Annotated in this window: 37 protein-coding genes; 29 read left to right on the forward strand and 8 right to left on the reverse strand. The window is 44.9% G+C overall.

The features are described 5' to 3' along the window. A partial coding sequence (locus AC1DVJ_RS21915; RefSeq protein ID WP_477593286.1) for a M60 family metallopeptidase occupies window positions 1–1795 on the forward strand: 1795 nt, incomplete at its 5' end. Window positions 1796–1868: 73 nt separating this feature from the next. Here the strand turns inward: AC1DVJ_RS21915 and AC1DVJ_RS21920 are convergent. Next, on the reverse strand, window positions 1869–4256 hold the full coding sequence (locus AC1DVJ_RS21920) for a glycoside hydrolase family 2 TIM barrel-domain containing protein (RefSeq protein WP_477593287.1): 2388 nt from the start codon (window positions 4254–4256) through the stop codon (window positions 1869–1871). Between the two features lie 112 nt (window positions 4257–4368). On the opposite strand from AC1DVJ_RS21920, the gene AC1DVJ_RS21925 reads away from it, so the two are divergent. From AC1DVJ_RS21925 to AC1DVJ_RS21975, 11 genes are all read left to right on the forward strand, one after another. Next, window positions 4369–5253 (forward strand): helix-turn-helix domain-containing protein, encoded by an 885-nt coding sequence (locus tag AC1DVJ_RS21925; RefSeq protein ID WP_477593288.1) that lies wholly within the window; start codon window positions 4369–4371, stop codon window positions 5251–5253. A gap of 197 nt (window positions 5254–5450) precedes the next feature. After that, on the forward strand, window positions 5451–7619 hold the full coding sequence (locus tag AC1DVJ_RS21930; protein WP_477593289.1) for a hypothetical protein: 2169 nt from the start codon (window positions 5451–5453) through the stop codon (window positions 7617–7619). 208 nt (window positions 7620–7827) lie between these two features. Continuing rightward, on the forward strand, window positions 7828–8253 hold the full coding sequence (locus tag AC1DVJ_RS21935) for a MerR family transcriptional regulator (RefSeq protein ID WP_477593290.1): 426 nt from the start codon (window positions 7828–7830) through the stop codon (window positions 8251–8253). Window positions 8254–8270: 17 nt separating this feature from the next. Beyond that, window positions 8271–9518 carry an MFS transporter gene (locus AC1DVJ_RS21940; protein WP_477593291.1) on the forward strand — a complete coding sequence of 416 codons (1248 nt, stop codon included), beginning with the start codon at window positions 8271–8273 and terminating at the stop codon, window positions 9516–9518. A gap of 286 nt (window positions 9519–9804) precedes the next feature. Next, window positions 9805–11268 (forward strand): RICIN domain-containing protein, encoded by a 1464-nt coding sequence (locus AC1DVJ_RS21945; protein ID WP_477593292.1) that lies wholly within the window; start codon window positions 9805–9807, stop codon window positions 11266–11268. A 184-nt stretch (window positions 11269–11452) separates the two neighbouring features. Beyond that, the gene (locus tag AC1DVJ_RS21950; RefSeq protein ID WP_477593293.1) at window positions 11453–13093 is read left to right on the forward strand and encodes a response regulator transcription factor; all 1641 of its coding nucleotides are present in this window, start codon (window positions 11453–11455) and stop codon (window positions 13091–13093) included. Window positions 13094–13112: 19 nt separating this feature from the next. Next, window positions 13113–14831, forward strand: a complete 1719-nt coding sequence (locus tag AC1DVJ_RS21955; RefSeq protein WP_477593294.1) for a sensor histidine kinase — start codon at window positions 13113–13115, stop codon at window positions 14829–14831. 778 nt (window positions 14832–15609) lie between these two features. After that, window positions 15610–16584 (forward strand): ABC transporter permease, encoded by a 975-nt coding sequence (locus AC1DVJ_RS21960; RefSeq protein ID WP_477593295.1) that lies wholly within the window; start codon window positions 15610–15612, stop codon window positions 16582–16584. Window positions 16585–16608: 24 nt separating this feature from the next. Next, window positions 16609–17520, forward strand: coding sequence for a carbohydrate ABC transporter permease (locus AC1DVJ_RS21965; protein ID WP_477593296.1), 912 nt, complete (start codon window positions 16609–16611; stop codon window positions 17518–17520). Window positions 17521–17598: 78 nt separating this feature from the next. Next, a complete protein-coding gene (locus AC1DVJ_RS21970; RefSeq protein WP_477593297.1) occupies window positions 17599–19158 on the forward strand; it encodes an ABC transporter substrate-binding protein in 1560 nt (519 codons plus the stop codon). Window positions 19159–19180: 22 nt separating this feature from the next. Beyond that, window positions 19181–20533, forward strand: a complete 1353-nt coding sequence (locus tag AC1DVJ_RS21975; RefSeq protein ID WP_477593298.1) for a hypothetical protein — start codon at window positions 19181–19183, stop codon at window positions 20531–20533. An 88-nt stretch (window positions 20534–20621) separates the two neighbouring features. On the opposite strand, the gene AC1DVJ_RS21980 is transcribed toward AC1DVJ_RS21975, so the two are convergent. Further along, window positions 20622–21044 (reverse strand): MarR family winged helix-turn-helix transcriptional regulator, encoded by a 423-nt coding sequence (locus AC1DVJ_RS21980; protein ID WP_477593299.1) that lies wholly within the window; start codon window positions 21042–21044, stop codon window positions 20622–20624. A gap of 202 nt (window positions 21045–21246) precedes the next feature. Between AC1DVJ_RS21980 and AC1DVJ_RS21985 the strand changes: the two genes are divergently transcribed. Both AC1DVJ_RS21985 and AC1DVJ_RS21990 read left to right on the forward strand, forming a co-directional pair. Continuing rightward, window positions 21247–21702, forward strand: a complete 456-nt coding sequence (locus tag AC1DVJ_RS21985) for a CBS domain-containing protein (RefSeq protein ID WP_477593300.1) — start codon at window positions 21247–21249, stop codon at window positions 21700–21702. Window positions 21703–21961: 259 nt separating this feature from the next. After that, a complete protein-coding gene (locus tag AC1DVJ_RS21990) occupies window positions 21962–23566 on the forward strand; it encodes an LTA synthase family protein (protein ID WP_477593301.1) in 1605 nt (534 codons plus the stop codon). A gap of 268 nt (window positions 23567–23834) precedes the next feature. On the opposite strand, the gene AC1DVJ_RS21995 is transcribed toward AC1DVJ_RS21990, so the two are convergent. The 3 genes from AC1DVJ_RS21995 to AC1DVJ_RS22005 all read right to left on the reverse strand — a co-directional run bounded on the left by AC1DVJ_RS21995 (window position 23835) and on the right by AC1DVJ_RS22005 (window position 26951). Continuing rightward, window positions 23835–24491, reverse strand: a complete 657-nt coding sequence (locus AC1DVJ_RS21995) for a DNA-binding response regulator (RefSeq protein ID WP_477593302.1) — start codon at window positions 24489–24491, stop codon at window positions 23835–23837. A gap of 462 nt (window positions 24492–24953) precedes the next feature. Continuing rightward, window positions 24954–25940, reverse strand: a complete 987-nt coding sequence (locus AC1DVJ_RS22000) for a GNAT family N-acetyltransferase (RefSeq protein ID WP_477593303.1) — start codon at window positions 25938–25940, stop codon at window positions 24954–24956. A gap of 108 nt (window positions 25941–26048) precedes the next feature. Further along, complete coding sequence (locus AC1DVJ_RS22005; RefSeq protein ID WP_477593305.1) at window positions 26049–26951, reverse strand: helix-turn-helix domain-containing protein; 903 nt, start codon at window positions 26949–26951, stop codon at window positions 26049–26051. A 117-nt stretch (window positions 26952–27068) separates the two neighbouring features. On the opposite strand from AC1DVJ_RS22005, the gene AC1DVJ_RS22010 reads away from it, so the two are divergent. The 7 genes from AC1DVJ_RS22010 to AC1DVJ_RS22040 all read left to right on the forward strand — a co-directional run bounded on the left by AC1DVJ_RS22010 (window position 27069) and on the right by AC1DVJ_RS22040 (window position 39241). Further along, window positions 27069–29582 (forward strand): glycoside hydrolase family 2 TIM barrel-domain containing protein, encoded by a 2514-nt coding sequence (locus tag AC1DVJ_RS22010; protein ID WP_477593307.1) that lies wholly within the window; start codon window positions 27069–27071, stop codon window positions 29580–29582. Window positions 29583–29619: 37 nt separating this feature from the next. Further along, window positions 29620–30762, forward strand: a complete 1143-nt coding sequence (locus AC1DVJ_RS22015; RefSeq protein ID WP_477593342.1) for a glycoside hydrolase family 88 protein — start codon at window positions 29620–29622, stop codon at window positions 30760–30762. Window positions 30763–30906: 144 nt separating this feature from the next. Further along, window positions 30907–33216 carry a helix-turn-helix domain-containing protein gene (locus AC1DVJ_RS22020; RefSeq protein ID WP_477593309.1) on the forward strand — a complete coding sequence of 770 codons (2310 nt, stop codon included), beginning with the start codon at window positions 30907–30909 and terminating at the stop codon, window positions 33214–33216. A 219-nt stretch (window positions 33217–33435) separates the two neighbouring features. Beyond that, complete coding sequence (locus tag AC1DVJ_RS22025; RefSeq protein ID WP_477593311.1) at window positions 33436–35052, forward strand: extracellular solute-binding protein; 1617 nt, start codon at window positions 33436–33438, stop codon at window positions 35050–35052. 76 nt (window positions 35053–35128) lie between these two features. Continuing rightward, a complete protein-coding gene (locus tag AC1DVJ_RS22030) occupies window positions 35129–36097 on the forward strand; it encodes an ABC transporter permease (RefSeq protein WP_477593313.1) in 969 nt (322 codons plus the stop codon). 18 nt (window positions 36098–36115) lie between these two features. Then, entirely contained in the window at window positions 36116–36994 is an 879-nt protein-coding gene (locus AC1DVJ_RS22035; RefSeq protein WP_477593315.1) for a carbohydrate ABC transporter permease, read from the forward strand. Window positions 36995–37009: 15 nt separating this feature from the next. After that, on the forward strand, window positions 37010–39241 hold the full coding sequence (locus tag AC1DVJ_RS22040; RefSeq protein ID WP_477593317.1) for a glycosyl hydrolase family 95 catalytic domain-containing protein: 2232 nt from the start codon (window positions 37010–37012) through the stop codon (window positions 39239–39241). Window positions 39242–39545: 304 nt separating this feature from the next. Here the strand turns inward: AC1DVJ_RS22040 and AC1DVJ_RS22045 are convergent, their stop codons facing one another. Then, complete coding sequence (locus AC1DVJ_RS22045) at window positions 39546–39875, reverse strand: hypothetical protein (RefSeq protein WP_477593320.1); 330 nt, start codon at window positions 39873–39875, stop codon at window positions 39546–39548. A 194-nt stretch (window positions 39876–40069) separates the two neighbouring features. Between AC1DVJ_RS22045 and AC1DVJ_RS22050 the strand changes: the two genes are divergently transcribed. Continuing rightward, window positions 40070–40384: a DUF3566 domain-containing protein gene (locus AC1DVJ_RS22050; RefSeq protein ID WP_477593322.1), complete on the forward strand. Its 315-nt coding sequence runs from the start codon at window positions 40070–40072 to the stop codon at window positions 40382–40384. 80 nt (window positions 40385–40464) lie between these two features. On the opposite strand, the gene AC1DVJ_RS22055 is transcribed toward AC1DVJ_RS22050, so the two are convergent. Next, a complete protein-coding gene (locus AC1DVJ_RS22055) occupies window positions 40465–41025 on the reverse strand; it encodes a helix-turn-helix domain-containing protein (protein WP_477593324.1) in 561 nt (186 codons plus the stop codon). Window positions 41026–41204: 179 nt separating this feature from the next. Between AC1DVJ_RS22055 and tdh the strand changes: the two genes are divergently transcribed. The 3 genes from tdh (at window position 41205) to AC1DVJ_RS22070 (ending at window position 44478) form a co-directional block, all read left to right on the forward strand. Beyond that, window positions 41205–42293 carry an L-threonine 3-dehydrogenase gene (tdh, locus tag AC1DVJ_RS22060; protein ID WP_477593326.1) on the forward strand — a complete coding sequence of 363 codons (1089 nt, stop codon included), beginning with the start codon at window positions 41205–41207 and terminating at the stop codon, window positions 42291–42293. Beyond that, entirely contained in the window at window positions 42286–43464 is a 1179-nt protein-coding gene (locus tag AC1DVJ_RS22065) for a glycine C-acetyltransferase (protein WP_477593328.1), read from the forward strand. The genes tdh and AC1DVJ_RS22065 overlap by 8 nt, the downstream gene beginning before the upstream one ends. A 204-nt stretch (window positions 43465–43668) precedes the next feature. After that, window positions 43669–44478 carry an MBL fold metallo-hydrolase gene (locus AC1DVJ_RS22070; RefSeq protein ID WP_477593330.1) on the forward strand — a complete coding sequence of 270 codons (810 nt, stop codon included), beginning with the start codon at window positions 43669–43671 and terminating at the stop codon, window positions 44476–44478. Between the two features lie 26 nt (window positions 44479–44504). Here the strand turns inward: AC1DVJ_RS22070 and AC1DVJ_RS22075 are convergent, their stop codons facing one another. Beyond that, on the reverse strand, window positions 44505–45329 hold the full coding sequence (locus AC1DVJ_RS22075) for a helix-turn-helix transcriptional regulator (protein WP_477593332.1): 825 nt from the start codon (window positions 45327–45329) through the stop codon (window positions 44505–44507). A gap of 162 nt (window positions 45330–45491) precedes the next feature. On the opposite strand from AC1DVJ_RS22075, the gene AC1DVJ_RS22080 reads away from it, so the two are divergent. The 4 genes from AC1DVJ_RS22080 to AC1DVJ_RS22095 form a co-directional block, all read left to right on the forward strand. Next, a complete protein-coding gene (locus AC1DVJ_RS22080; protein ID WP_477593334.1) occupies window positions 45492–46346 on the forward strand; it encodes a phytanoyl-CoA dioxygenase family protein in 855 nt (284 codons plus the stop codon). A gap of 181 nt (window positions 46347–46527) precedes the next feature. Beyond that, a complete protein-coding gene (locus tag AC1DVJ_RS22085) occupies window positions 46528–47298 on the forward strand; it encodes a WecB/TagA/CpsF family glycosyltransferase (protein ID WP_477593336.1) in 771 nt (256 codons plus the stop codon). A gap of 491 nt (window positions 47299–47789) precedes the next feature. Next, window positions 47790–48143 carry a stalk domain-containing protein gene (locus tag AC1DVJ_RS22090; RefSeq protein ID WP_477593338.1) on the forward strand — a complete coding sequence of 118 codons (354 nt, stop codon included), beginning with the start codon at window positions 47790–47792 and terminating at the stop codon, window positions 48141–48143. Beyond that, a partial coding sequence (locus AC1DVJ_RS22095) for a hypothetical protein (protein WP_477593340.1) occupies window positions 48144–48329 on the forward strand: 186 nt, incomplete at its 3' end.

Below are 48329 nucleotides of genomic sequence, written 5' to 3' on the forward strand. Positions count from 1 at the left end.
AATCAAAGCTCAAACGTCCTATAATTTTACGCCGTTAGATCAACCTACAGGGCTTTACTTAAGTCCTAACGAATCAGCAACAGTGAGGAATGAAGGGGCTCAAGTCGTCAAAGTGTACATCGGAACAACGAACTATGACGGCTCTACGATGGTAAAATCGTTAAATCCAAGCGAAACTGCTGTTGTCTCTCGTCCAGAAGGCGGGCTATTGTATTTTGGTAACGAAAATGTCGGAGGTGAGTCCACTGTCACTGTAGTATCAGGGGGTACCCCAATTCCGTTTTTCGAGCTCGGACGTCACAATAAGCAAGACTGGAATAATCTCTTGTCTTCTTATCCAACCACATACAATGCAGCCGAACTTAAAGGTAGACGCGGTTTTGTGACTACCTCCTACGAGCGTATGAATCACTTCACAGAAGATACAGATCCAACCTTGCTAATCCAAAAGATCGATCAGATGGTCGATATAGAAGATGCGGTTTCTGGTCTTCGCGTAGACGGGTCAGAGTATGCTAAATGGAACCCGCATATGTATCACTTTGCCGAAGATAGGACAGGCGGGGGATGGATGTGGGCTGGGGGTAACGGTACAGGGTACGTCACAGCTTCTTTGTCTGCACTCCTAGACTACAACTCTTTCGTAACAGACGGTTGGGGGCCTTGGCACGAAGTTGGTCACGAGCATCAACAATCGTGGGGATGGAGCGGTCTAGGTGAAGTAACCGTCAATATTTATTCTCTTTCGGTGCAGAGAGCTTTCGGAAATGTTTCTCGCTTGGAGAATGATGGCGTATATCCTAAAGTAATCTCGTATCTCAATCAAGCAAATGAAGGAAAAGACTTCAATGCAATCGAAGATGTTTGGATAAAGTTGGCGTTGTTTTGGCAATTAGATTTAGCGTTTGGAGATCAGTTTTATCCTAAGCTGCACCAAATGTGGCGTACACGTTCAGATGATTTTGGACTTGTAGGAAAAGAACAAATGTTCATGTATATGGCTTCTGTAGTATCGAACCGTAACTTGATACCGTTCTTCGAGCAATGGGGACTTCGTCCAACTGCTGACATGAGAACCAAGATTGAATCTTTGGCTTTCCCTGATTTAGACAAAGAAATTTGGAAGAATAGAGATTCCGCGCCAATTGTTGAATACACGTTACCTGAATATGTAGTTCCAGTTGTATCTCCAAACGGGACACAAACCATTTATATGGGTCAGGCAGTTACTGATATTAATAACTTCGATCAGTGGGTTTCAGCATCAATGCCTGTCACGATCTTAACGGCTAACCTTACTAATATGTTCCCAAATCCGACGGGTAGTGTGGCTATTCAAGTTATGGATACGGGAAGAAACACCAACCTAGTCAAAATACCTGCTGTTATTACGGGTTCAGACTCGATCGTTTATCAAGGTATAAGTAACTGGAACATAGCAGGTGTTACGTTCAACCATAATACAAAATCATTGAAGGTAGAGACTTCAAATCGCAACGGGGGAATCCATTCCTATTTTAGCACGAACTACATCAGCCTAACCGTTATCGACGGAGTAACAGGCATCGAGAAGTATACGGCTTCAGCCGTAGGTACTGGAAACCCTTCCGCATTTGTAGATACCCTTAATGGTAAGCAATTCGAGTATGGGGATAAGATTGTAATCTATCACCAAGAGCCGAACAGTAGACTCCTAGTTTACGACAAGCAAGGGGAGAAATTCCCTGCAGGAGAGAGAACACAAACTTTCTACATTACGCCGAATGGTTTAAGTCGTACACCTTACATACCATAGTTCTAGTAAGAAATTTCACACCTTAATCTAAAAGGAAAATAAGGCCAACCAGAATAATTCTGGCTGGCCTTTATTATTTGACTTGAATGGCAACGCTAGCGGACTCCAAGTCCTGCGCTTCTGCCTTCACGATAATCTGGCCTGCCGTGATGCCAGCTCTAACATAGGCAAGCAGCTTTCCATGATAGGCCTTTCTAGATGATGAGCTATATGGTTCTAGATCCTGCGCATCACCATTTTCCAAGCCGATGATTTCACCAGGCCCTTCGATGGACAGCTGGATCAGATGATCTGCCAGATAAACAGGCTTCCCGTTACAGTCGGTGACTTGAAGCTCAATGTGGGCGATATCCTGTCCATCAGCGCTCAATTCCGTTGAATCCACCTGCACGGCGAGTTTTTCCGGTTGTGAGGCCGTTTCCAACACAGCGGAGCAGTGGATGCCTTCAGGACCTCTGGCAACGACATGCAATGTCCCTTCCTCAAAGTCAGCCTCCCAAGTCAAGTAGCCAAGCGGAGAATCCTTGAGCTTCTTCGTCCCAAGCGATCTTGCATTTAGGAACAGCTCCGCTTCTTCACAGTTCGTATAACAGATGAGCTCTACTTGCTCGCCCTGTTTCCAGTTCCAATGGGGAGCACCGCCATGCCATCGTTTGTTACCTGTATATGCGGAATCGCCCTTACTTGCAGTGGCGAGAAAAGCCATCGGCTCCTGGCTCCATAGGCTCTGACGGAAGTAATAGCTGGCTTTCTTAAAGCCGGCAAGGTCCAGGAATCCAGCTTGCGATGCCCGAATGGGCCACCCTTTTGCCTCGCCCATATAATCGATTCCTGTCCAAATAAATTGCGCACAGATCGCATCGTTATCTCTGACTGCGAGCCATGCCTCCAGGCTGGCGCCATTTTCACTGCCCAAAGTAACGCGATTCGGATATTGCTGCCGCGCTTCTTCGTAGAGATGCTCCTTATAATTGTAGCCCACCACATCAAGGGCATCCGCATAGCCAATCAAATTCGCCAATTCCGGAAAGGCCAAAGCTGCAGTGACAGGCCTTGTTGTATCGCATTCCTTCACATAGGTCACGAGGCGTTTGGCAATCGTAGTCAGCCGATCACTTTGCGGTTTCTTCGGATCATATTCTCGTTCAGCCGCTGGTTTATTCGCATCGTTATTGCCTGTCATCGTTTGAAAATAAGGATGGCAATAAGGGTCATTCGGATAATCCACTTCGTTTCCTATACTCCATAAAATGATGGAAGAATGGTTGCGATCCCGCAAAACCATTTCCTTAATGTCCAGTTCACCCCATTGCGGGAAATCCTCATAGTAGCCGAAATGCTTAGCCGGGTAAACATTGTGGCCCGTGGACCATTTGTGCTTGACGCCTTCCCATTCATCAAAGGCCTCATCGATGACGAGGAATCCCATAGAGTCACATAAATCGAGTAAGTTCGGAGCGGGTGGATTATGGCTCATGCGAATGGCATTGCAGCCCATTTCCTGCAGTGTCTGAAGTCTGCGCACCCATACTTTGGCTGGAACCGCGGCACCGAGTGCCCCTGCATCATGATGAACACAAACGCCCTTTAATTTCATATTCACACCATTCAAGAAGAATCCCTTATGTGCATCAAATTCAAACCATCGAATTCCCACGGGCGTGATCACATGATCGATGACTATCCCGTCTTTCCAAATTTCCGTACATAAAACGTACAAGTTAGGGGAGCTAGGGGACCATAGGCTAGGGTTACTCACCTTGATCGTTTGATCCAGTTCCGTACCGGAGCCACTCCGTAYGATTCTGGTGTCTGCAACCGAATCGATAAGTTCTCCGTCGGCATTCCGAAAAGTATTTGTAATTTCAATCGTCTCATTTGTTGCCATCTCATTGGATAATCGAATGTTAACGGAAACGGTTGCTTGTTGCTCGGAGACCTCCGGCGTGGTGACAAATACACCGTATTGATCAATATGTATCGCATCGGTGAGGGTGATATAAACATCCCTGTAAATACCAGACCCGGTGAACCACCTGGAGTCCGCAATATCTTTATGGTCAACCTTGACGGAAATCACATTGTCCTGTTTCCCGAAGGAGATGAAGTCCGTGATGTCATAGGTGAAACTGCTATAGCCGTAAGGACGTTTCCCGAGATAATAACTGTTGCACCATACTTGGGAGTTGTTATAGATGCCTTCGAAGGTGATATAGACGCGTTTGCCTTCTAATTCCTGAGGTAAAGCCAAGTTTTTGCGATACCACCCCATGCCGCCGGGCAAGTATCCAGTGCCGCTGGAATGCTCTTGCGAAAAGGGTTCTTCAACGGACCAATCATGAGGAAGGGTCACATCACGCCAGCTGGAATCTTCAAATCCGCCATACCAGGCTTTGGGTTCATCTCCTCTGAAAAACTTCCAATTCAAATTGATATTTTCAATGATTCTGCTCGTATTCATCGTCGTTCTCCCTTCACATCTGAGCATTCATAAAATTGCAAGATTATTCGTTGTCGCGCTTTCATTATAAGATTAGAATGAGAGTTAGTGAATAAATCAAATTGCTAGATACATGCACAAAATTGCTAATGGAGTGATCACGCTGATAAATATATCGGGCAATGCGCTTGAAGACTGGTTTGAACATGGGGTTGAGAGGATTGACAGTTTRCTGACTGTCAATTGTTGCGGATATCAGAAGCTGATGACGAGAGATTTAACGCGGGAACGAGAGCTTGGCAGAGTGGATTATCAATTGATTTATCTTGTGGGCGGGAAAGGGACCTTCATCTTCAATCAGCAATCGACGGAGGTGTATCAAGGGCAAATCGTCATTTATTCCCCCAATGAACCTCAGAATTACACCTATCACGTGAAGGATGCCACGGAGGCGTATTGGATTCATTTTACCGGGCATGGTGCGCATGATTATTTGCAACAATGTGGACTTCTTGACTCATCTATTCATACGGTAGGCCAGGTGGATGAAGTGGCAGCTCTGTTTAAAAAAATCATCCAAGAACTGAATATGAATAAGCCCTTTAGTCAGCATTTGACAACAGCCTACTTGTTCACTTTACTTGCTCTACTAGGCAGAAGGCTGCAACACACGGAAAACCAAGGGAAAGCGGACCACCATGCCGACATCCATAAGATCATGGAAATCATGCATGAAAGCTATAGTCAGAATCTGATCGTCTCGGACCTTGCCAAGAGGTGCAACTTGAGTCTGTTTCGATTTATCCATAAGTTTAAGGATGTAACTGGTACTACGCCAGGCAAATATGTGACCGGTATCCGTGTAAATGAAGCTAAAAAGTTGCTTTCAGAAACTTCGTTGAACGTGAAAGAAGTCGCCTCGATTGTTGGCTATGAGAATCCCTTATATTTTAGCAGGGTGTTCTGCCAAGCCGTAGGAATCCCGCCAAGTCAGTATAAAAAACAGCTAGAGCTATAAATAAAGGAGTATTCTTGGTTTAAAGCGAGCGTAAGAGCCTAGAACCTAAGCGATAAGACGTCCACGATCAAAGTGGGCGTCTTTTTCAATGAAACTACAGATTCCTTCAATTTTGATCTATTCCGCTCCCTCCTCATGGTTGGTAAAGTTGGATTAACCACTTGCCAGATTTGGTTTTGAAAGGATAGGTATTGGATATGTCGTTGACGACTGATCGATGGATCGAGGTAGATTTAAGCTGGTTTAAACCCAATTCGATTGTAGAGCAAGTTCAAGCCTTTATGGATAGAGTGAATCCACTATTTACAGATATAAGCGGTGAAAAGGGGGTTATTCTGAATTGCGGTTGGGTGATCGACCTTGTGACCGAATGGACAGGAAATCCGGATCAGCCACTTCCTTTCCRCAGCCAGTTGATGAAAGCATGGGAAGGTCAATCTTATCTCGTTTTGCAAACACTGGTTGCAGCCCTTCGTCAATCTGCGGAGGATCGAGGAATAACGGATTTCCGTATCGGGGTACTTTTTGTTGCTTGGGGACAATTCGTCATTCATGGAGATTTGTACGATATTGAAAGCAGTTGGTTTGAACGACATGGGGAAATGTATGCCGATCATGAAGCGCCTCAGCCAAATCTTCTGCCAGACATGCCCCTTAGAGGAGAGAGGTATCCCTATGCATCACGCCCAGAAGGCTTAGTGGAAGGGGAGTCATTTGCCACATTTTTCGGTGAACAGTGGGGGAGTTTGTCTCGTTTTCTCGGATTTACGGCGATTCACCTGCGAGATCAATTTATGGGGGCGATGGTGTATAACCGCAAGGGACCTTATGGAGTAGCAGGTCCTTCTGATCCCCAGAAGTTAATCCGATATTCGCAGGACTTCATCGAGATATTTAGAGAAGTGAAACGCGGGAATCCGAATGCGCTTTTAATGKGGTATTCCTCTGCCATCAGCGCTGTAGCTGAGTTGCGGGTTGGGTGTGTGGATTTGGAATCCTTAGTGAAGGATGGCGCGATTGATATCTGGATTGATCAAACCTGGGGCGGTGCCTGGCAGGATTGGTGGGGGCTTGAATGGCTAGGCTGGACGTTCCAGCTATCTAATTTACTCACGCATCGCGCGGTCATCGAAGGCGGGAATCTTAATCGCACTAAACCTTGCAAGCACTATCATCTGATCGAGACTTGGGATGCTTGGGAGCCATGGGATACGCTGCATCAAGTTCCAGAGAAGCTGCGATGGGCGATTTGGGCATTTTCACATGCTGCTGTCTATACGCCCGAGGGCGTTCGGGTACCTGATGGCTCCTATATCTCATGGGCCAATAACAGGGAAGCTGAGCTGTTGAGCGAGCCGGACATCGCTTTTTTGGTTACACAGTTGAATGCAGCGCAAAGGAGTGCTTCGAAGTTAGAGCATGTGTATGGTCCGACGCTCATCTATAATCGGAACATGATGGCGTGGTTGAACTCTACGCTACCGGATAGTAACTGCAGTGAATGGATTGACGATCAGGCTGCCATGCTGATGAAATGGGGCGTGCCTTGTCTCAGCGCTTCACGTATGGAATGGTTGGGGGAGATCACGGAACCTGAAGCTTGCTTGCTGCAGGTGCCAGGGCAATTATCCCAAGAAGAGAAGGCCCTCCTTTGCACAATGAAGGGGGACGGTGTTCCACTTCTCATGATTGGCAGAGCGGATCAGATCGATCCGGATATTCTCCAATTGGCTGGAGTGTCACTGCGGGATAACCTTATGAAGCAAGGCTTTTATAAGGGATATAACCGACAGGGACAAGAGAAGGATGATTTGGCATCCGCGGTCACCATCCATCTTCCTGTGACGCAGCCGATCCAAGTGACAGATGGGGTTGTAATGTTTGAAACAGATCGCACACCGACTGTGGTGAAAAGCCAAGAAAATCACGCGATCTATTGGCAGCCGCAAGATTTGAGAGAGCCTGATAAAACGCATTTATCACAACACCAACTGGGAAATCTCTTGCCGTATGCAGTCGTCAGCCAGCTTCTGATCGAAGGGTCTGTTGAGCGGCAATTGTCGCACATACAACCGCCACCGTTTACGCAGCCGATCACGGTTCATTTGTGGAAAAGTGATGGCGTTGTCCATATTCTTATTGGGAATTTGGAGACTGGCATCATCGGGGATTCCCGAACGTCAAGAACTGTCGAGTTGCGTGTGAATCGATCACACGTTGGTTTGCCAAAGGGACAGCATCATTTGATCAGTATAGATGATGAGATTGTTAGGCCAAATGCAGATGTTGCAGGATTCCTGCATTTTACATTGGAAATAGGGGCCGAAGCATCTAAAGTTTACACGCTTGCACAATCAACAGATTAGTATATTGAAAATGAAGCCTTAAATCACTTGTGGATAAGTGGTTTAAGGTTTCATTTTTTAAGTGGCATAGAAAGCGAGCAGATACGCATAATAAGACTGATAAATCAGGCGATGCGTAGTTATTCGAAAGTTGACGTTGACGTTAACGTCAAATATGGATTATGATAATCTCATCGAAAGGCAAATTCATGTTGAAGGGAGTGTTTGGATGGATAAATTCAAAATTGACGACGTGGCTAAGGAGAGCGGATTGACCAAACGAACGATTCGTTACTATGAGGAAATCGGATTATTGTTTCCGCCAGAACGAAGTGAAGGCGGCATGCGCTTATACACACGCAAACATATCGAAAGATTGAGTCAAATCGTGAATGCTCGCGATGTTCTTGGATTTTCACTCATGGAGATCCAGGATTTCGTAACCATTCGTGAGAAAATGGGTGAGCATCGGGAAGTCTATTTGAAAACGGATGAAACCGAGCACAAGCTACAGCAGTTGAGAGAAATGAAGGTCATGGTCGACCAGCAATTGAGCATGGTTGATCAGAAGCTTGCTAAGATGATTGAATTTCGCAAGGAAATCGAACACATTCAGAAGCGCATCAATGATGGTATTACTAAAATGTCAACTTAGAAGGAGTCTTTTGGAAAATGCAGCCAACAACTACGAGTAAGGCCAACACGGCCCCACAATCACACCAGCATGTATCGAAAGTCAGTATGTTTAGTCAACCGAAAGCGGTATGGGCCATTGTTTTCGCCAGTATTATCGCTTTCATGGGTCTGGGTCTCGTCGATCCGATCCTACCTGCCATCGCGAAGAAGCTTCACGCTTCCCATAGTGATGTCACTTTACTATTCACGAGTTATAATGCAGTTATGGCCGTAGCGATGCTGATCACGGGTGTCATTTCATCCCGGATTGGCATCAAAAAAACACTGCTTACAGGTATCGTTATCATCGCCATTTTCTCTGCATTAGGTGGTATGTCTAACAGTATTTGGAGTCTTGTTTGGCTACGTGGGGGATGGGGACTTGGAAACGCACTATTCGTCGCTACAGCCTTGTCCGCGATCGTATCTTTGTCCAAAACAGGCGTCGCCCGTTCCATCATTTTGTTCGAAGTAGCCGTGGGTCTTGGGATCTCCGTAGGCCCGCTGCTAGGAGGGGAGCTTGGTGCCATTTCCTGGAGAGGTCCATTCTTTGGTGTGGCCGGTCTCATGGTGATTGCGTTCTTTATGATTCTATTTATTATGCCTAAACCACAAACGCAAATTCGTTCAACCAAAGCTTCATTGGCAGATCCATTTCGTGCCTTGAAGTTCAAAGCCCTTCGCACATTCGGAATCGCAGCATTTCTTTATAACTTCGGATTCTTTACCTTACTTGTATACGCTGCACTAGTCTTAGGTAAGTTAGGATTGGATGAGCATCAGCTCGGTTACGTTTTCTTGGGCTGGGGACTTATGCTTGCCTTTACATCTGTCTTTACGGCGCCTAAGCTGCAGAAACGCTTTGGAACCCTTCCGTCGATGTGCGTTCAATTGCTTTTGTTCGCTATTACTTTGTTTGTAATGGCCAACTGGACGACAGACAAAACCGTCATAATCGTAGCTGTTATCATTGCAGGCGCTTTCCTTGGCAATAATAATACATTGATCACTACAGCGGTCATGAACGCGGCCCCTGTTGAACGTCCAACGGCCTCAGCGGCTTACAGCTTCTTGCGTTTCATCGGAGGGGCAATCGCCCCATACCTAGCGGGTAAGCTTGCTGAATGGTTCAACCCGCAAATGCCATTTATCGTCGGCGGCGCTTGTGTTGTCCTTGCTGTCATCTATTTATGGATGAACCGAATGCATTTGAAACATGTGGATGAGGTCGAGAGTGCGCATTAAAGTATAGTTCGATTAGGGAGCTCGCTAACCAGCGTGGCTCCTTTTTTCATATCTAATCATTTTCCGATATGGACAAGCAAAATGTTCAGGAATGTAATCAAAGTGGTGAATCCATTTGTTCACATTGTTCATAGAACTTGTAATAATTCACTATGAAGCAGTTCATGAATCCTTTAGCATTAGTCTTAGTAAGGATGGTAAGGGGGTGAATATAAGGCTGTTAGGTGAATGTCCCCGTATTATTGAAGTACCGATTTTCTCAGATTAGGACGAGAGGATGAGAGCCGTGTACGTTCATTCAAATGAAAAATACTTAGGGAAGTTACTGGTTGTCGGATTGATCATTTCTTTATTCTTATCATTGTTTCTTACGACACAAAAGGCTGAGGCAGCAAGTGTTACCATTCCAAGTAATGGCGTTCAAATAAAGGATAGTGCGGGAAATCTTTTGCAAGCACATGGCGGTGGCATCATTAAAGTAGGCTCGTATTACTACTGGTTTGGTGAGAACAGAAGCGGTGATAACTTGGTTGCTTGTTACCGCTCAACGGATCTCAAGACGTGGGAATTCCGCAACAATGTATTAAAGCATTCTTCGGCTCCTGAATTAGCGACAGCTAATATTGAGCGGCCAAAAGTCATCTATAATGCGTCTACAGGTCAATTCGTCATGTGGATGCACAAAGAAAACGGCGTTGACTACAGCGAAGCGAGAGCTGCCGTTGCCTACTCTTCCACAGTAGATGGCAATTACACATGGCAGGGAAGCTTTCAACCTCAAGGTCAATACATGTCTCGGGATGACACCTTGTTTGTGGATGACGATGGCTCCGCGTATTTCATTTCTTCTGCCAGAGAAAACTTAGATACGCATATCTACAAGCTTTCGTCTGATTATAGATCTATTGCATCCTTAGTTCAGAAGGTTTGGGTTGGTGCACAACGTGAAGCGGCGGCTATGTTTAAAAGGAATGGTGTCTACTTCCTCGTGACCTCCGGAGCAACCGGCTGGGCGCCGAATCAAATGAAATATGGGACAGCAACTAGCATCGCAGGGACATGGAGCGCACTTAGCAATGTTGGAGACGGCACTTCGTTTGATTCACAGCCAGCTTACATTCTCCCTGTTCAAGGCACTTCTACAACATCGTATCTCTATATAGGGGATAGATGGGCAGGTGCGTGGGGCGGCATCGTGAATGATTCGCGGTATGTTTTCCTGCCGATTGCCTTCCCGTCAAACACATCCATGAGTTTAACGTATTATGATAAATTAACGATTGATACCGCAACAGGAACAATTTCAGGATCTAACTACAGTATTAACTCAACGACGAATTATAAGATTCTCAACCGGAATAGTAATAAGTCACTTGCTGTCAGCGGAACGGACAAAAATCTTAGTGCAGCGCCAATCCAGCAGTTCACGGATACGACAGCGCTCTTCCAGAGATGGCAATTCGTGAAAAAAGCGAATGGCTACTACAGTATCGTGAATAAACAAAGCGGTAAATATATGGACATCAACGGCCAATCCACAGCGGATGGAGCAACGAACATTCAATATGCGAGCAATGGCGGTAAGAACCAAGAATGGCTGTTAGTTGATCTTGGGAATGGCTATTATGCCATCGAGAATCGCAATAGCCGTAAATTTATGGATATCAGTGGCAGCTCCACGTCGGATGGCGGTCAGAATGTCCAATGGACTTGGAATGGCGGCAATAATCAACAGTGGACGATTAATTAATCGAATTGTGAAGCGAGGCATGGAGAAATCCCATGTCTCGCTTTTTCCATACGTCCATGCGCCTACATGTATCACATACATCACAACCTCCCCCGAAATGATCATAGACAGTGCAAAAATCAGTAGCTAACATGTTATTATAGAGAATAATTGGCAGCAGGTTGTCTGACAGGAGGAAGTGTCGATGTATAAGATTCTGGTCGTGGATGATGAGCCGACAGTTAGCGCGGGGATAAAGAGCTACTTAATGAAATCAGAGCTGGGGATTGGTCATGTGGAAACAGCGCTGAACGGTTTTGAGGCGTTGGATTGCTTACGCATGGACACATATGATCTCGTGTTAACAGATATTCAGATGGGGATGATGAATGGCATCGAATTAATGGAAGCGATCCTTCTGGAGCAGCCGCATCTTCCCGTAATTGTCATCTCTGCCCATGAGAAGTTTGATTTTGCTAAGAGAGCGCTTAGGTTAGGGGCTAAGGATTATTTAATCAAGCCTGTCGAGCTGGATGAACTGATGCGGGTTGTCGGTAAGTCCCTTCAAGAGAAGAAGGAAATGGGAAGATTGACGCTGCAACGTCCAGATACAAATGCTAGTATAGATGGCCATTTGCTGAAGAAGAGGCACGAAGCACTCATTGAATTGGTAACGGAAACAGATTTACAGGAAAAAGATTATGAAGATCTTCTGCGTGAAATTGGCAGCTCACTTAAGGAGCAAGGTCATTGGTATGGCATCGCTGCCGTACATTTGAATTTGAGCAAGGGCGGTTTTAGTAATCAAGACATTACACTAATGGACCGAAAGCTTTTGAAATATGCATCGGTGAATATATTGGAAGAAAGCTTGTCCGATTGGTGCGGGGTAGCCTTTTACGGGTTTGGCAATCAGCTTGTCTGTGTGATTCAATTGGAAGCCTTTGATACCGTGGATAAGAGGCTGCCGATGAATGCTCAACTGAATCTGATCGGTCAAACGATCATTATTAATTTGAAGCAGTATTTGAATGTTGATGTAACGGTCGGAATGAGTACGCTGAGCCTGGACTTGTCGATGCTTCCGAAGCTGATGGAAGAGGCGAATGCGGCCATTGAGTGGCGGAAGCTGCACCCCGATAATAACGTGCTTTATTATGAAGATATGTCAGCCTTGGGCAATATGAGGATGATGGAGTGGGCAGCCAAAGTGGAAGAACTGGTGCTGCATATGAAGACAGTGGATGAGGCCCGATTATCACAGGATCTACAGTCCGCTGTCAAAATACTGTCCAACTTGTACCATTCAGAAGGGTTATTCCATAGCTGCTTTGGACTATTGGTCTACCGATTGTATGGTTTGCTCTTTGAGAATGGTCATGAATGGAGCAGTTCATTCCGCCAATATGATCCAGATGTGTATTTCAGAGGCATGGAAATTAACCGGAAAGTAGCTTTTTTACAGGAATATGTACACGGACTCTCTGATGTCATCYGGGCGTGCATTAGTGAGAGGGACCAAACGGTGGTTTCCCGTATCTCGGCTTATATTTTCAATCATTATGGTAATCACGAACTGAAGATTCAAGATATCGCTGGAGAAGTACATTTTAGTGCAGCCTATGTGAGCTATTTATTTAAAAGGGAAACGAACAAAAACGTATGGGATTTCGTCTCTGAGGTGCGGATCGAAGAAGCGAAGCGATTGCTCGCAGTAACGGATTTGAAGCGGTATGAAATATCGTATCAAGTGGGGTATCAGTCACCGGAGCATTTTAGCCGAATGTTCAAACGGTTCATAGGCATCTCTCCGGCTGATTATCGCAAAGAGATCAGGGGGAATTAAACTGAGGCTCCAATATAAGGTGATTGTTGCATTTTGCTTGTTTATCATTGGGCCGTTTCTGATTGTCGGATGGATCTCTTTCTCGCGAACTTCCGCTACCATCAAGGATGAGGTTGGGAAGACGATGCTTCAGCTGGTGAAGCAGAACCATGCCACGATGGAGAACACGTTGTCTGCGGTCAGAGATAAGACGGTAACATTTCTGGACAATCATTTCTTCAGCAACCCGAAGCAATTCGCTTTTTGGACCCATATTGAGACGATAAGCGCACTGGGTGAAGCAGATACCATTCTGGAGCGCTGGTCCTCAGATGGTACTGAGTATGCGATTTATATGTCTAATAAAGGATATGAACAGATTCCTGTTAATGCCCTTTATAAAAAACAGGGTCTTATCTATTTAAATAGCGGCAGCGCTTACCCGGAATGGGCCTTGCAGACGCAAGAGGAAAAAGGGGCTGGAAGTCTTCGACTAGCCGAGTTGAGTTCAGGACAGTCAACTGTAACATTTACGAGAAGTATTTTGAATCCAGAAAAATATGATGAATCACTTGGCTTTCTTGCCGTTTCTAAGCTGGAGGTTTTACTGACCAAGAATCTCGTTTCAGTACAACTGCCCGATCATGCTGGTGTTTTTTTATTCGATAGTCGGGACGAATTGCTGATGAAGGCTGGTACAGCGGAGATGGAATTGTCGGAATTGCCAGAGGGGCTGCGCAACCAAACCTCGGGTTATTATTATGCGGAAAAGAATAATCAAAAGGATCTTTACGCGATTTCCTATGAGTTTAATTTCAATACGAGACTGATCTACAAGATTCCGCTCAATTCCATTATGGGGAAACAAACGAGCTTTCAGCAGCTGATTATGGTGATGCTTGCCATCTATTTAATTCTAGTTCTGCTTTTCGTGTTGTACTTGCTGCGGAATATCATTAAACCGTTGGCTCGCTTAGTTACATTCACGCGTGTGTATGAGTTGGGAAGACCATTTGACTTTGGAGGATCGGCATCACGCTCTCCCTCTGACGAGTTCGGTGTCTTATATACGGCGTTTATCCGAATGACTGGCAGGTTGAATGAATCGATTGAAGAAAATTATGGGATGAAAATTAAACAGAAAGAACAGGAGCTGAATACGCTCCATTCTCAGATTACACCGCATCTGCTTTACAATACACTAGATTCGATCTATTGGTATGCCCTCGAAAGCGGTAATCATGATGTTGGGGGCATGGTCAAGGACTTGTCGAAGCTGCTGCGCATTGGACTCAGTAAAGGGAAGAGTATGATTCCGGTCAGCGAAGAGCTCGAGCATGTGCATGCGTATATCAGGCTTCAAATGAAACGGTATCCAGGAAACTTCGAAGTATTCTGGGACATTGATGAAGACTTGGATACATTCAAAATGCCAAAGGTCATCATCCAACCGCTGGTTGAGAATGCGATCTTCCATGGGATTCAGAGTATGGATGGGGAAGGCCATCTGTGGGTTCGTTTGAAACGCGTTGGCGAAGAGATGCATATTCTTGTTGAAGACAATGGATTCATTCCCGTGAATATCGAAAAGCTCCGCATGATTGTCAGTGGAGAAATGGATGATAAAGGGTATGGCATCCGCAATGTCCACCAACGCATCCAGTTGCATTATGGGGATGCCTATGGATTAAGCTATCGCCTGCGGGAGGGCGGGGGGCTCATTGCGACCATAATAATACCGATACAGCCAAGTGAATAGGGTTACACGATCTGGATCCGGCCTATGGCCGGATTTTTTGTGCGTTCTGGGTTGGGTGGCGGCGATTGGTGAGGAGGAGAGACGATTGGAGCGAGGAGTTACTCAAAAAAAATTGTGTAACTCGAGAGCGCTCGATCGAAAAGAGAGAAGCTGAAGCTGGAATATCCAGCGTCAGCGAGGCTCAGCTACTCGAACTGACATACTGAAGCTGGAATATCCAGCGTCAGCGAGGCTCAGCTACTCGAACTGACATACTGAAGCTGGAATATCCAGCGTCAGAGAGGCTCAGCTACTCGAACTGACATACTGAAGCTGGAATATCCAGCTTCAGAGAGGTTCTGCCGCTCGAACTGACATACTGAAGCTGGAATATCCAGCTTCAGAGAGGTTCTGCCGCTCGAACTGACATACTACTGACGCTGGAATATCCAGCGTCAGAGAGGCTCAGCTACTTGAACTGACATACTACTCGAAAATCCGATTAACTCGAGAGCGAGTGAGCGAGAAGAGAGGAGAGGAGATACTCGAAAAATTCGAGTATCTCGAGCGCCTAAAGCGAATCGCCCCGAGCAATAGGCTCGGAAAACGAGCTTAAAGTGAATCGCCCTGCGCAATAGGCTCGGAAAACGAGCTTAAAGCAGCCTCTTTTACATGCGGCAATATTGATTTCTGCTTGGATGTACTTGTGGAGGATTCATCACGTTCTTATACGGATACATCATCGAAATAGGGGATCCCGTATTCTATACTTAATTTAACAGAGAAAGGAGTGGACGCAGTGAGAGAGACAGCCGCACCTCCACGACAGGCAGGGCAGACGCGATATCAAGCAAAGGGTGTTAAGTTTTTGCGGAACTTCTGGCAATTCCGAACATTGACATTGATGATCCTGCCAGCAGCCCTCGTGCTATTGCTTAATAATTATTTACCAATGTTTGGGCTATTCATTGCCTTCAAGAAAATCAATTATGTCGATGGCATTTGGGGGAGTCCTTGGATTGGCTTCGATAACTTCACATTTCTATTCAATAATGGATCTTTGTGGCGAATTGTACGAAATACAGTAGGCTACAGCATGACGTTTATGATTGTGAATTTGATCTTAGCCGTGGCTATTGCATTGGCACTCAATGAGCTCCGGAGCCGAATAGCGGTCAAGAGCTATCAAAGTTTCCTGATTATGCCCCATTTTTTATCCATGATCGTTATTAGTTATCTCGTATACGCCTTCTTGCACCCGACACAGGGCTTCATGAATACCACGGTTCTGAAATGGTTTGGTAAAGAACCGGTGTCTTGGTACATGGTGAAGGAATATTGGCCATTCATACTCACCGTGGTCAGTGCTTGGAAAGGTGTCGGTATAGGTGCCGTGATCTACATCGCAGCTATCGCCGGTATTGATCCCGAGTATTATGAAGCAGCAGTTATTGACGGGGCCTCGAAGTGGAAGCAGATAATGCATATCACCCTACCTTCTATTATGCCAATTATCATTATCATTACAATTCTGAATATGGGACATGTGTTTAATTCAGACTTTGGACTCTTTTACCAAGTACCGTTGGATTCTGGTGTCTTATATCCAGCCACCGATACAGTAGATACGTATGTGTACCGTGTTTTGACGCAACTGAATGATATCGGCATGTCCTCGGCAGCAGCTATGGTACAGTCGGTTCTAGGCTTCATTATGGTATTTCTGACGAATGGAGCGGTCCGCCGAATAAATTCGGATCAAGCTTTATTCTAATTGATTGGATAGGAAGTGAACCTGATGGTCTCCAAATCGTATCGAAGGGAAAATCGCATTTCCCCACCGGCTGAGACGATACTTAATGTCATTTTCATCTTATTATCGCTAGCCTGCGTACTACCTGTCATTCTCGTCATCACTGTATCCGTCACACATAGTGATTCTTTGATCAATGAAGGATACAGCTTTTTCCCTTCGAAATGGTCGTTGATCGCTTATAAGACTGTATTCAAAGATTTTACGACGATGGCAAATGCTTACAAAGTTTCTATTGGGATTACCGTTGTAGGCACCCTATTAAGTGTCTTACTTATGGCTTTATACGCGTATCCCTTATCTCGCAAGGATTATCCTTATCGTAACATGTTCACTTTCTTTCTATTCTTCACGATGTTATTTAACGGCGGAATCGTGAGTCGTTATATGATTTACACCCAGACGCTTCATCTGAAAGACTCTTATATGGCCTTGATCCTACCGCTCTTAATCGTTCCGTTCAATGTGATTATTATGCGTACATTCTTTCAGACTACAATCCATCCAGCTTTGATCGACTCTGCCAGAATAGATGGAGCGGGTGAACTGCGTATCTTCTTACGAATTGTTCTTCCTTTATCATTGCCGGTGCTAGCTACGATGGCGTTATTCTCAACCATTCTGTATTGGAACGATTGGTTTAATGCGTTGCTCTTCATCAATAAGGAGCATATGTATCCCATACAGTTCCTCATGTTGCGCGTGCTGAAAGATGTTCAGTATCTCCGCGAGAATCTGACGATAGCCGCTCAGAATCCAGAGTTGCTTAAGAATTTGCCCAATGAGTCCCTGCAAATGGCCTTAGCATTTATTGCTATGGGACCCATACTGATTGTCTACCCATTCTTTCAAAAATATTTCGTCAAAGGCTTAACTGTCGGTGCCGTCAAAGGCTGATCACAGTAACACCGGCTGCGAATTGCTGCTCGCTTTCGTGAGCCGTTTCCTATACCATTTATTACAGGAGGGTCCACAATGAAACGTAGAAAATCAGTCATGCTTGCCCCTATGGCGCTGGCGCTAGGATTAACCGCAGTATTACCCGCATGTTCAAGCGGCAACACAGCAAGTACCGCAAGCCCGGCGACGACTGCCGCCAGTTCAGCAGCTCCAGCTAGTCCGAAAGCAGCAACATTGGAGCCGTATGATGTATCCCTCGTCTATCAAGCGAAGCCGCAGAAGGATGATGCCCTCGTTCAAGAGAAGCTGAATGAATATTTGAAAGCTAAAATCAATACGACAGTCAGCTTGCAGCCAATAGCTTCAAGTGATTACAAAAAGAAGACTGAGTTGATGATGAATACCGGTGAGAAAATGGATCTCGTCTTCACCGCTTCCTGGTTGGATTTCTCAGCAAATGTGACGAAGGGAGCATTCTTGGAGCTAGATACGCTTTTGGATAAATTTGCCCCAGAAACGAAGAAAATGCTTCACCCTCTTTACCTAGAAGCACCACGCTACAAAGGGAAGCTTTATGCTATACCTACGGATAAAGAAATCACACAAGGTAAAGCCTTCACGTTCCGCAAGGATATCGTAGATAAGTACCAAATTCCGATCGACAAGATCAACAAAGTGGAAGACTTAGAGCCGTATTTTGAAAAGATTAAAAAAGGCGAGCCGGATATGCTCAACTACTTTGTGGCTGGCGGTCCTGCGAGCTTCATGATGTATGAATCTAAATCCAATTATCGTCCAATCGGACCGGTACCAGCGAAGCTTCCAATGTTCTTCCTGGATTACAAGTCAACGGATATGAAAGTCAAAACCGTGTTGGATCAAGATATCGTTGATTTGAATAAAGGCGATGCCGAAACATTCCGCAGATATTATGAAAAAGGTTACATCAACGCAGATGCGGCTACGACAACAACGAATATTACAGATATTCGCAAGCAGGGCAAACTCTGGCAACAAACGACGGTATGGAAACCAGGCTCCGATATTGAATTGAAGCTTACCGATAATTTTGACTGGGTGTCACACGTAATTGAAGAACCTATCGTAACGACAGATTTGGCGACGGGTTCGATGTTGTCTATTTCTAGAACGTCGAAGAATCCAGAGAGAGCGATGATGGTGCTTAACATTCTTCATACAGACCCTTTCGTGATCAACCTCCTTGTGAATGGTATCGAAGGTAAGCATTACAAAAAAGTGGGTCCTAACCGTATCGAACCCATTAAAGATTCTGGCTATGACAGCCAAGTGTTCTGGGTACTAGGTAACCAATTCCTTAACTACATGAAACCAGGCCAACCGGATGATCTCTATGAGAGCTGGAAGAAATTCAACAATGATGCGAAGCGCTTCCCGTTAATCGGCTTTGTTTTCGATGATACGAATGTGAAGAACGAAGTTGCTCAGCTGACGACGATTGTCAACGAATATAAAGTTATTAGTACAGGTGCGGTTCCGAACCCCTCGAAATTGATTGATGAGCGTAATGTGAAGCTGAAAGCAGCTGGTCTTGAGAAAGTGAAGACAGAACTGCAAACGCAAATTGATGCTTGGTGGAAAGAGAACAAAAAATAGGAAGAGCTAGAGGTGATTTCCGTTGAAACCCCAGAACCTCATTTACACCTTAGTCAGCTATGCTTCCCACTATGATACGTCATGGGGACATGGAACAGCCGTCGAGGGTGTGGAGCGGACAGCAAGATTAGCCCATGCGCATGGTATCCCTGTGACATGGATCGTCAACCGAGGCTCCATTCCCGTATTGGGTGAGCAAATTCGGCAGTGGCATGAGGCATATGGTGACGATATTATTCTTCAATGCCCTTTCTTTATGGAAGATTCCGGTATGTCGAAGGAAGCATTTAAGACAAGGCTGCAGAGCGATTGGCAACTCGTTCAGGAGACTTTTCCTTGGGCGACAACCAAGATCGCAGCAAGGGGCAAGATTTATAACGAAGTGATTGAGGTGCTTGAGGAGCTTGACTTCCAGGGCATGTGGGGCTATTGCTGGGAKCAAGTGTGGTGGGACGGTATCACGCATAAAGGGATCCCTTGGGGATCCTGGTATGTGGATAGTCACCGATACAAGGTTCCACATGCTGGCAAAGGCAAAGTCGTAGCTTGCGAATGGACGGCAAGGGACTTGCATCTGTCTTACCATACAGGCAGTCCTGTTATCTACTCAACCGACCCTAATGATGTGCTGCGCGCTGGGCTGTGTACAGGTGACGAAATTACGTATTGGCAAATGCTGTTTGATGAATATTTGGATAATACCGACCATAATGAGCAGGTGTTTTTCCTTCAACAGCAAGAGGCACATGAAATGGAGTTCAGTGATCGCTTTCAAGTTTTTCCAGCTTCACACGTTGAGGCATGCGAAGGGATGCTGGACCGATTCTTTGCCTACGTTGCACATTGCGGTGTAACGCTCACTACCTTGCCGAAGGCGCTGGCGAGCTACCATGAACAGAATCAAATCACAGCACCGTCCTATATGTTAACCARGGATAAGCCGATTCGCCCGGAAGTCAACGACTACACCATGACGCTAGGCGGTGTGGCCGCTGGACCATGGCCGGATACGTTCCTCTATTATGACAGTCAGTGTCAGCTGGTATTCRTCAAAGGGGAATGCAAACCGCGTCTTGCCCGCAATTACGTARGCCAGTGGAATATGCAAGACGAATTCGAAGAAAAGATTCCCCCGTTATTCGTAACGACCTACGAGAAAACGAGCAATCACATTGAGGTTGTCTACGAAATCGGGAACTGGAAGCCGATGCCGTTCGGGCTTGTGTTCTGGGACGATGAACTGAGCGGTTATGCGGTCGAGAGCTGCTCTGACGATGTGGAAGCCAAGATGATTAAAGACCAATTGGTGTTCCTTCGCTTCAATCTGACGGGAGAGAAACGGACGATTCGATTAGTGCTTAGGAAAAAGAAGTAGGCTAGATTGGTAACTAGATAATGAAATGTAGAAAAACTTCCAGTCTATCGACTGGAAGTTTTCTTTTGCATACCTGTTCAGCGTGTTTCTATAAAAACTCACTGTTAAACTTATTCAGAAGTTCACCGAACCTTATCTGATCTTCCAGAGTCCAATCTTGAAGATGTCTTGATAGATACTCCAAGCGAGCTTGTTTGTTCAAAGCCAATTCCGCCGTTCCGCTTTCCGTGATCTGCATGGCATAGGCGCGGCCATCTTGGGGATCCGGTATCCGATAGAGATAGCCTTTTTGTTCTAAAGCGGTTGTCTGCCGGCTGATTGTCGACATATCGAGATGAAATTCCTCAGCCAATGCTTTCACGCCAGCGGATCCGCGTGACGAAATTTGGTGAAGGAGAAGATATGCCGCGCGATCCAAATTGCCAACTTTTTTATTGGTAATGGCTGCGATATAACGGCGTATACATATCGCTAATTCGACCTCAATGGTTTCAATAGGATTTTTTGTCATTCATGTACCTCATCTTTAGGCGTTATCATTTATTTATGCTTGTATCGTAACACACAGCGGATTATTTGAATATCTTCCAGAGTAGGGAATAGCTTTTGCATAAGGATTGACTTCACCTCGCATAGTTGTATAATGCAAGTATATAGTGTCATCAACCTTTTTGTTTGAGCAGCAGGCAATAGTAGACGGGAGAGGACACAGTATGAAGGCAATGGACATAATGGTTCGTCAGGTGTATAAAGTAAAAGAAAATGATACTGTCCGGGCAGTCATTGAAAAGTTTCTTATACATCGTATTAGCGGACTTCCCGTCGTTAACGATCGGAATGAAGTCGTCGCCTACATTAGTGACGGGGATATTATGCGATATATCGGCAAGCATGATGATTATATATTCGGGTCTTATCTTTATACGGCTATTATCAAGGGTGACAATGATGAGTTCCAAGATAGAGTTCGCAACTTGCTTCCGTTGAATGTAATGAAAATAGCTCAAAAGAAGGTAATTGCTGTAGACGTGGAAGAGAATATTGAGCAAATCGCGGCTATATTGGGTAAAAAACGAATTAAAAAGCTACCTGTTCTGAAACGAGGCGTACTAGTAGGAATTATTAGCAGGGGAGATGTGATTCGGCATTCCTTCCAGTCTATTTTGTAAAAATGTGTTAAATGAAAGGAGCTCTCTGTATGTTGGAACGGCTCAGGCATCGATTATTTCTATTTCCTTTATTTATTGTCATTAAAATTTATGTCGCATGGATGATTCTATTTGAAACAGGTCCGTCTGCTAGAATACTTTTAACTGAAATACCAGCGATCTTGATCACTTATTGCGTTATTGAGTATATTGTAAAAAAACATAAACTCGCCTGGTATCTGGCTGTTGATCTGATTATTACAATTTTGTTTTTTCACTTGTGATTTATTATAAGCATTTCGGTGTTATCGCTACGTATCATGTATTAACGCAAGCCAAACAGGTCGGTGCAGTCAAAAAGAGTATTTTCTCTGTGATTGAGCCCCAATATTTTCTTTTCTATTTGGATATTGTTATTGTTGGTTTCTTTGCGTTTTTTAAACCTAAGTCGCGAGAATGGAAGCCGCTTAGTATGAAGATAGTTGCTAGTGTTGCTTGCTTCTCCTTATTACTTTGTGCACTTAGTGTGATTCCTAATCGCAGTTCTTTTAATGAAAATGTAAAAGCAAGTAAAATGGGCATATTAAATTATGAAATTTATAACCTGCTTTCTCAAAAGAAAGAAGAAATGATCAGCCCTGATCAAATCACTCAGTCAGCGATTGACGCATTGAAGAACAAGGTTACGCTCGTAGAACCAGCTTTGCAGGGTGCGGCGAAGGGCAAAAATTTGATTATCATTCAAATGGAATCATTTCAGAACTTTCTAATCGGCTTGAACATTGATGGGACAGAAATTACACCGAACTTGAATCAGTTGGCCAAATCCAACTATTATTTCCCGAAATTTTATCAACAAATTGGTCAAGGGAATACATCAGATGCCGAGTTTATCGTGAACACGTCCTACTATGTACCGCCTGATGGCGCGGCTACACAAGTCTATGGGAAGAAGGATTTACCGAGCCTTCCCAAGCTTCTCAAGAACCAAGGTTATACGACGATGAATTTCCATACGAATGAAGTTGGCTTTTGGAATCGGGACGATTTATATAAAGCCATTGGCTATGATAAATATTATGATAAACAATTTTTCAAAGACGAGGATGCCTTCTTTTACGGCTCATCCGATGAAGTGTTGTACAGGAAAACAGCGGAAGAATTAGCGACGTATCAAAACAGTTCAACACCTTTTTACGCACACGTTATATCGATGAGCTCTCATAACCCTTTTTCGATACCTGAAGAAAAATATAAGATGACCCTGCCTGAGCGATATGAAGGCACCTTTGTAGGGGACTACATTCGCGCTGAAAATTATGCAGACTATGCACTTGGATTGTTTATCGACGATTTGAAAAAGAGAGGGATATGGCAGAACAGCGTAGTTGTTCTCTATGGCGATCACCGCGGCCTTCCTTTATTCTCTTTGAAAGCTGATGACAAAGCATTAATGACGGAGATCTTGGGTCACGAATACGGCGAAAAAGAACTCATTAATATTCCTCTTATTATCGCTTCCGAAGGTGTGACTACCTCACAAGTTCAGATGCAGCTCGGCGGTCAAGTCGATATTTTACCCACGGTAGCAAACTTATTAGGTGTATCGCTGACCGACTATCTTCACTTTGGTCAAGATTTACTTAACCAAACAGCCTATAATCTATTGCCGCAACGATATTATCTGCCTACAGGCTCGTTTGTAAATAGTGAGGAACTCTTCATGTCGGGTAAAGGATTCGAGGATGGCAACTATTTTACGCTTGCTGGTAATGCCAATGAACATCAATCAGCGACAGAAGATGAATTTAATCATGCGTTGAAGCTGCTGCAGTTATCGGATAGCTATGTGTCACAATTGCCAGATCGTTTGGAGCCTGAATGACGCGTATAGGGTATACAGGTGGGAAATGAGAAACGGATAGCGTATAGGGTGGAGAGAACGTAGTGCGGCTCGAGGCTCGAGATAAGGTGATGGCATCACCTTATCTCGGGCTTTTTGCAATTCTTGCTAGAAATAGAGTGATGACGTAACGCTATTAATATATGACCTGAGGAAATATCAGCTTTTGGCGTTATTAGCGGTATCGCGTAACTCTAATTTGCAATTGGGGGCTCCATTGTTGAAGAATAGCGTTATCCTGTAACTCTATCTAAAACCGCTGAATGGCCTTGGGTCCTAGACGGTAGGTACGAATGCGATTGGAGCCTGATGCAGGAAACAGCAGCTCGGATTGGACTAATTCGTGTAGCAATTTCCGCGCATGCTGCCCCTTAATGTCAAGTAGCTCACATACCTCTTCAGGCATGAAAGGTCTCTGTGTCTGTGTGGCGAAACGGAGAATTTCCCGCTGTTTTAATGACAGTTTGAGATCAGCAGTCACGCCACCACCGTATAGTTTTCCTAACACTTGCAGGATGAGTTGCTGACATCGTCGCGGCTTCTCTTTAATAGCGTCAAGAGGGAAGCGATAAATTTGCCAGCCGTCCAGCATCAATTGGTTTTGTCTTTCGCGCTCATACTCAAAGCTTCGACGGGTCACATGTTTGGCATGCGAGCTGAAATCATCAACTTCCCAATTAATCAAATAGGGTGGTCTAGTATAAGCGAAGTCCAAATAGAAGACACCGTCCCGATAATTGGTGACCTCGTACTCCGCGTGCAAAAAGTCTAAGTTACCGACGGCAGGCAACCAGAGATCATGTACAAACAGCTTCTCGTTGTGAGCATGACCTTCATTGAATCGACGGAGAGCTTCACCAGTAAGATTTTTCCTTTGTTTTTCCAACCATAGCTCGTATATGTCCATGAACATTCCCCCTTTTAGTTGAGAACAAAAAACACCGCGCCTTCCCCGAGCAGGGAGGGAGCGGTGTGCTTCACACGCAACTATATGTAAATCCTACTATAAAAGAAAATAAACATTTTGTCACGAAATTTGTTGCTCATCGGAGCTCGCATTTTAGGGCAAGTGCAATCCAGCGACCCAGATATTCCGGAAGCACACTGTGGCGGCTCAAGATAACGTGATGGCATCACCTTATCTTGAGGTTTTTACTGTTCTTGCGGGAAATAAAGTGATGACGTAACGCTAATTTGTTAAAACCTGCGGGAATACCAACTTTTGGAGTTAATAGCGTTATCGTGTAACGCTAATTTTCAGTTGGGGGTCCATTAGTGCCGAATAGCGTTATCGCGTAATGTTATTAATACCGCTGCTGCATCTTCTTGGGACCAAGGCGGTAGCTCGTATATCACGAAATTTCTTCGCTCATCGGAGCTCGCATACCATCTTATAACTTCCCGGCTCCGCGCGGAAACCAATCAGATCGCGGTTAATGCGGAGCATAGGAGCATTCATGGAATCATTGTGTGTTTTCAAATATGGTGCACCATTGGCGCGAGCAGTTTGTACGCCGAGCATTTTTAAGGCGAGTGCAATTCGGCGACCTCGATATTCCGGCAACACACCCGTGTATTCGTGATACATCGCCTTAGTTTGCTCGTTCTGCTGAAGCGTAACAACGCCAATGTAACGGTCGCCATCCTTCGCGATATGGATCCATTCAGGGCGCACCCCGTTTTGCTCGATGCTCCACTTCTTCCATTCTTCGAACCAAGGAAAGTCCTCTGTGTTTCCTGGAATATCCAGATGCGTAACCTTATATAGCTCATGCAGCTTTCTCTCGCTTGCTTCTCCTGACTCATCCGCCAGCGTAATGAACTGAATTCCTGTTTGTTCGGCTTCCTGAATGGCGTCCCCTAGCGTACCGACATCAAACGATGCCAAGTCCAGAACGGATTCGAATGCGTGGCGTTCTTTCACGTGGTTACGTCGATTTGCAAAAGCTAACGACCGCTCGTCTGTCTCTTTCATCATGCTAATGAGTCGCGATGCTTTGACCTCGCGAGCCCATTGATGAAGCACATCATACAGGGCATTCCCAACACCGTTACCACGAATTTTCGGGTCAACAACGAGGGTATAGATCAGTGCGCCAGGCTCCGTCCACGGAGCACGCCATGCGATTGCGTAGGCGACAATTTGTCCGTGCTCGTCTTCTGCTACCCATTTGGGACGATCCCATCCCATTAACTTTCCTTCTTCATTGTAATGCAGCTTTCCAGGAGGGATTTTGTCCTCGTCTTCATTAAGATGTGCAGCTGTTGTCGGTTCTGACCATATCAAATTGAGTAGCGGTGCTACTGCCGTAAAATCGTCTGGTTGTTGCAATTTTCGAATAACACAATTGTGCATGATATGACCTCCAAGGCTTAGAATCTCTTGTTGTCATTATCACATGCCCGGTGGCGGACATCATGGTAAAGTATGGATATAATGAAAGATTCTACGTGTGGGTGAAGATCATTCTATGAAAATGGTATAGGCACTCATCCCTTTGAATTTATAGGGTGTGAATCCCACATGCTTCTTAAATAATTGACAAAAGTACGAAAAGTTATCCAATCCAACGGCTTCTCCAATTTCTTGCACAGACATTTCTGTTGTACGCAGAAGCCAGCAGGCTTGACGGATCCGGCGTGCGGTTAAGTACTCAGTAATTGTACTGCCAATGGATTGATGAAAAGTGGCAGATACATGATTAGGCGTAAGGTGTACCGCCCCGGCAAGCTCATCCAGCTTGAACGGTTCCATGTAATGCGCTTCAATCCAAGCTAGCATTCGCTCCGCTGTAGATGAGCTTTTGGGAGAAAGCATGGGAACGGCATCTGATTGCGATATAGCAGCTTTCTCCGAATCCGAGCGGAGCTGGTGCAAGAAAGCGGTGAGGAAAAGCAACTGCTCCTCCAGCAACCGTTCCGGACCTCGTTCCTTTGCTGCATTAAGCCTAGGCACGTAACTTTTCAAAAAGACTTCAAGCTCCGGAAGACTTTCGCTTCGAAACGCCTGCGGCATGAGCGGATCCTTCCATAGCTTTCTTAGGAACTCGCGAAGCGAGGGGAAGGCTGTAAGCGCAGCTTCGAGTACGGCTGGCTCCAGAACGAATAGGGAGCGGACGTAGCTGTCTTCGGGCAGGTTATGAATGCGAATACGATGCAATTGAAAGGGTCGGAAGCAGAAAATGGAGCCTGGCTTCAGCTCGACAATTTGTTGTTCTATTACGACATACCCTGTGCCTTCATGGACGACGAGCAGTTCCATGCCTTGATGTGCATGAAACACTTCTTCGAAGGTGTGTGTTCGATCTTTGAAAAACGATAATTGCACCGGATGCACGTTTATGTTCAAGTAATTCATCAGCTTCATAGGTGTTCTCCTTATCGTAATCTAACAACATTTTATCATAAGAGGGCTAAACTTTTTCGCACTATTTTTTGATACGATGTAGACAAGTGAATGCGCAACTAGGAGGAGACACTTCACATGTTGAAACAACGGTTAAATGAGCAATGGGAGCACTATCGCGGATCTTTAGGCGGGGTTTGGGAAGTGTGGCGTTCAGATAAGCTTCAAAATCATTATAATGTGCCATGGGAATCGGTTACGCTTCCACACACGTACAACGGGTACGATGTCATGGATCCAGATAGCAAATATTATCAAGGACAAGGCTGGTATCGGAACAAGCTGGATGTAAATAATCCTTATCCGAAGGGTAGAACACTGCTACATTTTGAAGGTGCTGGGCAACGAACGGACGTGTATGTCTATACTGAAAAGGTGGATTCCCACTTAGGTGGATACGATGAATTCACGGTTGATATATCGGAAGCAATGAAGCGGGCGAAGGAAATCGAGCGATATGCGGGGCGTGTGCCTGTGGCGATTGCCTGCGATAACAGCCGGGAGCTCGAGACGATTCCTTCGGATGCGAGTGATTTCAATCTGTATGGCGGTGTTTACCGCTATTTAAATCTCGTTTATGTGCCGCAGATCTCCTTGGCTCAGGTGCATGTGGAAACACAAGTGGAAGATCTCTCTGCAAAGACAGCAGGAAGCGGGAAAGTAAAGGTACGTGCCAAATTGTACAATCCCGATCAGCTTGCGGAGAATATCAAGCTTACGATTGTGCTGAAGCAGCAAGATGGAACGATTGTCGGGCAAAAGGAGATTTCCTTACCCGCTTGGCAGGATGAGAAAGAGATCGCTGCTTTCGAGGTGGCGAATCCACACCTGTGGTCGGTCTCAGACCCCTATTTATTCGACTGCTCCGTTTCCCTAGTCTGTGCAGACGGCGAAACAACAAACCAAGAACGATTCGGCTTCCGTACGTTTGAATTTCTCAAACAGGGGCCGTTCAAGCTGAACGGCGAGCGCCTCTTGCTGCGCGGTACGCATCGGCATGAGGATCACGCGGCAGTCGGAGCAGCGATGACGGAAGATATGATCCGCGAAGAAATGCAGCTGATTAAGGATATGGGCGCTAATTTTATCCGCCTTGGGCATTATCAGCAGTCCCGTATCGTGCTAGATCTGTGCGACGAGCTGGGCATTCTCGTCTGGGAGGAAATTCCGTGGTGCCGCGGCGGACTCGGTGGTCCATCGTATCGCCAGCAATGCATCGATATGCTTACGGCGATGATTAACCAGCATTACAATCATCCATCCGTCATTTTATGGGGATTAGGCAACGAGAATGATTGGGAGTGCGATTTTGACCATTTTGATCAGCAGGAAATTCGCACCTTCATGAAGGAATTGCATGAACTGTCGCACCAGCTGGATCCGAGCCGATTAACAGCTATTCGTCGATGTGAATTTTGCAAAGATATTATCGACGTATATTCGCCTTCCATTTGGGCAGGTTGGTACCGTGGTGTCTATACGGACTATGAATCAAGCTGCAAGACAGCGTTTGAAAATGTGGATTCTTTCTTCCATATGGAGTGGGGGGCGGATAATTTACCAACTCGGCATGTGGAGAAACCGTTTACGGGCTTTGCGTTTATGAAGAAGGCCGATGGTGTCACGGACGAGCGTGACGGGGATTATTTATTGACGGGCGGCGAGCCGCGAGTATCGCGTGATGGCGATTGGTCGGAAACGTATTTCTGTGACATGATCGATTGGTACTTGAAATCACAGGAGAAGATGGATTGGTTAACAGGTGCGGCACAGTGGTCATTCAAGGATTTTGCAACCCCGGTACGGCCGGATTCACCGATTCCGTATTTGAACATGAAGGGGATCGTCGAACGTGATCTGACGCCGAAGGAAGCTTTTTATGTGTTCCAATCCTATTGGTCAGACAAGCCGATGGTTCGAATTTATGGTCATACAATGCCGATTCGATGGGGCATGGAGGGTGAACGAAAGCTGATTAAAGTGTACTCAAACGCCGAACAAGTCGAGCTGTTTCTAAACGGAGAGAGCTTGGGAGTGAAACAGCGCGATTCGCAGGATTTCCCTTGCGCGGGTCTTCGTTGGGAGACTGAGCTTACAGCAGGTGACTATCATCTGCGTGCGGAAGCCATTTGTAACGGTGAAGCAGTATGCGATGAGCTGCAATTCACTTATCAATCCGAGGCATGGGGCGAGCCGACAGAGATCCGCTTAACGTCGGAAGCTTTAGCGGATGGACGAGTTTACGTCGAAGTGCGTGCGTATGATGCGAGAGGTGTCCATTGTCCAGATGCAGCTAATTTTGTTCGATTTGGGTTAGCAGGGGATGGGAAGCTGCTCGATAATCTCGGCACGATTCGTGGCTCTAGACAGGTTCAACTTGCGAGTGGTCGTGCAGGAATTTATGTTGATCCATGTGGCGGCTTACCCGCTGGCATCACGGTAACGGATTTCGTGAGCGCAGGTGGCCCAGCATCATCATTAGCTTCATTATCCAAAGGTGCTCATGCTGCTCAGCGGAAATACACATCCGTCATCAGCGCTGCATGTGAAGGCATGTCTACAGTAACAGCAATCATAGAAGTTGTGAAGTGAAAACCACTTAGAGGAGGCGTATAAGATGAGTGAACTTATGGATGTAGCAAAGTGGAATAACGCACAGAAGCTTGGAGATATTTTACCGGACGTGTGGAAAGAGCTGCAAGTGAAGGTTGATCGGATGATTGAACAAATCGGGGGGAAATCCCCTCATGTTGCCAAAGAAGATGGCGTCTATGATGATATGCGGATCGATTGGTGGACATCAGGCTTCTGGCCTGGGATTTTATGGATTATGCATGAGATGACAGGCAAAGAGCACTACAAGGAAGCAGCCTGGGAGTGGGATGGCAAGTTTGAGCAGGCGAGCATCCGGGATAATAATTTCCATCATGATGTTGGTTTCCAGTATTTGCCGACAGCCGTCATTAAACATAAGCTAACAGGGGATTCAGATGGGTTACGCCGTGGACTTCAGGCAGCCATTTTCCTGGCAGGGCGGTTCAATATCGCAGGTAACTTCCTTCGTGCGTGGAACCAAGATAAGCTAGGTTGGTCCATCGTCGATTCCACGATGAATCTGTCCATTCTATTCTGGGCAACAGAACAGACTGGCGATCCGCGCTTCGAGCACATTGGCATAGCGCATGCGAATACGGTTGTCCAGAAGTTCATCCGTGAGGACGGCTCCGTGAACCATATCTTGAGCTTTGATCCGTGGACAGGCCAGTTCATTGAATCGCTAGGCGGTCAAGGTGCCGGCCCGCAATCGGCTTGGAGCCGAGGCGCAGCGTGGGCACTTCATGGCTTGGCCAATGTTTACCGTTTCACGGGAGACATACAGTACTTGCAAGCAGCTCAGCGCGTGGCGAATTACTTCCTCGCGAGTTTGCCAGAAGATTATGTGGCACACTGGGATTTCCGTGCGGACACAACACTTGCGAACGAGCCAAGGGACACATCCGCTGCTTCGTGCGCAGCTTCTGGGTTAATCGAACTAGCGGAATTCCTGCCTCCGATAGAAGGTGCGATGTACCGCAATGCGGCAGAGCGGATGCTACTATCCCTCACGCAGAAGTATGCGACATGGGATAATCCAGAGCACCAAGCCATTTTGCTAGAGGGTACTGGAAATAAACCGGCTGGACAGAACGTGAACGTATCGCTCATTTATGGCGATTACTACTACGTTGAAGCGCTTGCTAAGCTGCTAGGCTGGAAGCAACGGATATTTTAATCAATTGCTCATTTGATGAAGCGACACCTCTTTTCTTTTCAACAAGGAAAAGCGGTGTTTCTTTGTTTAAATATAAGCGTTTATATGTTTCACTTCGTGTATAATTAATTGAAATCAATTGAATTCGAACACGGGGGACTAGGTGTGAAAATAAAACAATTACGATTTAGCACTCGAAGCGTTATGGTCAATTGGCTCATTTCCTACGTTTCTGTGCTGCTCGTTCCCATATTGATCAGCGGAATTATTTATACTGCAACCTGGCATGTGATTGAATCGGAAGTCAATCGGGCCAATGAGTCCGTACTCAAACAAATCGAGCAAGCGATTGACAGCAATCTTGCCGGAATCGAACGATTAAGTGTAGAAATGGCACTAAGCAAACGCCTTGCCGGCTTCATGACAGTAACGAAACCCTTAAAAGATGAGCAATATTATGACGTGGTTGAGATCGTCGATGATTTGCGTAAATATAAAGTGGCCAACGATTATATCGATCAAATCTATGTGTATTACAAAAACAGTGATACCGTAGTTTCGACACGTGACCACATCAACAGCCACCAGCTGTATGAGAGAGTTCGGACGCGCGAAGACATGAGCTATGAGGAATGGCACGCTATTTTTGATAAAAGATATATCCAAGAATACGCGCCTGTTACGCTTCGAGAGGATGGACAAGCGGTTAAAGCCGTTATGTATGCCAAATCAATCATTCTCGACACCGCTGAGCAGCCAGGTGCTATTATCCTGTTTACGATTAAAGATACGAAGCTGCTGGAGAACATCCTGTCATCCAATCATTCTTCTATCGTTGTTCTTGATCGTCAGAACCGATTAATTGCTTCATCGGGATTCGAGGGGAATCCTGATTTTCTGTCCGTCGATAACATGACAAGCGAGAATGGTTTCTTCTACGATGACAGCGGCGATAAACAGTTTGCTGTTTCCTACACGACATCCAATAGAGCGGGTTGGAAGTATGTATCTATGATGCCTGCAGAGCTTTTTGATGAAAAAATGAAATACGTAAAAACCTTGATCTACATCAGTATCGCGCTTAGTCTCCTTATTGGAGGGATTATGACGTTTCTGATGCTAAAACGTAATTATGATCCGATCAGTAAGCTGATCCGAAGTTTATCCACAAGATCCAGCATTTCCTTCATGGAAGGCTCTAATGAGTACGGCTATCTGCAAGCTGCGCTGAATGATACCTTTACGGAGAAAGAAAAGATCGGTCAACGTCTGGAGCAGCATCGGGACACCATTCGTTCGCATTTCCTTCAAGGCTTGTTAAAAGGCTCGCTTGAACGTAATGTGCCTATCCATGAATCACTAGCCGTCCATAATATGGCATTGGCCACTTCTCATTATGCTGTTTTACTGTTCCAAGTCGATCATTATGGCAAATTGGAGTCTTCCGAGCTTAGCTCTTCCGAGAAGATCAAGCACGCCCAGTTTATTATCATGAATGTCGCGGAGGAAGTTGTTGGCATCAAGCACCAAGCGTTCTCAACGGAACTGGATAATTTGCAAGCCTGTATCATTAATTTTAAACAAAGCCCTGAAGTGGATGAGGTAGAAGATATCGCGGAGCAAGTGAAGTCATTCATGCTGGACCATTTCCATGTGCATTTGACCATTGCGATTAGCCGCATTCATCAAGAACTGGCTGGCATCCCCGTTGCCTATCAGGAAGCACTTTCAGCGCTTGAATACCGCATGGTTATGGGGAGTGGCGAAATTATTCGATACAAGGACTTGCCTGATGCCGGAGCGGGTCACGAATCCAGCTATTACTATCCACTGCATGTGGAACAGCAATTGATCAACCTTGTAAAAATCGGTGATTATGAGCAGTCCAAGGCGATGATTGATGAGATCATTGAAATCAATGTATCGGATGCCTCACTTTCGGTACCGTTAGCTAAATGTCTGATGTTCGATCTCATCTCCACCATGCTCAAAACCATCGATGAAATGGGTGCGAGTAATAAAAGGGAGTTCATGAATCAAGTCAATCCGATTGATCGATTAACTGCGTGTACAACGATTAAAGAGATGAGCGTGCAAATCGGCGATGTGCTTAAGCAAGTATGCCAGTCCATTCAGAATGATCGGAAGCAGGAGCATAACCAGCTCAGCCAACAGATCATAGCTTATGTGAAAACGAATTTCAGTTCGGCAGATTTAAATATTACGATGATTGGGGACGTTTTCGACTTAACCCCGTCCTACTTATCGAAGCAATTTAAAGCTCAGACGGGCGAAGCGCTGCTTGAACTCATCAACAAGACACGGATTGAAGAGGCGAAAAAGCTTTTATTGGTACAATCCTCCTCGATCGTGGAGATTGCAAGACGAGTGGGCTATGACGACATCAATACGTTTAATCGCATTTTCAAAAAATATGAAGGCATTACGCCGGGAAAATACAAAGACATTGTTTAGCATAGTTTGGGAAATTGCCACCTTTTCAGTGGTTTTTTCTTTTTTTACACGTCTGTTTCGATTTTAAAGATAAGGAATTACGGATTTTGATGATGGTTTTCGGTTTTTGATGATACCCAAGCAAGGCAATTCTTCGCATAATAACGTTATCGGTGCACAGCACAGGAAARTGCAAGCTGCATCAGCAATTAGGACTAAGCATACACGAGGGGGATTTCAATGAAGAAGCAGATGAAGACAATCGGAACGGCAGTCACTATTCTTTTAGCAACAACAAGCTTATTGACCGCATGTTCGAAAGAGGAAGCAAGCAGTACGCCACAAGCATCTTCATCAGTACCAGTGACTGAAGCCGCTAAGTATCCGATCACAACAACCGGAACGATCACATCTTGGGAAGAATTAAATTCGAATTTAACTTCCATTTATCCTAACTTAAGTGATGCACCATTTGGCAAGCAATTAGAGAAAGACACGGGTATTAAGGTTAAGTATACGCATCCTGCAGAGGGTCAGAGGAAAGAGCAATTCAATCTCTTGATCGCTTCCAACAATTTAACTGATGTCATCGAATATGATTGGAACAAAGAATATCCAGGCGGTCCTGAGAAGGCGATCGCGGATAAAATGATTATTCCTTTGAATGATCTAATTGATAAGTTCGCACCGAACTTGAAGAAAGTCTTACAGCAGGACAAAGAGTTGGATAAAATGCTGAAGACGGATAGCGGCAAATACTTCGTATTCCCGATGATTCGTCCAGATAACGGACTCGTATTCCGCGGTCCAATGCTTCGGAAAGACTGGCTGGATGAGTTGAATTTGCCAGTGCCTACTACGATTGACGAATGGTACACCGTTTTGAAAGCGTTTAAAGAAAAGAAAGGTGCAACAGCACCGTTCACAGCGCAATATAATACGGGCAGCGAGCTTAATATTCAGGATGCGTTCATTGGCGCTTTCAAGACAGCGAATCGCTATTATATGGACGATCAAGGCAAAGTGAAGTACGGCCCGATTGACCCGCAGTTCAAGGAAGTGTTAACGCTATTCCGTAAATGGTACGCTGAGGGCCTCATTGATAAAGATTTTGCACTGAACACGGATTCGAAATCGCTCGATAATAAGATGCTTAGTAATGCTTCTGGTGCAACTGTATCCCTACTCAGYTCAGTTGGCCGCTGGATGGATACAGCGAAGAAGAAAGAACCGAACTATCAACTCATTGCAGCACCGTATCCAACTTTGAAGAAAGGCGAGCGAGCATTCATTGGACAGCGGGATTTCAAATATAATCCGTTGGCTAGTAAAGCCGTAACGGCGGCTGCGAAGGATCCTGAGCTAGCTGTGAAGTGGTTGGATTATGCCTACAGCGAGAAGGGTGCCATGCTGATGAATTTCGGTATTGAAGGGGAAAGTTACAGCCTGGTGAACGGCGTACCAACTTGGTCCGACAAAATAACGAAGGATCCCAAATTGAATTTGCAGCAAATGGTTTCACAATATACGAAGCCGAATGGACCGTTCCTAGGCGATTCGAGAAAGAATTTCAACACGTACAAAGAGCAAAACGATGCGATGAAAATTTGGGCAGAAACCGACGCGGTTAAGCATGTCATGCCGACTTTCATTACACCAACTGTTGAAGAGGGCAAAGAAATAGCCAAGCTGAACACCGCCATAATCTCCTATAAAGAAGAAATGTTTGTTAAGTTTGTGATGGGCAAAGAGCCGATTGAGAAATTCGACGAGTATGTGAAGCGCATTCAAGATATGGGCATAGACAAGGTGCTCAAAATCTATCAGGATGCTTTGGATCGATACAATAAGCGTTAAGCATATGACCAAGAACGTGTCCGCCATTGGCTGGCACGTTCTCCTTTAAGAAGAGAGCTGAAGGGTGGACAATGAAATGGAAGTAATCAATCAAGAATCGACACCTGTTTTCTCAGCCAATAAGCGGAAGAAAGCAGGCACCAAGCTCGGTCTGATCCTCGATATACGTAAGAACAAATACCTGTATGTGATGCTTCTCCCAGTATTGCTGTATTACGTCGTGTTTCATTATGCGCCCATGTACGGGGCAATTATCGCCTTTAAAGACTTTTCACCAAGACTTGGTATATGGGGAAGCGAATGGGTAGGCTTTGACAACTTCCAAACCTTTTTTACAGGTCCCTATTTTTGGAGGACGATTAAAAATACGCTGCTGATCAGCTTAAATGAGCTCATTTTTGGCTTCCCGGCACCGATTATTTTAGCGTTACTGCTTAATGAAGTGAAACATGCTTTATTTAAGCGCAGCGTTCAAACACTCACCTACATGCCTCACTTTATTTCACTTGTTGTTATTTGCGGGATTCTGAAGGATTTTACGTCCAGCGAAGGGGTCATTAACGATTTGATCGCTTGGATGGGGGGAGAACGCACAACATTCCTGCTGAATTCGGATATGTTCCGAACGATCTATGTATCGTCTGGTGTCTGGCAGCACATCGGTTGGGGGACGATTATCTATTTGGCAGCCTTAACGGGGATTGATCAAGAGCAGTATGAAGCAGCACGCATAGATGGTGCAGGGCGCCTACAGCAAGCGGTGCACGTTACGATTCCAGGGATTATACCTACCATCGTCATCTTGCTCATCCTTGAAATGGGTAAAATGATGAACGTAGGCYTTGAAAAGATTATTTTGCTGTACAATCCAGGTACGTATGAAACAGCGGATGTCATATCCTCTTATGTATACAGGGTAGGGCTGCAAGAGTTCAATTACAGCTTTAGCTCAGCGGTTGGTTTATTTAACTCTGCCATCAATTTCACACTGCTGATTTGTTCCAATTGGATTAGTCGGAAATTAAATAATACGAGTCTGTGGTAGGCAGGGAGGAGGATGAAAATGAACAGACCTTCGTTAGCTGAACGAAGTTTTGATTGGAGCAATACGTTGTTCTTGACTATGCTTATGATTGTGACGATTTATCCGATTATTTACGTTGCCTTTGCTTCATTTAGTGATGCCAGTCAGCTCATGTCGTATAGTGGTTTTCTCTGGAAGCCGCTCGGCTTCTCGCTTGAAGCGTATAAGAGTGTATTTGCAAATCCGATGATTATTAAAGGCTATGGGAACACTTTTTTCGTAGTCATTGTAGGTTTAGTGTTTAATATTTTGCTAACAGCCATGGGCGCATATGCGCTCTCGCGCAAAAGCTTACAATATCGCAAGAAAATCATGCTCTTTATCGTGTTCACGATGTTTTTCAGCGGGGGGCTCATTCCATTTTATTTGACGGTAAAAGGGGTCGGACTGAACAATACGCTCTGGGCGATTATTATTCCACATGCGATCAACACATTTAATTTGATCCTGATGAAAACGGCATTCGAAGCCATTCCCGATGCGTTGGAGGAATCAGCGAAGATAGACGGAGCGAATGATTTTGTTATTTTATTCCGTATTATTTTACCCTTATCCATGCCCGTAGTTGCCGTTATGCTCCTGTATTACGGTGTAAGCCATTGGAACTCGTGGTTCCATGCGATGATCTTTTTGCAGGACCGTAACTTGTACCCGCTGCAGCTGATTTTACGAGAAATTTTGCTGCAAGGTGAAGCAAGCTCGATGACAGGAGGAGCTTCGGCTGGCGACGTAGCCATGCTGTCTGCAACTCTGAAGTATGCGACGATTATTGTGGCAACCGTACCAATACTTCTCGTTTATCCGTTCCTGCAGAAGTATTTTGTCAAGGGCGCATTGATCGGAGCCATCAAGGGGTAAGGAGGGTTATTAGGCATGCGGAAGACCAAGAGCAACGAGATCGGGTTGGACGTGGATTGGGAAAAATTCCTGGCACTGAATGATATGGAATGGGTTGTGAAGCCAGTTAGCTGGGATGAAGGGGCCTTCATCGGCAATGGACTCATCGGTGCGATGATTTATGGCGAAGAGCATGCGAAGAAACGGCATGTGCTGCGCTTCGTGACCGGCCGGACGGATGTTACAGCGACTCGGACGGATCGTCCGGGCTTTCCACCTCGCGTACCGATTGGCGAGCTGAACTTGGAGCTGGAAGGGATGATCTATCATCCGACGCAGCTGCGGTTGGATTTGTGGAACGCGGAAATTAGCGGTAGGCTGACAACGACCAAAGGTGAAGTGAAGCTTCGTGCTTTGGTTCATAGCGAAGAACCGGTCATGTGTATTGAGATTGATGCTTCTGCAGGGGAATTGGGGGCAGGATTGCAGTGGTATGCGCATGCGGAGGTAGATCCTGTCTTGGTGAATGCCGATGGCATTAATTTGAACCAGTTTATTCCTGACGTACAGTTGAAGAAGACGGTTTGGAAAGGAGTAGCCGTCACGGTTCAAACGAATACGACGAATGAAGGCTGTGTGACAGCTTTCAAAGAAGTTCAACTGTCGGAAACGCGAAAAGTTTATTACCTATCTGTGGCCAAGGGCTGTGATGATCTGGCACAGGAGGAGGCTGTTAACGCGGTCGTGAGGGCTGCCTCTACTCCCTATGAGGCATGGGTAGAGGCTCATCGTGCATGGTGGCATCGGTATTATCAGCTAAGCTTCGTCTCCATTCCGGATGGACAGCTAGAAAGCTTTTATTGGATCCAAATGTATAAATTGGCCTCGGCAACAAGGGCAGATAAGCCTTTGATCGATAATCAAGGTCCATGGCTCGCACCGACACCTTGGGCAGGCGTCTGGTTTAATATGAACGTGCAAATGAGCTATTCGCCGGTGTATACGTCGGGTCGTATGGACATTGGAGAGTCACTTGTACATGCACTTAAAGATAATTTCAAACAATTAATTCGCAATGTACCTGAGCCGTACCAGCATGATTCTGCAGGACTTGGACGCAGCTGCAGCTTTGATCTGGATAGCCAAGTGGACGATGAGGTCGGGAATTTGACTTGGGTGTGCCATAGTTTATGGCGGCATTACCGATATGCGATGGATGATCGGATGCTTGCGGATACACTTTATCCCATCCTGCGGAGAAGTATCAATTACTATATGCATCTTCTAGAAGAGGGCGAGGATGGTTATCTCCATCTGCCGCCGACGATCTCTCCGGAGTATGGCTCTTTTATGAAAACAAAGGCGGCAGATTGCCATTACGATCTGGCTCTCTTGCGTTGGGGATGTGAAACACTGCTGCATATCTGTGAGCGCCTACAACAAGTGGATCCACTCCAGATTAGCTGGCGAAATGTATTGGAACGATTGACGCCGCTACCTGTCGACGAGACTGGTTTTATGATTGGGCGGGATACGCCGCTTGCATACGGACACAGGCATTTCAGCCACTTACTTGCTATATTCCCGCTTCATCTGATCGGATGTGATCGTGAAAAGGATCGCCAACTCATAGAAAAGTCGCTGCGACATTGGATTCAAAAGGAAGGCGATCTCCGTGGCTTTAGCCTGACAGGCGCTGCCTCCATTGCCGCTACGTTAGGCAAGGGAAGCGAAGCATTGCGCTATTTGAAAGCGCTGATGCATATCGTGAAGCCGAACACGATGTATAAAGAAGCTGGACCGGTCATCGAGACGCCGCTCGCGGGAGCGGAAGCGATTCACGATATGCTGCTCCAAAGCTKGGGCGGTACACTGCGAGTATTTCCTGCGGTACCTGATGAATGGCGCGAAGCAGCATTTCATGATTTGCGCGCAGAGGGCGCTTTTTTGGTCAGTGCAGTGAGGCAGGCAGGCCAAACCATCTGGATTCGGGTGAAGAGTTTAGCAGGTGAGCCGTGTCTGATCAAGTCAGGCTGGCGAGGTGTTGTGAGATGGAACATCACAGGAAAAGAGAATGATTTCAGTACTGTTGTGGACGAAAACGAGGGATTTCTTCACATAGATTTAGCTGAGGGTGAAGAAGCGATCCTCTATCAAAGTGATGATCGGCCAGAACTTCATATCCAAGCGGTACACATGCCAGAAAGACCTATTCGCCCTTTTGGGGGTCACAAGCCTTGGCGGTTGTATGGATTTCCAGGGGCATAATAAAGAGGGTGACATCTTTCATACGCGAGTTAGTCGGTTTAGCCCGAAATTGTCGAATTAATCTCACTGATTGCGTCTGTAATTCTTACTTAGTCCGAAATAGCCGAACTAAATCGACCCAAACAACCCTCACGTTAGGAAATTGGGTAAACAATTCGGCAGAATCGGACTATTGGTCCTTTTTACAAAGGAATCCTCGTTTTAATTCGGAGATATCGGACTAACGCAGATTCCAACAAGGAGACCAAACGCAAAGGAGCTAAGCGCATTTAAGCCGCATAGCTCCTGAAATTACATCTGCAGGTTATAGGTCGACTCTTTTGAAATTTGGAAATGGGTGTTCGGCTTCAGGAAGCGATGACAGACTTACCAATTCGGCAACTCGCATGATTTGTTCCCAAACCGGCCAAACCTTCGGAGATGAATGTGCCTTGTCTTTCGCTTCTTCGGACAACCACTCGAATATTTCAATCAGCGTACCGTCTACGGAAATCAATGTGACTGGTGGGAATTCCGTGATGAGGCCTTCTTCCCGAAGAATCGGGACGTGACCTTTGATAATTTCGGCGAGCTCACTTTCCTTACCAGGATGAGGGCGGTACATCGCCATGGTGAACATACTATTATTAGACATAAGAAACCACCTTTTACTACGGAATTGAAACCAATTTGAAGATAAGTATAGCAGAGCTGGTTTCATTTCTCCAAATTAGGAGGCTATTTGAATTGAAAAATGATTGATCAGAATGTATGATAAATGAAAGGGTGTCGTATATATATTCCGTTCGATGTTTACTAAAATTGAAAACAAAAGGGGTCAGATTACAAATGAAAGTGGAAATCAAATCACTTGGTGCCAAAAGCATGTTTAAAACAACCTTATATCTCATGAGCATTCCAGTCGGAATCATGTCTATTTTTGGAATTGTAGCATTAATCATTGGAATTGCTATAGGAGATTCAGGCATGACACTTGCTTTCCTTCCATTGATCATCATGTCATTTTTCATGATTTTAATTTTCGGAGCAATAAGTATGTTAGTTAGTGTCATTTATAACTTCTTTGCCAAAAAATTTGGCGGACTTGAGTTAACCATAACAACGAAGGACATAGAAGCATCAAAAGAAGATATCCTGGAATAGTCATATGTACATACGTCAAAGAGCTTCTACAAAGCAGAACAATCTGCCTGTAGAAGCTCTTTTATTTCCCCGGAAATCCCTTACAAAGGATAACAAATGATGGTGTTATACATCGTTTTCTCATCTGCGATGTTCTCATAAACATGGGGCTGATCGGCGGAAAAGTGAATGGCGTCTCCGGCCTTCAACTCGTAGGTTTCATCCTGAATACGAAGTCGAAGCGCACCGCTGATCATCAAAATATACTCCTCAACACCTTCGTAATGTGCTTCCGAGGCGTGGGTACAGCCGATATCAATTTCAACCGTGTAGATCTCAAATTGCTTTTTCTGCTCAAAAGGGACGATCGGGAATGCCCGATAATTCCCATCTTCTTCTAAGAACGGTTCAATCTCATCGAGGTGGATGTGGTTCACTTTCGGAACATTGTCCTCTATGAGTGAAGTAAACGAGATGTGAAGTCCATTTACAATTTTCCATAAAATAGAAATGGTTGGATTCGAATCACCACGCTCAATCTGCCCGAGCATTGCTTTGCTGACGCCTGTTAATTCTGCGACCTGATCCAGGCTGAGTGACCTTGCTTTGCGTATATTTTGAAGGTTTTTCCCGATCTTCTTATGAATTTGCTCCTGATCCATTGATTTCTCCTCTTCCTACAAGTACCTCAATTATAAACCAAATTTAGCATAGCTGTGAAATATTTTCAAATACATATGTACAATATCTCATCCATATGTATAATATATTGTATATACAAGATAACGCACAAAAAGTTAATATAGTAAACTTTCTTCTTTTTAAAAAGGGGGCATACAACATGAGAGAAACGATGATCGGACTTGTCAAAGAGGTTCGTGGACCTGGTGCGGTTTTACGGGAAGTACCGATACCGCACTGTGGACCTGACGAAGTGTTGGTTAAAATTAAAGCTACATCCATTTGCGGGACGGATGTTCATATCTATAAATGGGATGATTGGGCGGAAAGCGCAGTCGTCACACCGAATGTTTTCGGTCATGAATTCGCTGGTGTGGTCGAAGAGATAGGCAGCCAAGTGACCAATGTGAAAGTCGGAGATCATGTTTCAGCAGAAGGCCATATCGTATGCGGTGTGTGCAAAGCTTGCCGAACCGGCAACGCGCACGTCTGCCCGAATACGGTTAGCTTTGGGATTACAGCTCCAGGTTGTTTTACTGAATATGCGGTCGTTAAGGCATCGAACGTCATTCATAACAGGCCGGATATGCCGTTTGAGCTCGCATGTCTGCAGGATCCGCTGGGAAATGCGGTCCAGACTGTATTGTCGGGCGAAATTGTTGGGAAGTCGGTCGTTGTCATCGGTACCGGACCCATCGGATTAATGGCTGTTGCCGTTGCCAAAGCGAGCGGCGCAGGAGTCGTGATGGCTGTTGATATCAATCCGTATCGTCTCTCTTTAGCGAAGCAGATGGGTGCAGACTATATCATCAATAGCCGTGAGGAATCCATGGTAGATGCCATTCGAGCATATACCGGAGGTGAAGGTGCTGAAGTTGTCTTAGAAATGTCAGGTTATCCCGATGCGATTCGCGGGGGCTTTGAGGCAGCAGCTTCTGCGGCTCGAGTATCCTTACTCGGGATTCCTACACAAGAAGTGCCGCTTGATTTATCGCGCCATATTATTTTCAAAGGCTTACGTATTGAAGGAATTACTGGTCGGCGTATGTACCATACCTGGTATCAGTTGAAAGGCTTATTAGATCAGAAACGAATCGATCTGAAACCGCTAATCACTCACACATTTTCACTGAATGACTATGAGAAGGCGTTTGAATTGATGATATCGGGGCAATGCGGTAAAATCGTTTTTTTACATGACACGGAAGTTAAATTACCTTCAATTAAGGAGTGTGCGATTCATGGCTAGTTGGAACACATTAGAGAAAGAACTAGAGCAATTGAAGAAGGAGGGGCGTTACCGTCCTCTCACCGTATGGGAAAGCGGCTCAGGTGCTTGGATGTCATTGAAGGGGCGTTCTGTTCTACAAATGTCTTCGAATAATTATTTGGGACTCACCGATCATCCTGGCATGAAGGAAGCGGCTATTCGTGCGATCGAAAAATATGGCGTTGGCAGCGGATCCGTACGTACGATCACTGGGACGCTTGATATTCATGATCAACTTGAACAAGAGCTGGCCAAATTCAAGGGAACGGAAGCGGCACTTGTTTTTCAATCCGGCTTCACGGCAAACCAAGGCGTCTTAGGTCCGTTACTTGGACCCGATGATGTTGTGATCAGTGACGAGTTAAATCACGCAAGTATCATTGACGGTATTCGTTTAACGAAAGCGCAGCGGAAAGTTTTTGCACATAAAGACATGGATCAATTGGAAGCTGCGTTAAAAGAGAGTGCCGGATTTCAGAAGCGCATTGTTGTCACGGACGGTGTTTTTAGCATGGACGGAGACATCGCACCGCTGCCAGCTATTGTGGAGCTTGCTGAGAAGTATGATGCTTTTGTCTATGTAGACGATGCCCATGCAAGCGGCGTGCTCGGCAAGAACGGGAAGGGATCAACGGATCATTTTGGCCTGCACGGACGTGTACACATCCAGATCGGTACGTTGTCGAAGGCGGTCGGGGCTGTTGGGGGTTACGTGGCTTGCGAGCAAGTTGTCAAAGATTACCTGATCCATAAAGCACGCCCTTTTTTGTTCAGTACGTCCCAAACACCGGCAGTAGCGGCTACTTGCCTTGCGGCAATCCAGGTGCTTCAACAAAGCGGCGACCTCATTGCAAAGCTTTGGGAAAACGCTGCGTATTTCCGCTCGAAGGTGCAAGCTCTTGGCTTTGACACAGGCGCCAGCGAGACACCAATCATTCCTGTTATCGTGGGGAATCCGGCGAAGACGATGCAGTTCTCTGATTTGCTTTTGCAGGAAGGTGTCTACGCTCAAGGGATCGTCTATCCGACAGTGGCGATGGACAAAGGTCGCGTGCGATTCATTGTCACGGCTCAGCATACACGGGAAGATCTGGATTTTGCGCTAGACGCGTTGCATAAGGCAGGGAAACAGCTCAATCTGATGATGTAAAAACATAGATCGTTTGTCAAAGAAACACCACTTTTCTATTAACATGGGAAAGCGGTGTTTTTTTATGAAAACAGCTGTGGGCGATATCCACGTGTACAAGGAATTTATTGACACCCCTACGAAATCAACATAAAATTACAACAAAGAACTCATGAAACATCACGATTCAACATGATCAGTACATTAAATAGGAGGTAACATCGGATGCTAATACATTTTCTCGGAACTGCTGCATATGAGGGAATTCCATCACTTTTCTGCCAATGTGTAACGTGTCAACAAGCTCGTGAGCGCAAAGGAAAAAATATTCGCTCACGCACCTCGGTGATTATAGACAAAGTATTGAAGGTCGATTTTCCGCCGGATACGTTGTACCACTCGCATCAATATGGCTTGGATATGAATCAGATCCAGGATTTGCTGATCACACATTCGCATTCCGATCATCTGTATGCAGAGGATATGGCGATCCGAGCGGAAGGCTACGCACAATATGGTGAAAGTACGATGCATGTATATGGGCACGATATCCCTTTCCGACTCTGCTTCCAAGCGCTCAACGGACTCACACATAACTATGAATTCCACAGAGTGCTGCCGTTCGTGCCCATTCAGACGCAAACTGCAACCATTGTTCCCCTCTTAGCCGATCATGATAAATTAGAGACATGCTTGCTTTATTACATTGAAAAAGATGGGAAGTCCATCCTCTACGGCAATGACAGCGGTTGGTTTCCGGAGAAGACTTGGGCATGGCTCCAAGATAAAAAGATCGATCTAGCTATACTTGAATGCACAACGGGTCGAAGTCTTCATCGTGAAAATCACATGAACATCGATGCTGTTCTAGAAACCAAAGCATGGATGGATACGAACGGAGTTCTCAAAGAGGGAGCTCAGGTTTTCGTTACGCATTTCTCCCACAATGCAGGCTTGCTGCATGAAGATCTTGTTGATATTTTTGAGCCAAATGGCATACAAGTTGCTTATGATGGTTTGATCGTTACTTTGTAAATTGCGAATAGTCGGATTTCTCACTATTAGCGCTGCGAATTCCTATACTGCAAAGGAGACAGATCAGTCCAACGACGGAACTGTCTGCTGAAGCTGCCTAAACACGAGAAGCCCAGTTTCTCACTAATTACTTCCATCGAAAGACCTGAGTGCAGAATTAATGCCTCCGCTTTTTTTAATTTGAGCATGCTTAAATATTGGCGAGGAGCAATACCATAAACCTTTTTAAATACCTCATTGCAATGGCTTCTACTTATATAAAGCTCTTGAGCAACTCCATGAATAGTGATCGTGGTATCCATAAATTCATGGAGCTTACGTTCAATGGTATGTGCTAGTTCAATTTCTTCTATGTTCAATATCTTGTTATGGAGAACAATACGGTCATTAGGAAGCGATACCAAATTCAGTATTTCCACAAACAACTGAAGAATCGTGGATTGAAACAGCAGCTTTTGAATCGTTGTTAAATCGTCATTCTCCGTCGATCTTCTTCCGATCACCCTCTGAATGTCCTTAAACAAGTTCTGTAATTTGGAGAAAGGTCCACCTAAATGAACAAAGTTCAAACTATTTAATTCGTTTCGAACCTCAACATCTTCTAAATCAAAATGCATCGAAAAGTAAGCAAGGGCATCTTTGGATACATTGATCGTGCTGTGGCTAACTCCTGGACTGATCAATAACCAATCTCCACATTTCATTTCAATAGATTCTCCATGAATCCATTCCATAAAGGTTCCTGAATGACAATACAGAAGCTCATAACCTTTATGATTATGCAGATGATACGACCATCCAGACAACACGGTTGTAAAATGGGTAGGCCCTATGGAGATGGGATTATTCATTGCACTGAGCCTGAATGGCTGTTCCAAATTGCATCACTCTCCTATTTCTTATATTTTAATTTTAACGACAAATGGTTAAATTTCAAGTTCATCTTGTCGTTTCTCCAAAAGTTTCGAGCAGTTACAATTACAGTAACGAACCTCAAAAGGAGAAATGTTACTATGACCATCTTACTTACGAAAGAGCAATTAGAATTTTACAGAAAGAATAATTACTTGCATGTGAAAGGGGTTATCCCACAAGATCTATTGGATCTGGCTACTGGGATCATCATGAAATGGGTCGATGAATTGGTAGAGAAGTGGAGCAAAGAGGGATTGTTGAAGGATAAACGAGAGGATCTTGATTTTCAACATCGTCTTGTCAAACTGTGGGAAGCAGCAGGTAAACCTAAATATAGCCGCAGCCCCAGGAGAGATCTTGTCGGTCCTGATATGTTTAATTTCTTCAAACATCCTGTTATGTTGAATGTGGCTTCGGATCTACTTGGTACGTCGGAGCTTTCTGTTCACGGCATCTTTAATGCAAGACCAAAGTTGCCAGACCAGAAATGGACGGATACTCCTTGGCATCAAGATGCCCAGTACTATCGGGATGCTGAGAATGTACACGTCTTATCGATGTGGATGCCTTTGCAAAGGGTGACCGAAGCTAATAGCTGCCTGCAAGTAGCGCCTGGATTTTTTACTGATACGCTGCTAGAAGGAGCAATTGACGAAGAAACCAACTTCTTGGGGCTGCGCAAAGAAGACGCCAGTCATTTGAAAGGGCTTTCAATAGAAATGGAACCAGGAGATGTACTCTGTTTCAATCAACTACTTCCTCATAGGGCCCTTCCCAATAAATCTGATCATGCGCGTTGGTCTATGGACATTCGTTATGAAGCCACTCCAACCGCTACTGCAAGTGGGAAGTCTCAGGGTTTTATAGCACAAAGCCTTAACAGTCCTGAATCAGTAGAAACGTATGAGCAGTGGCTTGAGAAATGGTCGAATATACCTATCGGAGCGTATTAGAAATAATAGTAGCTTACAAAAGGGTGATAAGTAAGATTTGAATATTATATATTCTCTTTCAGCTCCGCTACATTCAGTTTTATATTTAATCAAAGGGATTCGCTTGGCAGTAGCACATCAAGATTTGAGCCAAACATAAAATTTTCCCGAGATAGTTAGAACTAATCCTTTATGTTAAAATGTGGTTAAAAAGTTAAAGGTGGATTCAATGAAGAACTGTTCGCAAATCATGGGAATTCCAGTACCGAAAATAACTATGGAAGATACAGTTCAAATAATTGAACAAGCAATAACTGATAAAAAAGCGGAAATGTTCCATGTGATAACACTAAATCCAGAAATCACAATGTCCTGTCAACATGATCCACTGCTCCGTTCAATAATTGATGAGGCGGGTCACCTTACTGCCGATGGTACTGGTATTGTCATGGTCTCTCGATTAAAAGGGAATCCACTTCCAGAACGTGTTACAGGATGTGATCTTCTCATTAATTTATTGGAGATTGGAAATAAAAACAATTGGTCGTTTTATCTTCTTGGCGCGAGTGAAATGACTAGTAAAAAGGCTGCAAAAGCAATAAGTATAGCTTACCCAAACATATCTGTCTTGGGTAGACAGCATGGCTTTTTTGATCAGAGTGTTGAGTTACAAATTGTAGATGAAATTGCGACCTTGAGTCCCGATATTTTAGTAGTTGCGCTTGGAGCCCCAAAAGCTGAATTTTGGATACATAAGTTTAAAAATAAATTGAATGTTAGGGTTGCAATTGGGGTTGGAGGAAGTCTCGACATCATTGCCGGGACAGTAAAAAGAGCACCCGCTATTTGGCATAAGTTAAATGTGGAATGGCTTTATCGATTAATTAATCAACCTTCTAGATGGAGAAGGCAATTAAGATTGCCTCGTTTTGTAATAAAAGCTCTATTATTTAAAGAAAACAATCGGAGTTAATAATTGTTCATGATTTTTACTTGAATTATTTATGTTTTAAAAATAGTTAAGGGGCTTGCTTCGCGGCAGCTCCTATTTTGTTTATTGAAGTAATGAGAGGACGTGATGGAGTGATTGTAATATTGGAGAAAATTAAGGAAGAGGAATTAGGTGTACTTAAGAATCTCTTGGAATTTGCAGCTTATGATCTAAGAAAGTTATCATGACATCATAGGGCATGAAACCGAGGGACGAGCAGTTTAACACAGGTGTTTGCATACAAGTACATCTTTTGGAAAACTTTATATATTATGCTTTCCAAAGGAGAAAGACATGAATAAAACTATACTCACAATATGTATATGTGTTGCAAGTTCCATCACTTTTCAAACGGTTTGTAGTTCTGCTGAAATAGTACCTTTAACAACAGATGATTACCAACAGATTCAATTAATTAATTTTTCTTCTCCTGACACCACATCCAAAATATTCCTTTGTAGGAGGTAATTGATATGAAAAAGTTTATTTTAGGATTAATCTGTGGGATAGTTGTTTCCGTCTCAACTGTTGCTGTTGCTTCTGACACGACGATACAAGCATATTTATTCCCTTCACATTTTTATATTAATGGGGAAATCAAGCTATTGGATCAAGAAAATCCTGTTTTAAATTATAATGGTCATGCCTATGTGCCTGTTCGTTATGTTGCGGAAAATATGGGAGGATATGTAGATTTTGATAATACTAATAATGGCATAAAGATAAACTATTTTTCTGTAGACAAACCCTTTCTTACAGATCCCCAGTATCCTAAAATAAAAAGAATGGTTGCATTACGCAAACATGTCCGTTACGAGGAGGCTTAAATGAATAGGTATTTTTATACATTAGCACTAGCCTTAATATGTTTTATTACCGTTATGGTTACGCATGGATATGCTCTTGAAGGAAGAGATCTGGTTTGGAAGTCGACTAAATCTAGTAATATTGATCGGGTAGAAACCGCTTTTTCTGGGTCCCTTGCATGGAATGGCAGTCGATATATTGCAGCT

The sequence above is a fragment of the Paenibacillus sp. P4_A9 genome, from assembly GCF_056402415.1.

Excerpts from the sequence above, each read along its gene's own strand:
- AC1DVJ_RS21995 (WP_477593302.1), bottom strand. The coding sequence starts at position 24,491 with ATGGACATATACGAGCTATGGTTGGAAAAACAAAGGAAAAATCTTACT.
- tdh (WP_477593326.1), top strand. The coding sequence starts at position 41,205 with ATGAGAGAAACGATGATCGGACTTGTCAAAGAGGTTCGTGGACCTGGT.
- AC1DVJ_RS22005 (WP_477593305.1), bottom strand. The coding sequence starts at position 26,951 with ATGAAGCTGATGAATTACTTGAACATAAACGTGCATCCGGTGCAATTA.
- AC1DVJ_RS22045 (WP_477593320.1), bottom strand. The coding sequence starts at position 39,875 with ATGTCTAATAATAGTATGTTCACCATGGCGATGTACCGCCCTCATCCT.
- AC1DVJ_RS21940 (WP_477593291.1), top strand. The coding sequence starts at position 8,271 with ATGCAGCCAACAACTACGAGTAAGGCCAACACGGCCCCACAATCACAC.
- AC1DVJ_RS21970 (WP_477593297.1), top strand. The coding sequence starts at position 17,599 with ATGAAACGTAGAAAATCAGTCATGCTTGCCCCTATGGCGCTGGCGCTA.
- AC1DVJ_RS22055 (WP_477593324.1), bottom strand. The coding sequence starts at position 41,025 with ATGGATCAGGAGCAAATTCATAAGAAGATCGGGAAAAACCTTCAAAAT.
- AC1DVJ_RS22070 (WP_477593330.1), top strand. The coding sequence starts at position 43,669 with ATGCTAATACATTTTCTCGGAACTGCTGCATATGAGGGAATTCCATCA.
- AC1DVJ_RS22050 (WP_477593322.1), top strand. The coding sequence starts at position 40,070 with ATGAAAGTGGAAATCAAATCACTTGGTGCCAAAAGCATGTTTAAAACA.
- AC1DVJ_RS21980 (WP_477593299.1), bottom strand. The coding sequence starts at position 21,044 with ATGACAAAAAATCCTATTGAAACCATTGAGGTCGAATTAGCGATATGT.
- AC1DVJ_RS21965 (WP_477593296.1), top strand. The coding sequence starts at position 16,609 with ATGGTCTCCAAATCGTATCGAAGGGAAAATCGCATTTCCCCACCGGCT.
- AC1DVJ_RS22090 (WP_477593338.1), top strand. The coding sequence starts at position 47,790 with ATGAAAAAGTTTATTTTAGGATTAATCTGTGGGATAGTTGTTTCCGTC.
- AC1DVJ_RS22000 (WP_477593303.1), bottom strand. The coding sequence starts at position 25,940 with ATGCACAATTGTGTTATTCGAAAATTGCAACAACCAGACGATTTTACG.
- AC1DVJ_RS22080 (WP_477593334.1), top strand. The coding sequence starts at position 45,492 with ATGACCATCTTACTTACGAAAGAGCAATTAGAATTTTACAGAAAGAAT.
- AC1DVJ_RS21935 (WP_477593290.1), top strand. The coding sequence starts at position 7,828 with ATGGATAAATTCAAAATTGACGACGTGGCTAAGGAGAGCGGATTGACC.
- AC1DVJ_RS22015 (WP_477593342.1), top strand. The coding sequence starts at position 29,620 with ATGGATGTAGCAAAGTGGAATAACGCACAGAAGCTTGGAGATATTTTA.
- AC1DVJ_RS22035 (WP_477593315.1), top strand. The coding sequence starts at position 36,116 with ATGAACAGACCTTCGTTAGCTGAACGAAGTTTTGATTGGAGCAATACG.
- AC1DVJ_RS22010 (WP_477593307.1), top strand. The coding sequence starts at position 27,069 with ATGTTGAAACAACGGTTAAATGAGCAATGGGAGCACTATCGCGGATCT.
- AC1DVJ_RS22075 (WP_477593332.1), bottom strand. The coding sequence starts at position 45,329 with ATGAATAATCCCATCTCCATAGGGCCTACCCATTTTACAACCGTGTTG.
- AC1DVJ_RS21985 (WP_477593300.1), top strand. The coding sequence starts at position 21,247 with ATGAAGGCAATGGACATAATGGTTCGTCAGGTGTATAAAGTAAAAGAA.
- AC1DVJ_RS22065 (WP_477593328.1), top strand. The coding sequence starts at position 42,286 with ATGGCTAGTTGGAACACATTAGAGAAAGAACTAGAGCAATTGAAGAAG.